The organism is Clostridium sp. C105KSO13 (assembly GCF_001517425.1).
Lineage (GTDB): Bacteria > Bacillota > Clostridia > Lachnospirales > Lachnospiraceae > Muricomes.
On the sequence record NZ_FBWL01000172.1, the window covers coordinates 1 to 57,671 of the forward strand.

A 57,671-nucleotide genomic window follows, 5' to 3' on the forward strand; every position below is an offset into this window, starting at 1 on the left:
AGATCTACGATCTGCTGTTTGAATTCTGGAGTATAGGATTTTTGATTTTTTGCCATTGGTTGAACTCTCCTTTTTGATTATTATAGATTGTTCAACTTTTCGTGTCCACACTTATATACTAGCACCAGATCCCTTTGGAACGGATGATGAGCTTTGGGGATACATGGAGGTGAAATAATGTCCAGAGGAACCAATCAAAAGTTTAAACTGAATTATCTGACAAGAATCATGTTAGAAAAAACAGATGATGATCATAGTCTTACCATGACACAAGTTTTAGAAGAATTAGAAAAATAGGAAGTGACAGCAGAACATAAGAGTACCTATGCTGACTTTCAGGATCTGACAGATAAGCTTGGTATTGAAATTATCAAGGAACAGATTGGGTGAGAAACTTTCTATCATGTTGGAACCAGAGAGTTCGAACTTGCTGAAGTAAAACTTTTATGAGATGTTATCTATATGGGAATCAATGCTAATAGCATATGAAGTCCTGGATCGCGAACAGTTTGTCAATCAAATTGAAAAATGCGACGCGAATGTACATGAGAGTATTGAATGGATGAATCAGCTTATATTCGGAGACAAAGATCAATTATTGGAGCTGCGTTAGGTGCAGATTACGAAACGAAAGAATATCGATATGTTGTTTTAAATAGTTTGTGTTTGCCTCATTCATAAAATGAGCCCTCCTGAAAAAGATAATTGTTAATGGTTACAAAAATCCTTGTAGGTGGAGCGCGAATATACTTGAAAAAGAAGCAAAAAGGCTTTATACTAATACATGTAATTAAACCTTACAGAATGAGTCGCCGGGTCGCCAAACTAAGCTCTCATCTGTGGGGTTTTCCTTTTTAAGATGAGAATAGTGTTATATCAAATGGGAGTTATTGAAGTCGAGTCTAATTATAGAAATTTATTAAGGGTTTATGATAAAGAGAGATGCATTTGTGATATGATTGCCCCACGCAGTAATGTTGAGGTTCAGACCTTTCAAACGACAATGAAGGAATATATGAGCAGTTCAGAGAAGAAGATGGATGTTTTGCTTATGTATGCCGAGAAACTAGGATTAAGAGATGAAATTATGAACTACGTGGAGGTAACGCTATGATCAGGACATCAAAATGAATAGACAAATACGGCGGCGAAGAGTATTGTATACAATGTGACTGGACGGGATTAGGACTGTTATGTGAGGATTGCATAAAAAAGTCTGAGTTTGATGAAGAAATGTTTCTGGACATCTGTCATTCCCTCCGAATGGGAGCCTGGGTTACAATGGAAGTGATATTTATCCGGATCAATTTATGTCTAATTTGGAGAAACTACGAAGAATTGAATTATGTGTTTGCTGTGAACGAATATCGGGAATACGAATGAAGTGGAAAATCACCACACTCAAACGTAGTGTTTTCAATTCATCAAAAATATAATCGAATAGGGAGAAAAAATAATATGGATGCGGTTGCTTTACAAAACCTTTCAAAAACCTATTCCGGCGGGAAACAGGCGGTCAAGCAGATTTCTGTTTCCTTGGATCAGGGAGAAGTGTTTGGCTTTCTAGGGCCAAATGGTGCCGGAAAAACCACCACGGTGAAACTGTTAAATGGGATGCTCACTCCTTCAGAAGGAAGCTGTCAGGTGCTCGGTTTGGATTCGGCCAAGAAACCCGAAAAAGTCCACGCCCTGTCCGGAGTAGTAACAGAGCATGCCCAGATGTATAACACTCTGACCGGGATGCAGAACCTGATCTTTTATGCCTCCATATTCGGAATTTCAAAAAACGAGGCTCAAAAACGTGCCGAATCTTTATTAAAACAGTTGGACCTGGAGCAAGCCAAAGATCAAAAGTTATCCGCTTACTCAACTGGTATGCGGCAAAGGCTCTCTCTGGCCAGGGCGTTAATTCATAGGCCTAAAGTGCTTTTCCTCGACGAACCGACTTCCGGCCTCGACCCTGAAAGCGCCCAAAATGTCAACCAATTGATACAGGAATTGGCGAAACGAGAAGGAATCACAATTTTTCTCTGTACCCATCAGCTGCGGTATGCGCAGGAAATCTGTACTCGGTACGGCCTGATTGAGGAAGGGAAATTGCTGGCTGCTGGAACGCTTGAGGAACTGCGGGAGAAGGTATTCTCTGCTGCAACGCTTCAAATCCGTGCCAATAATATACCAGAGGGATTACCGTTTCAAAAAACCGGAGAACAGCAATATGAAATGGTACTTCGGCCTGACGATGAAATCCCAAGGCTCGTCCGTCAGATCGTAGAGGGCGGTGGGGACATCTATGCTGTGGCAGCTAAAAGGCCTTCGCTGGAGGATATTTACTTTGCGCTCACAGCCAAAGGGAAGGGGGATACATTTTGAAAAGCGCTATGATTGCTATCGTCAAAAAGGATTTTCGCAGTGTTACTGCCAATAAAAACCTGTTTATCGGACTTTTGGTTGTTCCGCTGGTTCTTACAATTATTTTGCCATCTGTCTTTGTATTCCTGATTTATTTTACGCCGGACGACCCGGATATTCAGAAGCTTTTGGAATTGCTGCCCCAGGCGGCGCACTCCGAAAGCCTGGAACTGACAATTGCCGGGCTTCTTCTCAACTTCATTCTCCCGGTATTTTTCCTGATTATTCCCATTATGGCCGCTTCTGTTATGGCAGCCAGCTCCTTTGTGGGAGAAAAGGAAAAACATACTCTGGAAACATTGCTTTACTGTCCTTTGTCGGTCAGGCAAATTTTCCGTTCCAAGGTCATAGCATCCTTTCTGCTGAGCATGATGGTATCCCTGATTTCCTTCTGCGCCATGTTACTGGTGTTTGAAACGGAGGTCTTTTTTCTGATGGGAAGCTTCCTACTGCCCGGCATCAGTTGGCTGATTATCCTTCTGCTGATTTCCCCGGCGATCTCATTGATTGCTGTAACGCTGATTGTCCGTGGCTCCGCCAAAGCACAGAGTGTGGAGGAATCCCAGCAGAGCGCCGTATTTCTGATTGTCCCACTTATCCTGTTGTTGGTCGGCCAGTTCACGGGGGTATTGCTCTTGAACGCATGGATTCTGTTGGGGGCGGGTGCAGTATGTGCACTGCTCGCCTGGGTGCTCCTCAAAAAGTGCATGGGACGGTTCACCTATGAAATGCTGTTGAAATAAAATCGCACAGCATTTCGTTGTGCTTTCATATAACTCATATTATAATAGACATGTCAGAAAAGTGGCATTTGCTGTTTTATATATTAGAAGGTTGTGACAGACGGCATTATAGACAGACAACATACTGAAAAGTCTTGGTCTAATGAACGGGCTGGGAGAATCCATTCATGGTCCCACGGTAGCTTGAATTTATTAAGAGCCCTTTTACTACGGAGTTTTTAGGAGTATCTTCAAATATAGATTTTACGGAGAATGATCTTGAAAAAAATGTAAATAAGGATTCTAGAATCCAGGCAGTACCGGCTGATTAGGTTCGGCCGGTACTGCGTGTCTCTTAATCAGGCATGAGGTATATTTGTGTATTCAGAAATTTCTTTGCTGACTGTACACAAGTCTGCTACGCTTAGCTGGTGAATATCGGAGTGCCCGGTCCTGGGTAGCTACTCCCATGGGGCAATTTCCGCTTCCGCAGATTCGATATTGCTGGCAGCCCACAGCCATCAGCCCGGCTGTCGCAACAGCCACCGCGTTGGCGCCCATTGCAAGTGCTTTTGTAAAATCCGAAGAAACTCTTAAGCCTCCGGTAATCACCAGGTCGATATCTGCATGTCTTTCATCCAAATACTTTCTGGCCCGATATAACGCATAAATCGTGGGAACACTTGTAGCATCTCTTAAAAGCCAGGGACTGGATCCCGTGGCACCGCCCCGTCCGTCAATTGTAATAAAATCCGGTTCCGCAAACAAACAATAATCCAGATCTCTTTCAATTCTGCCTGCCGCTATCTTTATTCCGATTGGACGGCCGTCCGAACGGCGGCGCAGTGTCTCTACCAGCGCTTTTAAGTCGTCTTTTGTATCAATTCCCGGGAAACGGGAAGGACTGATGACATCCTGGCCCAGGGGAGTGTTCCTTACGGAGGCAATTTCCGGTGTTACCTTTGATCCAGGGAGATGCCCGCCCATACCGGGTTTGGTTCCCTGGCCGATCTTAATTTCGATTGCATCTGAATTTTTCAGGTTCTTATCAGAATCACTGTACTTGTTCGGAACATATTCAAATATATACTTGTGGGCTGCATCCATTTCATCCGGCAGTATACCGCCCTCGCCGGAACACATGGCAGTCTGTGCCATGGCTGAACCTTTTGAGAGTGCTATTTTTGCCTCTCTTGACAGTGTGCCGAAGGACATGTGGGATATGTATACCGGACCGGCAAGAATCATCGGCCTTTTTGCATTTTTTCCAATTACAGTTGTAATATTAACAGGCGCATTCTTCTCCAGCGGCATAGGATTTAATTGTGCTCCTAAAATCAAGATTTCATCCCAGTCAGGCATGGGCATGGTGGTTCCCATGGCAGCATGAACACTTTTCCCAGTGACTGCCATCTCATGGATTTCACTCATATATCGGCTGTCGGGGTCCTCCCTTCTGAACCTGCTGTCATAAGAAAGATCCTGCATATCTGTGTCTGCTTCGGAGCTTTTCTTCTTGATTTTCTCTTCTACAGATTCCGTTTCTTTAGCTTCCTTTGCATCACTTATATATTTGTCGGAATGCTTTTCCCTCTGTTCATCATCATTATCATCGGATATTTTGATGAACTTTTCTATGAGCTGCTTACAGACTGGACATTGTTTTAGTTCTGAAATAGGTACTCCTTCTTTTTCCTCATCATAAATCGTACCACACACGGAACATTTATAAACTGCCATCTCCCGAACCTCCTTTGTTTTCTTTGAGTTCATTATATCTGGGCAATAGTGGGAAGTCAATGGAGATGGAGGTATCTAATTGTTTGAACTTGCAAGACATAAATGATATACTAAAAAATATTCGAAGGCTGAAATAGTCTAAATATCTAAACAAGCGGAAGGAGATAGAAGTTACTGTTATTTGGAGTTGTTATATATCAATGTAAACGGAGGCTATATATGAATGAATTAACAAGGAAACGCTGTGAACAGCTGATTGATAACCGTGATAAGGTAAAATCTGTGTTTACATGGGACGGGGGATTGATCCAGCTTTGCTGTGCGGGAATTTATTCAGAAAAGGGAAAGAATGTAGATGTTGCAGAATTAAAACAGAGCAAGGAGCTGCTGAAGAAGAAAGCTGGCGTATTTTCAAATTTTAGGGGTACTGCACGCTCTCCGATTGCTGCTATGCTGGCAGTCAGCGGCAATCCGGAGGGGACTTTGGATAAAGGTTTGAAAGTATATGAATTGTTAAAAAAAGAGTTCTGGAGCTCAAGCTACCTGCCGATTGCTGCCATGGTCCTTACACGAATGGCAGAGCCGTACCAGTATAAACAGATAGCTGTAAGAACCAGAGAGATTTATAATCGAATGAAAGCAGAACATCCATTTCTGACATCCGGTGAGGACAGTGCCCTCTGTGCTATGATAGCTTTGTCTGAAAAAACAGATGACGAATTGATTGAGGATATAGAAGCTTGTTATCAGATTTTAAAGGGAAACTTTTTTACCGCCAATTCGGTACAATCACTTAGCCATGTACTGGCATTGTATGAAGGTACGGCACAGGACAAGTGTGATAGAACCATGACACTATCTTATAAGCTCAAAGAATCAGGACGCAAATATGGAACAGGCTATGAACTTCCGACCCTGGGAGTCCTGGCTATGACGGGAGCAGATCTTGATGAGGTTGTCCACGAAATGGCACAAATAGATGATTGGTTATCCGTTCAGAAAGGTTTTGGGTTATTTGGAAGTGTTACAAGAAAGCAGAGGCTGATGTATGCAGGCATATTGGCGGAAAGGGATTATACAGACGATAGTACACTGCAGACAGCGGCTGTAAATGGCACCATTGCTGTAATTATAGCCCAGGAGGCGGCTATGTGTGCGGCAATAGCAGCCAGCAGTGCAGCAGCAGCGAATGGATCATCAAATTAATATTACAGAGGAATTTGAGATAGAATGGGGAACTGGATAGATGACGGAAGAAAAATTAAGTGAACTAAGAAGTGGATTTGATACTGCATTTATAAATGGAACTTTATCTTCTAATTTGGCATACAAACCGCAATTTATATCAAATAATCACAAGGAAGGGAAGAAAGTTTTATCATCTATCGAAGATGAGCTTCTGGTATGTGATTGTTTCCAAATTAGTGTTGCATTTATTACGATGGGTGGGATTACACCACTTTTGCAAACTCTAAAGGAGCTTGAAAAGAAGGAGATACCAGGGCAGATTCTTACAACAAATTACTTGAATTTTAGTGAACCGTCTGCTTTGGAAAAGCTTAATGGGTTACAAAATATTACATTAAAAATGTATGATGTGGAAGCTGCAGATGAAGGGTTTCACACGAAGGGATATATTTTTAAAAAGGAAGAAATTTATAGGATTATTGTGGGAAGTTCTAACATAACAAGTGCTGCGCTGACAAGCAATCGGGAGTGGAACACCAGGTTGATTTCTACAGAACAGGGCGAGTATGCACAGGAGATCGTTGAAGAGTTTTGTGAACTTTGGAATTCGGATTATGCATTGGAATTTGATGATTTTTATGAGACCTATAAGGTTCGGTACAACATTATTAAACATCAGAGAGAAATTGCTCGACAGGATGAAATCCCTTCCATAGAAAAGTATAAATTGCAGCCCAATTCCATGCAGACGGGATTCATAACAAATCTTAGAAAGATTCTTGAAGCTGGAGAGGATAGAGCATTGTTGATATCTGCAACAGGTACAGGTAAGACATATGCTTCCGCCTTTGCTATGCGTGAATTGGGATTTAAGAGAGTCTTGTTTCTTGTACATAGAGGACAGCTTGCAAGACAGACGAAGAAATCTTATAAACGTATATTTGATAAGTCGGTATCTATGGGATTGTTGGGGGCCGGCTCCTATGATTATGATAAGGATTATGTATTTGCAACTGTTCAGACATTAAACCGTGATGAACATCTATTACGATATAACCCTGAAGATTTTGATTGTATTATTCTAGATGAAGCACATCATAGTTCTGCAGATACATATCAGAAGATTATGGATTATTTCAAACCGAAACTGTGGTTAGGAATGACGGCAACTCCTGATAAACGTGATGATAATATTGAGGGAAGAAACATTTATGAACTCTTCCATTATCAGATCGCGTATGAAATTCGTTTGCAGCAGGCAATGGAAGAAAATATGCTGTGTCCGTTTCACTATTTTGGCATCAGTGATATATCCGTCCTGAAAGATAAGGAACTTAAATCAAAAAAGCTTTCTGCAAAGAATTTTAGTCAGCTAGTTAATGATCAACGTGTAATGAATATCATAGAACAGGCTGAGTATTATGGGTATAGTGGGGAACGTGTCAAAGGTTTAATTTTTTGCAGTAGGATTGATGAATCTGAGGAACTGTCTGCAAGGTTCAATGAAGCCGGTTATCGAACAATAGCTTTAAATGGAAATGCTTCTGATAATGAACGTGCAAAAGCATTTGAACGATTAGCCATGAATGAGGAAAACGCGACAGAAGAGATGCAGCCTTTGGATTATATTTTTTCAGTGGAGATACTTAATGAGGGTGTTGATATTGTGGAGGTAAACCAGGTGATTATGCTCCGTCCAACAGAATCACCGATTGTGTTTATTCAGCAGTTGGGGAGAGGCCTACGTAAGGCGGATAGAAAGGAATATGTGGTTATTCTTGACTTCATTGGAAATTATACAAATAATTTCATGATTCCAATTGCCCTATCTGGTGACCGCACGTACAATGCGGATGTTATCGGAAAGTATGTAATCAGCGGAAACAGCATAATCCCGGGTGCCTCTACAGTTCATTTTGACGAGATTGCAAAAGAAAGGATTTTTAACTCAATTGACAAGATTAAAGGTATTCGGGCAATTATCAGAGAGAGCTACATTTCGCTGAAAAATAGAATTGGCAAGGTTCCATATCTTTTAGATTTCTATGAGAATGGTGAAGTGGACCCTCTGGTCATAATAAGAGAATATAAAACTTATCAGATATTTCTGGAATCCGTAGAAAAGGAGTCATATATCGACGTAATTACAGAGGATGAAAAACTAACTTTGGAGTATCTTTCCAAAACCATTTTAAGCGGAGCAAGGCCCTATGAGTTGGAAATCCTAAAACAACTTTTTAATAAAGAAGAAATACCTATAGATAAATTGCAAAGAGATTTCAAATCCGAATATGGTCTTAGTATAGATTTAAATTCTATAGAAAATGCAGTGAATGTATTACAAGGGCATTTTGTAAGTAAAGAGCAAGAATATCAAAAGTATTGCCACATCGATATCCTTCGATATAATAGAGGATCAGCTCTTGAAAGAATGCAAAGTTATGCTGAACAATTACAGCACAGAGAGTTTTATAAGCAGCTCAATGATATAGTTTCGGTGGGACTACATAGATACAAGGATAAATACTCAACGGGAAAGGTTGAAGGAAGTCCATTTGTTCTTTATGAAAAATATTCCAGGCGGGATGTAAGTTTGCTTATGAACTGTGAGAAGGATCTCTCTTCTATAATGTATGGGATGAAACGAATAGAAGAGGATGTTTTCATTTTTGTTACATATCACAAAGCCGAAAACGAGGATGGAGATAAGATTTATGCAGAAGGGAAACCAGACTATGCTGATGAATTTGAGAATAATATGCTCTTTTGCTGGGATTCTCAAATAGGAAAAGGGCTCGACAGCTCATATATGAATGAAGTAATGACAGCCAGGAATAAACATCTTATGGTAAAAAAGAATGACGCAGAATCAAGTTTTTATTATATGGGAGAATTTGATGTAATTGATACAAAAGAAGCACAGAAGACAAATAACAAAGGGAAACAGCAGGTAATTACTAAGGTGACAATGAAAATGCACCATGCTGTTCGGGAAGATCTGCTGCGTTATTTAGAGAGTGGATTAGAAAAAGAGGGGGAAACGATAGGATGAAAACAGTGAGAGTTGCAGCGGCTGTAATCGAAGCTGACGGAAGAATATTTGCTACCCAGCGTGGATATGGAGAGTTAAAAGGCGGCTGGGAGTTCCCGGGAGGTAAGATTGAGGCGGGAGAGACACCTCGACAGGCACTTAAAAGAGAAGTTATGGAGGAACTGGACACTGAAATTTCAGTCGGCGATCTGATAGATACGATTGAATATGATTATCCTACTTTTCATCTTTCCATGGATTGTTTCTGGTGTAAGATAATATCGGGAGATTTAGTTCTTAAGGAACATAAGGCCGCAAAGTGGTTATCAAAAGACAGGCTGGAATCTGTGGAATGGTTGCCAGCTGATATTACATTAATTGATGTGATACGGGGAAGCATGTAATCTGGGTAATTTATTCGCAGGATAGCTGCTATGGGCAAATTATTGGATATATTTTTTTTAGTTTTGGGCTTAAAGGTGTCATACCAAGATTACAAATACAGTTGACTTTTTCTTATAAAAAATATAATGTTAAGCTGCAGAATAAAAAATTGCAGACATGACATATTTTTCAATTGTGCAATTTAAAGAAGATTCTTTGGTGGAGGTGAAATGTAGTGGCAGGGATTAAGGATGTAGCCAAAAGGGCCGGTGTCGGTGTGGGGACTGTATCCAGGATGCTCAATGACAGTGGTTATGTGGCAGAGGAGACCAGGGAGAAGATTGAGATTGCAATGCGGGAATTGAACTATACTCCGAATGAACTTGCCAGAAATCTTTACCATAAACGTACAGGAATTATTGCAGTACTCGTTCCAAATGTGTCTAATCCGTTTTTTGCGGAATTTGTTGATTACGTGGAAGCTGAGTTATATAAAGCCGGATTTAAGATGATGCTCTGCAATACAGTAAAGGAAAGCAATGCGGAACTTGAATACCTGGATATGCTGAATCGGCACATTGTAGATGGCGTGATTACGGGCGTGCATTCTTTGGATGTGGAAGAGTACAAAAAGATTCATAAGCCCATTGTTGCTCTGGATCGATACCTGGGGGACCATATTCCGGTGGTGGCAGTCGATCACAAGGAGGGCGGCCGACTGGCAGCAGAGGCTTTGATCAGCAACGGTTGTAAAAGGATTCTGCATTTCAGAGGAGCCACAACAGTTGAGTCCCCATATCATGAAAGACACTATGAGTTTGAACGTATTATGAAAAAGAATCATATAGAGACCTATTCATATGAACTGAAATGGAATCGCTTTGATCCGGAATACTATCTTGAAGTTGTTGAAGATGTTTTTTCAAGAGGATTTGATTTCGACGGTGTGTTTGCTGTCGACTGGCTGACCATTGAGTGTATGAATGAGGCTATCCGAAAACATCTGAAAATACCCCGGGATGTGAAATTTGTTGCCTATGACGGAACATTCATCACGAAAATGGTGGAACCGAAGATGACAGCTGTCGTGCAGCCTGTTGAAGGCCTTGCAAGAGAATCAGTCCGGCTGTTGAGCAATCTGATCGGTGGGAAAGAGTATAGGAATAAACAGGTTGTTTTGGGAGTGCAGCTTAGAAAGGGGAACACAACAATTGTATAATGAAAGTAAAAAAGCATTGACATATTTGATGAAAAGATTATAATGAAAAATGTAAAGAAAAACTGTCACAAATTTTTTTCGGGCATATGGAACCCATTCCACATGCCAAATGTACGGTTGCCTTTTTTATTTTTCAGGGGTATGGAACGCGTTCCACAAAGAGGGGAATGAATTACATAGCTTGCGAGAGAGTAGGAATATGGATTATAGAATTGGTAACAATTTATTTATGAGCTGAAAAAGGAGGAAGAGAATGAAAAAAAGAATTCTTAGTATCATGCTTGCAGCAGCAATGATAGGAACAATGGTAGTCGGATGTGGCTCAAAGAAAGACACAAAGAAGGCCCAGAACAGCGGGAAAAGTATTACAATTTTGGTGGAAAGCGGTTCGCCTGCCGAGGCTTTGGCGAAAGATACAGCAGAAGCCTTTGAAGAGGAGACGGGGTGCAAGGTTGTTATTGATGCGGTTGCGTACACTGGAATGTATGACAAGCTTTCTACAGAGATTAAGGCAAAGCAGGCTGCACATGATGTGGCAGGTATGGACGTAGTCTGGTTAGCCGCATTTGCTGATGCAATTGAACCAATAAATGATGCAGACACAAGTGATTTTCTTCCCACGTTAAAGGATAGTGGAACGATTGATGGAAATCTTGTCGGGTATCCTATGTGGGTAAACACAAAAATATTGATTTACAGAAAAGATCTCATTCCTGAAGATAAGGTTCCAAAGACATGGGAAGAGTACCAGACACTTGCAAAAGAACTGAATACCGATGATATGAGTGGGACAACTGTTTTCGGCAGTGGCACTGATGCAGTCTGCTCTTTCCTTGATTTTGCATGCCAGGCCGGTGCAGAAGGACTTGTGTTTGATAAAGATGGCAATGTAAATATTACTGACCAGCCTTATGTAGATGCATTGAATTTTATGGTGGAGAACGCTGATGCTGATTACACACCGGCAGACTCACTTTCAACAGCAGCTACAGAGTCTCAGGAACTCTTTACTAACGGAAAAGTTGCAATGCAGCTAAATTGGAGCCATCAATACCCGGCAGCAGTAGAGGTCCTTGGAGAAGATAAAGTGGGCTGTGCACCGATGATTGGCGGAAGCGCCGGTATCGGAGCAACTACAGGTCCCTGGTATGAATGTGTAATGAAGAATTCTGAAAACAAAGAGATGGCTAAAAAGTATGTGAAATTCATGTATGATCACAATGCAGATTATATGGATCTTACATTAAAGATTGCGGGAAGAACATCTGTATACGAAGAAGCAGGTAAAACGCCGGGCAATGAGCATACAACAGCAGTTCTTGAAACCTTAGGAGCTAAACAGTCACAGGCAAGACCTATGGTGGCAACATGGTCTCAGATTGAGGAAGTTCTGACAAACGTTGTAGAATCCAGCATAGGCGGAGCAGATGTAAAAAAGACTCTTGAAACAGCAAAAACTGAAATTGAAGCAATTGGTAAGTAGCTGAAGCAGCGTGTTTGAACAGATGAAATGATTAACAGAGGGCATTCCAAAAAGTTTAGGAAGACATAAGCGGGGAATGACCCTCTGTTTTAAAAAGGTGGTATGCAGGAATGAAATTGATTTCAAGAAAAACCTTATTATTATTCTTTCTTCCGGGTGCAATATTCATGGGTGCATTTCTTATATATCCAATTATTACAATGGTAATTGACAGTTTCTTTGAAATTGGGATTACAGGTGATAAAACATTTATTGGTTTGGAAAATTACATGCATGCATTTACAGCCGGCGGTTTTTTAAAGCAGTTAAAGAATACATTGGTTTATATCGTGATAGCCGTAGGAGTTGAGACGGCTTTAGGTTTATTATTTGCATTATTTTTTGAATTAGATTATAAAGGCAGCAAGATTGTCCGCTCCCTTATGATGGCACCTCTCATGATAGCACCATTAGTAGCAGGTCTTACATGGAAGTTAATGATGAGCTCCAGTTTTGGAATTGTGAATGAACTTTTGACAAGGATAGGAATCCTGTCAAGTCCCAGTGATATTCTGTGGCTGGCAGATGAAAGATGGTCACTGCTTGCATGCTGTATTGCGGATATCTGGCTCACAACACCATTTATGATGTTGATGATACTGGCCGGACTGCAGGGAATGGATTCCAGTATGATTGAAGCTGCAAAAATAGATGGAGCAAGTACACTGCAGCAAGTTTTTGCTATTAAGCTTCCGGTAATCAAACCAGTTTTGCTGACTGCATTATCAGTTAGAATTATTGACGCAGCCAGAACCTTTGATATTATCTGGGCGATGACTGAAGGCGGTCCTAATAGTTCTTCAGAAACACTCAGTATTATTATATACAAGACACTGACACGGTACAACAATATCGGTTATGCAAGTGCAATGGCAGTCGTATTTATTGCGGTTTTAGTCGTATTTACGCTGGTATTCATGCAGAGTCTTTGGAATCCAAAGAAAAAGAATATCTAGTCGGTTTGATAGGAGGCAAAAAAGTGAAGAAAAAGGGTGAAATAGGAAAAAAGCTGGGAATAATCTTGTCAGTGATTCTCACTGTATTTTGGCTTTTTCCATATATCTATGTGATTTCATGTTCATTTAAACCAGGGCCAGAAGTAATCGCAGTCCCACCAAGATTTTTCCCAAAGGTACTTTCAGTTGAGAACTTTTCGGGGTTGTTCGAACGAATGGATGCATTAAAATATTTAATGAACAGTTTGAGTGTTTCACTGATCAGTACAATTATTGCATTAATTCTGGGATCTCTTGCGGCATATGCCATTCAGCGTTCAGGGGCAAAATTATCTGTGCTATTGGTTATTTTAGTTTTGTGCCTGAAGATGATTCCTACTTCAAGTATTGTAGTGCCGATTTATGAATTGATTTGTAATCTGGGCTTATATGACACAAGAATCGCCTTGATTATTGTGTATGCAGCTATTAATATGCCGTTTGTCATGTGGACGATGTTAAGTTTTTATGAAGGAATCCCTACAACGCTGGATGAGGCAGCATTTGTAGACGGAGCAAATAGTCTGCAGACGTTTCGGAAAGTTATCCTGCCGATTTGTAAACCGGGGTTAGCAACAGCATTTATATTTACTTTGTTCCTTGCCTGGAACGATTTTCTTGTTGCACTGTTATTAACCAGTACAAATGCAAAGACATTTACGGTTGGATTAGCAGGATTTTTGTCTGCATATAATTTGGATCTGGGACCCATGTGTGCCGGGGCATTTTTGTTTAGCTTCCCGGTAATGATCATCTCGCTTATGGCTCAGAAATATATTGTGCAGGGAATGACTGCTGGGGCAGTAAAGGGTTAAAAACGATGGAGGAGTCTTATGTCTAAAGAATTAATGCAGCAGAACATTGAAAAGGCTCAGTGTGAGATAGACAGCAAAAAGAATATTGTGAAAAATGGAAATATGCGTCAGCATTATCATTTTATGCCACAGACTGGCTGGCTGAATGATCCTAATGGATTAATTTATTTTAAAGGTAAATATCATTTCTTTTTCCAGCACAATCCTTATCATGGATTCTGGGACAGCATGCATTGGGGACATGCTGTCAGTGATGACATGCTGCACTGGGAATATCTGCCGATCGCACTGGCTCCCAGTGAACCATATGATAATCATCAGCATGGTGGATGCTTTTCAGGTAGTGCAATTGAGCATGAGGGCAAGCTGTTTTTGATGTTTACCGGAACAACTAATGAAGGAAAAGGATTTGAGCAGACTCAATGCATTGCCTATAGTGAAGATGGACTTCATTTTGAAAAATATAAAGGGAATCCGGTGCTGACTGCCCCAGAAGGTATTCCGACTGATCAGTTCCGTGATCCTAAGGTATGGAAACATGAAGATACTTATTATATGGTATGTGGCGCAAGCTGTAATAATAAAGGGCTGGCACTACTCTATCGATCGAAGGACATGTTTCACTGGACGTTTTTCAATGAATTGGCTGAGAGCCGTGGAGAATGGGGGTATATGTGGGAATGCCCGGACTTCTATCCCTTGGGTGATAAATATGTCCTAACGTTTTCGCCTATGGGTGCAGGTGAACATACTGCTGTGTACCTGGTTGGTGATTTTGATTATGAGACAGGCAGGTTTAATTCTCATGTAAATGGTGAGATCGATTGGGGACTTGACTATTATGCACCCCAGTCCCTTCTCACACCGGACGGAAGAAGAGTTATGGTCGGGTGGTCCAATGAGTGGGAATGGATGCCGGCATGGAAGGACTGGGGCCCGACTTACAAGGAGGGCTGGTGTGGTTCTTTCAATATTCCGAGGGAAGTGCGCATGATGGAAGATGGTACACTGCAGTTTCCTCCAATAGCAGAGGTGGAGACTATACGAGAAAATCCAGAGTACAAAGGTACGCTTGCGGTGTCAGAAAAAGAGACAGAACTGACAGCCGGAGACGGAGTGTGCTTTGAACTGAAAATGAAGATAGATCTTGAAAAAACAGATGCTGACAGGCTGGAATTAAGTCTGCGATGTGGAGAGGGCAGGAAGACTACATGCTTGTTTGATTTTAGGAAAGCAGAATTGATTGTAGACAGAAATACGGCAGACGGATGGAGCAGGGGCATTTCAAGAAGTTTGATGTATTTAAAAGGGAAAAAGGAACTGGATGTGCACATTTTATCTGACCAGAGTTCTCTGGAAATCTTTACAGACCAATATCAGAATAATCATTCCAACAATATATTTGCGGGAGATGAGCAGAATAAGCTGCAGCTTCGGGCAATTGGGGGTAGTGCGCTTATAAAAGATGTGGAAACCTATGGATTGAATAATTGATATTGAATTGACAGGAGGATTAATTAATGATAGGTAAGAATTATTATAATGTAACGGAATGGAATGTTGGTAATCCGTATGAGGATATCGGGGAAGTAATTAACAGTATCATTGCGGATATTAAAAGCAGGCAAACAAAGTCTGATATTAATGAAGGAGGAAAACCGGGCGCTGTTATCTATATTCCGACAGGTGATTATCATCTTACCACCCAAGTAGTTATAGATATCAGCTATCTGAGAATTGTGGGTTCCGGACATGGTTTTACATCTTCGAGTATCCGTTTTAATACTCCAAAAAGTGAATGGGCAGACTGGCATGAAGTGTGGCCGGGAGGAAGCCGCATACTTGTGGATATTCCTCTTAAGGCTGGAGATGAGGAATCTGCGGGAGCAGCATTTTACGTTAAGCGGAGTGGAGATCCCCGCATAAGTTCGGTAGAGTTTGCTGATTTTTGTATTGATGGTTTACATTTTCTGGATGATGGTTCAGGTGAGAAAGATCCGGAAAATACCTATATAAATGGAAAAACAGGTATTTATGTTGCAAGTGCGGGAGACTCGTTTCGGATTACAGGAATGGGAATTGTATATTTGGAGCATGGTATTACTATTTATAATGCAGATGCGCTGGCCATACATGATAACTTCATAGCTGAATGTGGCAACTGCATAGAATTAAGAGGTTCAGGACAAGCCTCAAAAATAACCGATAACCTGATAGGAGCCGGGTATAAAGGATATTCAATTTATGCTCAAAACTTTGGAGGACTTTTAATCACGGCGAACAATATTTTCCCACGTGGTTCAAGCAGTGTCCATTTTTCCGGTGTGGTACGCTCTAGTATTTCGAGTAATAGATTCCATTCATTTTACCCGGGAATGCTGGTATTTAAAGACAATTGTTCAGAAAATCTGGTTTCTTCAAATCATTTTCTGCGGGACCACGAACCCTGGCCTCCTATGCAGAAATATGATAATGGTTTAGATGATTTATATGGTCTTCTGTATATTAGCGGCAATAATAATTCTGTGATTGCTAATCACATTTCAGAGACAATAGATACGCAGTACATTACTCCATCAGGTGCGACACCTGTAATAATACATGTTGTTTCCGGAAAGGGAAATTATATTTCTGATAATCATATTGTAGCAACTTCCGAGGCATCGGAGGGACAGGATGCAGCAGAGGAGTCCTGTTTCTCTGCACAGGTAGGAGCACTGCTGACGATTGATAAATTAGAGACACTTGATGTAATAACAGTACTGGTGGAAAAGGAATCATATCAAAATACAATTCTTGATACGGGGAGTGATGCACAGGTCGTCTTGGACAGGTCTGTAAATGCATGCAGAGCCACACCTTCGCCGGGAGTATAAATATTTTAAGGCCATTATGGAGGGATATCCTTTGTAGTGGCTTTTTTCTGTATGAAAATAAAGTTAATATTCATGATATGTTTGCTCAAATTAAAAAATGGGGATAAGTCAAAGCGCAGATATAGATCCATTGCACATATGCATTAATACAGAAGAGAATTGAAAAGATATATAAAGAGTTTGTGACAGGTTAACAAAGCAGCAGTGCATTCTATTTAGCTTGAAAGTCACTGCTGTTTTTATTATTTTAGAGCTTTTGCAATGTAATAATCTGACGTGAAATTGAATAAAATGTTGAAATTATATAAAAACAAGAGGAGATATCAGCGTGGAGAAGGTAAAGAAAAAATCGTCCGGCATGAATCCTTTTGTCATTCTATTTCTTGTAATGCTGGTGTGTGCGGCTGCGTCCTATTTCATTTCCCCGGGAGCATTTGAACGTATCGAGGAAAATGGCCGGACCATGGTTGTTGAAGGCAGTTTTCATAAGGTAGAAAGGACGCCTGTATCTATAGGGAATTTCTTCCTTGCTATTCCACAGGGGCTTGTCGGTGCTGCCATTATCATGTTCCTTGTTATGCTCGTGGGTGGGTTTGTGCAGGTGTATCTGGACACAGGAGCTCTGGATAAAGGAATAGCAAAAATACTGCGGGCCTCGGATAAATTTGGAAGCCCCATTGTTCTTGTGATTATTATGCTGTTGTTTTCCCTGATAGGTGGATTTCTTGGCTGGGCTGAGCAGATTATTCCTTTTGTTCCTATCATTGTGTCTATTTGTCTTGCTTTAGGCTATGACACTGTTGTTGGGATGGCTTCCAGTGCTTTTGTGTGCATGATGGGCTTCGCAGTATCCCCAACAAATGTATACACTGTGGGGATATCCCATGAAATAGCACAGCTGCCCATGTTTTCCGGCATGTGGCTTCGTCTGATTGCGTTAGTAGTAATAGAAACTGTTATCATGATTTATATACTTGTCTATGCTGCCAGAGTGAAAAAGAATCCGGCCAAAAGTATCGTCTACGGTATTGATAACAGCAGTCTTAAAAGAGACTACAGCGCTCTAAAAGACAGCAAGATGACAAATAATCAGATTCTGGCACTCCTTATCTTTGGAATTACATTTGTTGTGGCTATTTTCGGAGTCCTACATTATAGCTGGGAGATGGAGCAGCTCTCAGCCGTATTTCTGGCAGGCGGACTTTTGGGAGGTCTTGTCGGGCGTTTGGGCGTAAATGGCACCACGGGGAGCATTGTGAAGGGTGCTAAGGGTGCAGTGGACGGAGCACTGGTTATTGGGCTGGCACGTGCGATTCAGGTAGTGATGACCCAGGGAGGCCTGATTGATCCCATCATACATTTCTTTTCGCAATCACTGGGTGGCTTTTCCCCATGGCTTGCCGCAATAGGCATTTTCGTGGTGACTCTCCTTGCAGACGGTCTTATTCCCTCTGGCAGCGGCAAAGCAATCGCGATCATGCCTATTATCATCCCATTGGCGGATATGCTTGGAATCACCAGACAAACTGCAACTTTAGCATATCAATTTGGGGACGGCTTTGCCAATATGTACTGGTTTACGAACGGAACTCTTTTAATTTTCCTCGCCGTTTCAAAGGTGCCTTTACGCAAATGGTATAAGTTCCTCTGGCCCCTTCAGATTGTGCTGACTGTTATTGCGATTGCATTCCTTGGGATTGCGATTGCCACCAATTATCAATAAAACGAGGAGGATTTAAGTTGAAATCTTATGAACTGGCTTTGGCCGAAAAACAATACATCATTGGTTTGCGACGGCATTTTCACAGCCACCCGGAATTGAGCTGGCAGGAATATGCCACCACAAAAAAAATCTGCGAAGAACTTGATAAATTATCAATCCCTTACAAGAAACTGCCGAAGACCGGTGTGATAGCAACATTGGAGGGTACAAAAAAGCATCCTGTGATTGGCCTTCGAGCAGATATTGACGCTCTTCCTATTAAAGAAGTAAAGGACTTAACTTTCAAATCATTAAACGAAGGGGTGATGCATGCCTGCGGGCACGATTCTCATATGTCTATGCTGCTTGGCGCTGCAAAGATTTTAAGTGAACATAAAGAGGAATTAAACTGCACGGTTCGTTTTATCTTTCAGCCGGCGGAGGAGACGATTCAGGGAGCTAGAACCCTGTTAAATAATGCCGAGGTGATGGAGTGTGACAATCTTTTTGCAATTCATATTTTCCCGTATATTGCAACAGGGAAAATCTCTGTGGAAGAAGGGCCGCGTTTTACATCTGCGGATACCATTAAGTTTAAAATTATGGGCCGGGGAGGCCATGGTTCCATGCCTCAGGACACCGTAGATCCAATTGTTGCTTCTGCAGCTGTTATAAATGATCTGCAATCCATTGTAAGCCGCGAAATAGACCCCAGAGATACTTGTGTTATCAGTGTTTGTTCCATTCATGCAGGCTATGCTGCCAACATAATTCCGAATAATGTGGAAATGCTGGGGACAGTGCGCACATTTAACCCGAAGGTAAGGGAAATACTGCCGGAAAAAATCGAGAGGGTGATTGCCGGGACATGTGAAACATTCCGTACCACGTATGAATATGAGTTCATCCGCGGGACCGCCGCAACAATCAACGAGCCTAAAAGCAGTGCAAGGGCAGAACGAGCTGTGCGGGAGATACTGGGAGAAGAAGGGCTTGTCAAGTACGAAAAAACTCCCGGAGGTGAAGACTTTGCCTGGCTGCTTGAAAAGAAACCGGGATGCCTTGCATTTGTAGGATGCCGCAATGAAGCACATGACCAGAAGTATGCACTGCACAATGAGCGCTTTGATCTGGATGAAGAGGCGCTGGTAAACGGAGCCGCTCTGTTTGTACAATATGTGCTGGTTACACAGGATGAAATATAATATCTGAAAAAACCATTAGGCAAACCACAGCCGGTTGCAAGGGGAAATTATATTTGCGAGGCCGGCGGCGGGCTTAGCTATGATACCTTTTCGTCTATTAATTTGCAGATTCGGGAAACTAAAAAAGGGTAACCGGATGTATAATCATAGATTAGTCTGGCAATATATTTAATATCCATTCCCGTTTTATAATCCTGTTCATATTCTGCAAGCATTCCTGCTATTTCATCTGTTGAAAAGCTCATATCAATTCTCCCTTCTGCGGGGAAATTTTATATTTTCCAATTATTTGATGATACGAGGGTCCAAAGGTTATGTGTTTCATGCTTGCACGAAAAAGAGCATAACTTTGGGACCCTCACACCATTTGAATCTATATTAACATAATGTGACGGCTCTGTGTTTACAATACTTGAAATAATTTAAATAATATGGTAAGTATTACAGTAGTCGAAACATAGAAAAATCTGTTGACAAATGTACTTTAATATATGATTATTAAAAGGACGACTTTAAATGTTATGGAAGGAAATGAAAATGTATAATTTTGGCGAATTTTTGGCGCAGACGAAGGACAACCCTGCCCTTCTGATTACAGTTGTGCTGACTCTGGCTGTTATTTTAGTCAACGGCTGGACAGATGCCCCCAATGCTATTGCTACAGCGGTGTCGACAAAGGCAATACCTCCGCGTCCGGCGATCACAATGGCGGCAGTGTTTAATTTTCTTGGAATTTTAGTAATGACTGCAATCAATAAGAATGTAGCCCAGACCATTTACAACATGGTGGATTTTGGAGATAATGCTCATCAGGCACTGGTGGCATTGTGTGCGGCGATGATTGCCATAGTAATGTGGGCCGTTGCGGCCTGGGCATTTGGCATCCCGACCAGTGAAAGTCATGCTTTGATTGCCGGTCTTACGGGGGCGGCTATAGCCATGCACGGGGGGCTTGACGGTGTAAATGGCAGTGAATGGCTGAAGGTAATTTATGGTCTGGTACTCTCCACATTTCTGGGATTTGCTATGGGATATATTGTGGTAAAACTGATTGGCCTGATATTTGGCGGCGTTGACCGCCGCCAAACTACCGAAATATTCCAGAAAGCTCAGATTGGCGGAGCTGCAGCTATGGCTTTTATGCATGGGGCGCAGGACGGACAGAAATTTATGGGTGTATTTTTGTTGGGCATAGCTCTCAATAACGGGGATACAAATGCCGGGCTGTTTGAAATCCCATTCTGGCTGATTGTAATTTGTTCTTTGATAATGGGGCTTGGGACATCCATCGGCGGTTATAAGATTATTAAGGCTGTGGGCATGGATATGGTTAAGCTTGAAACTTATCAAGGGTTTGCAGCGGACCTGGCAGGTGCGGGATGCCTGCTGCTTTCATCACTTACCGGTATGCCGGTTTCCACGACCCATACAAAGACTACGGCAATTATGGGCGTAGGTGCAGCAAAGAGCATTAAACAGGTTGACTGGAGTGTAGTAAAAGAGATGGTAATGACCTGGATATTGACATTTCCTGGCTGCGGTTTAATTGGCTTTGTAATGGCAAAACTATTTACAATGTTTTTTTAAAGAAAGGATACAGAAATTATGGCAAAGAAAAAGAGCCCTTATTTTGAAGACTTTAACAGGATGGTGGAATGTTCCTGCAGAGCAGCGGAACATTTGAAGAAAACACTCAGAGAATTCACTCCTGACACTTTTGAGGAAAAATGTGAATTAATGCATGAGATTGAAAACGAAGAAGACGACATTAAGCATGAGATGATGGAGCGTCTTGCAAAAGAATTCATACCTCCGATTGATAGGGAAGACATTATTGATATGTCACACCACCTGGATAATGTAACAGATAAAATCGAGGAAATTGTGATGAGAATGCATATGTATAATGTCCAGACACTCCGGACCGATGCAAATACGTATGCAGATATCATACTAAAGATGTGCGATAAATTAAAAATAGCGGTGGATGAGTTTCCAAACTTTCACAAATCAACTACACTTAAAGAAAAAATCATTGAGATCAATACAATTGAAGAGGAAGGCGATCGTTTATATATGACCGCAGTCAGAGAACTCTTTGAACAGGAAAGCAATCCCCTGCAGATTTTTGCCTGGAGTAAAATCTTTGATCTAATGGAAGATTGTTGCGATGCCTGTGAGCATGTGGCGAATGTAATGGAAATGGTTATCATGAAAAATGGCTAAAAAGGGAGCGTTTCCCTGGGGTGCAACTGCCGGTTGACAAATTTCCAAGTTGGATTGGTGGCCGGCAACCAGTCTTTTTGCTAAGATAATATTATCTTAAGAGAGCATTTTGCGATATCGTAAGCTAAAAAGTAAAAATTTTGTGTGAGGAGAAGTTTTATGATTTTGGCGGAGAAGATAATGAAGCTCAGAAAACAAAACGGCTGGTCTCAGGAAGAACTGGCAATGAAACTGAACATTTCCCGACAGTCGGTTTCAAAATGGGAGAGCACTGCAGCAATTCCGGACTTAGATAAAATTATTAAGTTGAGTGAAATCTTCGAGGTGAGCACCGATTATTTATTAAAGGATGAGCTGGAGGACGAGGCCCGCGTTGGAACAATTTCTGATGATGAATCGGATTATAATAATGAATCTGTAAGAACTGTTTCACTGGAAGATGCCAACAGCTACATGGAGATGGTTGACGGAGCAGCCAAGAAGATGGCGGGAGCAGTTTCGGCATGTATTCTTTCACCGGTACTTTTAATTTTGCTGGGCGGTTTGTCAGAATATCAGGAGACAGGAATTACAGAAGATATGGCAGGAGGGGTAGGAGTGACAGTTCTGCTTTTGATAATTGCAGGAGCTGTTGCAGTATTTATCCTGATTGGGATGCAGCTGGACAAATTTGAATACTTGGAAAAGGAGTCCCTTAACCTGCAGTATGGTGTGGCAGGTATTGCACAGACGAAACGCGACTACTTTGAACCGGTCTTTAAGAGATGTATAGCTTCCGGTGTTGCACTTTGCATTATCAGTGCTGTGCCGATTTTGATAGCAGCAGCTTTTAATCCACCGGATATGGTATATGTTTATTGCGTTGCTTTTCTTCTCATATTGATAGCTTTTGCTGTTTTCCTATTTGTATGGTCCAGTATGATTTATGGAAGCTATCAAAAGCTCCTGGAAGAAGGGGATTATACCCGGAGTAAGAAACTCGAGAATAAAAGAAATGATAACCTGTCAAAGGTATACTGGTGCACAGCGACAGCTATATACCTGGGGGCAAGTTTTCTTACACGAAGGTGGGAAATCACCTGGGTTGTATGGCCCTGCGCCGGTGTTTTTTATGCTGCGGTGTGTGGAATCGCTGCTATGCTCAGAAAAAGTTGAATATAAACCAAAAGAAGGCAGTGAGAAGAACTTTACAATCCTGCCTTCTTTTTTGTGTATAAAGTTAATAAAATAGAAAATGTATGAAAAGTATACAAATAGTTTATAAACATATAGAAAACATTGATTAAATAATGTGAAAATGTTATCATAGTAGTATGGAATTTTACTAAGATTCAGGCTGGGAAAAGGGGGCTGTAGTGAGGCTTTAAACAAAAAATGTAAATTAGAAAAGGGGGTTTTGGTGTGGAGACACTGAACAATATCGTATTGACGATCCAGCATTATCTTGCAGATTACATTTTGATTATACTGCTTTTGGCCGGAGGTGCATGGTTCACAATACGATTAAATTTCATTCAGGTAAGAGGTTTCAAAGAAGGGATGAAAAGGACTTTCGGAGAATTGTTTTCCAAGAAAGGCGAAGCAGGGAAAGACGGAATGTCCTCTTTTCAGGCCCTTGCGACAGCAATCGCTGCACAAGTAGGTACCGGGAATATCGCAGGAGCAGCCACAGCGTTGGCAATTGGCGGACCGGGTGCTATTTTTTGGATGTGGATTGCCGCCTTCCTAGGGATGGCGACGATTTTTGCAGAAGCAATCATGGCCCAGAAGTATAAGCAGGTCGGTAAAGACGGGCAAATCACAGGAGGGCCTGTGTACTATATTCGGGCAGCATTTCAAGGTACATTTGGAAAAGTCCTGGCAGGTATTTTCGCTGTGCTGATTACTTTAGCTCTTGGCTTTATGGGAAATGCAGTGCAGTCCAATTCGATTGCATCGGCCTTTAATACAGCGTTTGGCATCCCTCAGCCGGTGATGGGAGTAATTGTTGCAATAATCGCACTGTTTGTATTTGTAGGCGGAATGAAAAGAATTGCAAAGGTTACAGAAATCATAGTACCGTTTATGGCAGTTCTTTACATTATAGGATCACTGATTGTCATTTCCTACAATTACAAGAATATCCCCTATGCATTTGCCTCAATATTTGTCGGTGCATTCAAGCCTTCAGCGGTTTCCGGCGGTGCAGTAGGTGCAACGATTAAACTTGCCCTGACGAAAGGCGTTGCCAGAGGTCTCTTCTCCAATGAAGCAGGTATGGGTTCCACGCCTCATGCACATGCCGTAGCAAAAGTAGATCATCCGGTAGAACAGGGTTTCCTGGCAATGACAGGGGTATTCATTGATACATTTATTGTTCTGAACGTGACAGCATTGGTAATCATTACGACAAAGTCAATTCCATCCGGAAAGACAGGCGCAGAACTGAGCCAGTTCGCATTTTCTACGCTGTACGGAAAAGGAGGAGACATCTTTATTGCAGTTTGCCTGCTCTTCTTCGCATTTTCCACAATCATAGGGTGGTATTTCTTCGGTGAAGCCAATGTAAAATACTTATTTGGTACAAAAGCTGTAAGGATATATGCTGTGCTGGTAGCAGTATGCGTTGTACTGGGCTCCTTAGCACAGGTAGACCTGGTATGGAACATGGCCGACTGCTTCAACTCCATGATGGTAATCCCGAACATCCTGGCACTGTTTATGCTGACCAAAGTAATTAAGTCGGTTCACGATGACTATTACAAGAACTTCCAAAAGAAAAAATAAAAAAATGAGTACATAATGTTACCTGTATAAAGAGCCACGGGCAGGCTGCCCCGGGGCTCTTTCTGATTAAATAGATGTATTTCTCAACAGGTGTGGATTTATCTTAGGGCTGCTTTCTCATGTTTTGCGGGTCCCAAAGTCATGTTTTTTTCATGTAAACATGAAACTACATGACTTTGGGACCCTGGTATCATATTCTTGTCTTTTTGATAATAGTATAAATAGTGAAAGGACTTATTAAAAAAACTTGTCAAAAGAGGCTGCATATAAACTGGCAGACAATAATAAAGGAGGATGAGATAATGAGGTTAAAAAGAGCAGCAGTGGTCTTAACATTTACGCTTTTGATCACATCAATTACCGGGTGTGTGCCGGGCGGCAAAGAAGACGATACTAACAGCACAGAAGCTGATGCAGCGGGTGGGGAAAAGGTTCTAAAAGTCGTATTGGACGAACCGCCGACGCTGGATCCGCAGATGGCAAACTCTATGCCCAGCCAGACTATTCTGTACCATCTGGGTGCTGGATTATTAAGGATGGAGGGCGGCGAGGTCAATCCGGACGGAGCAGAATCCTATGATGTCTCCGACGATGGTCTAGTCTATACTTTCCACCTCCGTGATGATTTAAAATGGAGCGACGGTGAGCCAATGACAGCAGGGGATTATGAATATGGCTTTAAACGTCTGGTTGATCCGAATACGGCATCCCCCTTTGCATTCTTTGGTGCCATTGTTAAAAACGGAGCGGAGATTACCGCCGGTAAGGTATCAGTTGATGAGTATGGTGTGAAAGTGCTAGATGATAAGACGTTAGAAATAACGCTGCAGTACGCGGCACCATATTTCCCCAGTATGCTTTCGAACGGGAGTTTTGCACCGGCCAGACAAGACTACGTAGAAAAGTATGGACGTGATTTTTCATCAACAGCTGATAAGAATGTATACAGTGGACCGTTCAAAGTTAAAGAATGGCACCCAAATGAAGCGCTGATTCTGGAAAAGAACGATCAATATTGGGATAAATCTGCTGTTAAGCTGGATGAGTTACAAATTGAATTTGTCAAAGACAGACAGACTGCATTTACGATGTTTGAAACCGGAGAAATAGATTTAACATCTGTCCCGACACTCAGCATAGCAAAATATAAGGATGACCCACGTTTATTTCAGTTTCATGACGGGTCCGTCGATTATCTTAAGTTTAATGTGAATAAATCAGAGGTGGCAGCGAATAAGAACATCCGGCTGGCATTTGCCTATGCGATCAATGTTGAGGAGTTTGCAAAGCTGCGCGGCCGCGGTTCACTGGAAGCAGCCAGACGATTGGTAATGCCGGATGTTTCCGGAGTAGAAAAAACATACGGCGAAGAATATCCATACGAAATGTGCCCTCCGGCCGGGGATGAAGCCAAAGCCAAAGAGTATCTGGAAAAGGGGCTGCAGGAACTGGGGATGAAGGCTGAAGATGTACATTTAGAATATCTGGCAGATGACAGTGACGGTGCAAAAGAAGGATCGGAAATTATTCAGGAAAGAGTTAAGAAAGTTCTGGGGATAGATATTAATATTAAACTGGTACCGTATGAGCAGGTATTGGAAATGGTGCCCAAAGGAGAGTATGAAATGACCATGTCCGGCTGGACCCCTGACTACTCGGATCCCTACACCTATCTGGAATTGTGGATGAGTGACAGTGCTTATAATGATTCCGGCTATAGTAATCCTGAATATGATAAGTACATGAAACAATCACAGGAACTGGCTACAGAGCCGAAAGCTAGATTGGATGCAATGTTTGAGGCGGAAAAAATACTGCTGGCAGATGCCCCCTGTATTCCAATAGATGTCCGCCGGGCGACTTATATTAAGTCTGAGAACATTAAAGACCTTGACTATTATTTTACTGGTTATGGGTTTAACTTTATTCGTACTGATTTGAAATAGAAGTGTCCGTTAGGGGGAACGAAAGTGGGCAAATATTTATTTAAGCGTATTTTAATTTGCATTGCAACGATTTTTGTAATGATTACTATTACCTTCTTTCTGATTCGTCTGATGCCGGGAGGACCGTTTTCAGATCCAAAGATTTCAGAGGAAGTAAAGGAGCGTCTGAATTCCTACTATGGATATGATCAGCCCATGATTGTACAATACGGAAAATATATGGCAAATTTTTTTAGAGGTGATTTAGGATATTCAATGAAATATGTTAACCGTTCCGTGGTTAACATTATTGCCCAGGGGTTCCCTTATTCTCTCGATATCGGATTGCGTGCCCTTGTGTTTGGTCTTTCCTTTGGTTTAGTACTGGGAATTCTCTCAGCGCTGAACCGGGGAAACAAGATTGACATTATGTGTGTAATCATATCAATTATTGGTACCAGTGTTCCGGATTTTATTGTGGGCACTATTCTTCAGTATTTCTTTGGATATAAGTGGGGATTGCTACCGGTTGCTCAGTATAAAGGCTTATCTTACACAGTCATGCCGATGATAGCCATGGGTCTGGCTACGATGGCGGGGATTTCGCGTACAATGCGTGCCACCATGCTGGAAGTTGTGAATCAGGACTATATTAAGACCGCTAAGTCAAAAGGTCTCACAGGAGTAAGGATTACTGTAAAACATCAGATTCGGAATGCAATCATGCCGATTGTGACAGGATTGGGTCCCCAGGTAGCCGGTCTTTTCACCGGAACCTTTGTAATTGAGGCACTTTTTGCTATTCCCGGAATCGGTAAATACTACGTGGATGCGGTGAAAAATTCAGATTATTCTCTGGTCATGGGGTTGACACTGTTTTATGGTGTATTTCTCGTTTTTTCTAATATGGTTGTGGATATACTGTATGGCGTAATAGACCCCCGTGTCCGTGTTGTGGGAAAGGCGGGTGACTAGGAATGGAATTGACAAATGAGATGTTTGAGCATGTTGGAGAAAATGCGGAAAAAAGAGAATCAATCAGCCGTCCCAGCCTTTCCTTCTGGCAGGAAACCTGGCGCCGGGTACGGAAGAACAAAGTGGTTTTCTTTTCCATGCTTTTAATTTTATTGTACATAGCGCTGGCTGTTTTCGTGCCGATTTTCAGCCCGTACAGCGGAACGGAACAGGATGTGTCCAGAACTCTTGAAATACCGGGCAAAGAGCATTGGTTTGGTACCGATGCTCTGGGACGTGATCTGTTTGTACGTGTCTGGCAGGGTGCGCGGGTATCATTGTTTATCGGGTTTGCAGTATCGATTATTAATCGTATCGTAGGAACGATTCTGGGCGGACTTTCCGGTTATTACGGCGGAACCTTTGATATGGTGATGATGCGTATTGTGGATGTACTTTACGGATTACCGACGATGGTGATTACCATTATGCTGATGGTGATTTTAAAGCCGGGCATTCATTGTCTGATTATTGCAATGGTGTTATTTGGCTGGATTGGTACATGCCGCCTTGTGCGGGGGGAGGTTCTGCGGCTTAAGAGCCAGGAATATGTCTCGGCGGCCAAAGTGCTTGGTGTAAAAGACTTTAAGATTTTGATGAAACACATTGTGGCAAATATGATGGGACTGCAGATTACCAGTTTGATGATGGCCATACCGGGTGCCATTTTTATGGAAGCATTTTTGTCTTATATCGGACTTGGCATTATGCCTCCTAACGCAAGCTGGGGACTGTTGGCCAAGGAAGGGTCACAGCTTGTAAAAACTTCCCCGTGGATGATGTTTTTACCGTCATTTTTTATCAGCACAACTATGCTGGCAATGAATCTGTTCGGTGATGGGCTCAGAGATGCGATGGATCCAACACTCAGAGGAAGTGACTAATGAATGGAGACGAGGGTATGAAGACAGTATTAGAAGTAAAAAATGTCAGTTATTCATTTCACACTTACGGCGGTATTGTACGGGCAGTGCGTGATGTCAGCTTTGATTTGAAAAAGGGTGAAATATTGGGTATCGTCGGAGAGTCAGGCTGTGGTAAGAGCGTCACCGCACAATGCATACTGCGTTTAAACCCTGAACCGCCAGGTTTCTTTGAGCAGGGTAGTATCTTGTATCAGGGAGAAGATATCGTTAATAAAAACGAAGCGCAGATGCGCAAGCTGAGAAGTGACGATATAGGGTTTATTTTCCAGGACCCTATGACCTCATTAAATCCGACAATGACAATTGGAAGGCAAATAGAAGAGGTCTTAATCTACCACAAGGAGATTTCAAAAAGTAAAAGAAAACAATTAGCCCTGGATATTCTGCATAAAGTAGGTATATCGGATGCTGAAAAGCGATATAAGCAGTACCCACATGAATTGAGCGGGGGCATGAAGCAGCGTATCATGATTGCGATTGCACTGGTTCGCAATCCCGACATAATCATTGCCGATGAGCCGACAACATCTCTGGATGTTACAATTGAAGCGCAGATATTGGATCTGTTAAAGCAGCTCCAGCAGGAGATGGGTACGTCGGTTATTTTGATTACCCATGACTTAGGAGTCATAGCATCTATGTGTGACCGGGTACTTGTCATGTATGGCGGGAAGATAGTAGAGACTGGAACGGTTGATGAGGTTTTCTATGAATTTAAGCACCCATATACAGCCGGGCTCTTAAATTCAATTGCCGGTATAAATACCCCGAAAGACACTCGTCTAATATCGATCGAAGGGACGCCGCCGGATTTGTTTAACCCACCGGCAGGATGTCCGTTTGCAGCACGGTGTCGGTGTGCAATGGAAGTGTGTTATAAAATGCCGCCGAAAAACTATGAGATTTCAGCAGGACATGAAACAATGTGCTGGTTACAGCATGAAAGTGCTCCGTCCGTTGACCTGTTAAAGGAGTTTGGAAGGGGGAGTGCGGTAAATGAATAGTGAAAAAAAACAACCGGTTTTGCGTACGAGAGCACTCTGCAAAAATTTCAAAGTCGGCCGCGGTCAATACTTAAAAGCGGTCGATAATATCAATCTGGATATTTATCCCGGAGAAATTGTAAGCCTGGTCGGCGAGAGCGGATGCGGAAAGAGTACATTTGGGCGCTGCATTGTCCGTCTGACAAAACCCACTTCAGGTGACATTGAGTTTGAAGGGAAGCCGGTTATTCATTTAACTGCAAACGAAGCATATAAGTACACCAGAAATATGCAGATGATTTTTCAGAATCCATATGCATCGTTAGATCCCCGGATGACAGTTAAGGAAATTGTTGCCGAGGGATTGGAGGGCAGCAACCGTAATAAGGAGGCCAGGGTTGTTGAATTGCTGGAAACTGTTGGCCTGAATCGAGATCATATATCGCGTTTTCCACATGAGTTCAGTGGCGGGCAGAGACAGCGCATCGGTATAGCCAGAGCTCTTTCAGTAAACCCGAAATTTATCGTCTGTGATGAGCCGATTTCCGCCCTTGATGTTTCTATTCAGGCTCAGGTTATCAATATGCTCAAAGATTTGCAGCGTGACCGGGAACTGACCTATCTTTTTATTGCCCATGATTTAAGTGTGGTCAAGTATATTTCTGACCGTGTAGTGGTTATGTATCTGGGTAATATGGTAGAAACAGCGATGGCAGAAGAACTATATGCGAATCCACTGCATCCTTATACAAAAGGACTGTTGTCATCAATTCCTGTTGCTGATCCGCGTATCGCGCGCAACAGAGAACGTATTCATATGAAAGGAGAGGTATTAAGCCCGATTAATCCACCGGAGTGCTGCCGGTTTGTGGAGCGGTGCCCCTATGCCAAAAAGCAGTGCTGGGAAGAGCAGCCGTTGCTTAAGAAAGTAGCAAAAGATCACCTTGTTGCCTGCCACCTGTTTTGAGCATGAAGGAATTATGCAGTAAAGGTAGGAGAAGAATGGAAATGCGCTTATAGTGACGGAGGATTATTTCTGAACTGTGAGCGCTTTTTTGTATCTTGAAGGTGTCATGCCATATTTCTGCCGGAAAATCTTATAGAAATATCCTTTGTTGTGATACCCAACAAGCTCAGCAATCTCTTCTACGCTTTTTTGTGTGCCTGTTAAAAGCTTCTCTGCCTTCTCCAATCTGATTTGCTGGACATATGCAGAGTAGGTCAGTCCGGTATTGTTTTTAATCAGGCGGTTAAAATAATCTTCCTGAAAGTGGAATGTGTCCACCAGTTCCTGAATTGTGATGTGGACATAATTGCGCTGAATATAATACGAGATTTCTTCGAAGATAATCCAGCTCATGGTCTTTCGCTGCTCACCGGAGAGAAAAAAATCATATTCTGTACTTAGAGTTCTAAAGATTCTAAGCAGGAGACCTTTGCATATATGGTGGTATCCGACATTTCTTTTATACAGTTCTTTTAAAATCATAAAAAGGCAGTTTTCCATTTCACAGCCGGCGGTACTGCCCGGCTTAAAGTGCAGATATTGCCGCACATCTTTCTGTTTCAATAAGGCTGACTGGAGAAAAGCGATAATTTTCTGCGTTGTAATATTTTCATCCATTATTTCTGAAAACATATCATTTGCAATTCCAATAAATAAAATCACAGCAGGTTCTTTGCACAGATAGTCCTGGTGCAGACAGTTTTTGTCGACCAGGCATAGGTCACCTTTCTGAAAAACAATGTCTCTGCCAAGAATTTTCTGGCGAAATTCTCCATCTGCTACATAGGCCAGCTCGATATAATCGTGAGTATGGAGTTGAGTCAATGTACCGGAATCAAAAAAACGGTGATAACAGAAAGGTTCTGGAGAGGGACACATGGTAGAATAAACAGCAGAATCTGAAGTGATATTCCAGCAAAGAGCAAAAATTCGTTCATCGGCCGGCAGTGGGAAAGTCTTTATTTCCGGAATGGATTTAGAATATTCCGGGCATACCAGGCGGTCTCCAAGTTTGTGGTCAGGGGCCAATTTGTTTGGGCTTTGGGATGTAACCTGCCGGCAGAATTCTGCCAGCTCTGGTTTTGATTCACTCATGGGGTTCCTCCTTTTCAAAGTAGTTGATGGCAGGGTCCCAAAGTTATGCTTTTTCATGCAGCATGAAAAGCATAACCTTTTGCCCTTCGTATCATAGTATATCACAATAAATTTCCATTCGGTCGGATTAGGTAACTTTTTTTGCAGTGATGACAGAATTATGAAATTGAAATGGGTGTCCGGGTTTTTCTATAATGAAGTCATAGTCTAAACTAATTGCATGTGAACATAACAGAATTATACAATAGTAAAGGAGAAGGAATATGTTAAAAACAAAAAAATATCAATTTTGGTTCTGCACCGGATCGCAGGATTTATATGGGGATGAATGTCTGGCGCATGTAGCCGAACATTCAAAAAAGATTGTAGAGGTGCTGAATACTTCCGGCAATCTGCCCTTTGAAGTAGTGTGGAAACCAACGCTTATTACAAATGAGTTAATCAGAAAGACATTTAATGAGGCGAATACGGATGAAAGCTGCGCCGGTGTTATCACCTGGATGCACACATTTTCACCTGCGAAGTCTTGGATTCTGGGACTTCAAGAGTACAGGAAACCATTACTCCACCTACATACACAGTTCAATCAGGAGATTCCCTATGATGCTATTGATATGGATTTCATGAATGAGAATCAGGCTGCACACGGTGATAGGGAATACGGTCACATTTTCACACGTCTGGGAATGGAAAGAAAGATTGTTGTAGGATATTGGGCGGATGAAGAAGTACAGAAAAAGATTGGCTCCTGGATGAGAACCGCAGTCGGAGTTGTTGAAAGCAGCCATATTCGCGTTATGCGTATTGCAGATAATATGAGAAATGTTGCCGTAACAGAAGGCGATAAAGTTGAGGCACAGATCAAGTTCGGCTGGGAAGTGGATGCCTATCCGGTTAATGAGATTACAGAGGCGGTAGAAGCTGTTTCTCAGGCAGATATTGATACGTTGGTGGAAGAATACTATGACAAATATGAGATCCTTCTGGAAGGCAGAGACGAGAAAGAATTCCGCAGGCATGTGGAAGTTCAGGCCGGAATAGAGATTGGTTTTGAAAGATTCCTGGAGGAGAAGAACTATCAGGCAATTGTTACCCACTTTGGCGATCTTGGAAATCTGAAACAGCTGCCGGGACTTGCCATTCAGAGACTGATGGAAAAAGGCTACGGATTCGGCGGAGAGGGTGATTGGAAAACGGCAGCCATGGTCCGTCTGATGAAGATTATGACAGGCGGAATGAAAGATGCAAGGGGAACTTCCTTCATGGAGGATTATACATATAATCTTGTACCCGGAAAAGAAGGAATTCTGCAGGCACACATGCTGGAAGTCTGCCCAAGCATTGCGGAGGGCAAAATCAGCATTAAGGAACAGCCTCTTTCCATGGGCGACAGAGAAGACCCTGCAAGGCTGGTATTTACAGCAAAAGAAGGGCCTGCTGTGGCAACATCCCTGATTGACTTAGGGGATAGATTCCGGCTGATCATCAACGATGTAAATTGTAAGAAAACAGAAAAACCAATGCCGAAGCTTCCGGTCGCCACCGCATTCTGGACACCGGAACCGAATCTTCTGACAGGCGCTGAAGCGTGGATATTAGCAGGGGGCGCACATCATACAGCCTTCTCTTACGACCTGACTGCTCAGCAGATGGGCGACTGGGCAGCAAGTATGGGAATTGAAGCCGTTTATATTGACAAGGATACGAACATCCGTCAGTTTAAGAATGAACTGCTGTGGAACAGTGTGGCATACCGTAAGTAACAGTTACCATTTACTTTAAGCAGGAATGGAGTCTTGACGGCAGCTCACCGTGAATAAACTCGGCAAAAGCCTTTTCGTTCTGGGGCAGGATGATATCGGCATATTTCATCACAGCCTTCGCCGTTGGCTTTACGGCGGAGGCTGTACTGCTCTGAATCATGATAAAGAGAGCGGGGGCTGCCACAAGACGTGCACTGTTGGACTCGCATAATATAAGTGCATCTTTCGAGACATATGTCAGTGCTGCTTCTAAAGCTTCTCTTATATTTTCCTTAAAAGCCCGAATCAGATAAACTTTTTGAGCCCCGGCTTTTTTCAGCAGCATTGTATCTTTCGTACCGGTTCCGGTTTCTTCCCTTATATCAAAACAGCTTTTCAGTCCCTTGCAGATTCCACAGCCCTGTCCTCCTCTGGGACATATATCACCGTGATCTCTTATGGTAATCAATTTAAAGGCAACAATGGGTATTTTACCTTTACAGGCATCAATAATCTGAACAGCCAGAGTTGTCTTTCCACTGTTTCTGCCTGTTGCACCAATCATAACCATATGTCCTGCATTTAAAAATGTTTTTTTTTCTAAATGTATTTCCGCTTTCATAAGCTGCACCTGCCTATTAATTATATTTTTTTCTTTTATTATAACGTTTTTGGACAGGTGATTCAATGTAAGAAACGTTTGGAAATCCTTGAAATAACGTGATTTTTTTAACGAGAATTATGCACTGCAGTTATTATACAAATTCCTTTTTTATAATGAGCAAGAACATATTAGGATAAAAATACTTGAAAGAGATCAAACTGAATGTATTTTGGACCTGATATTGTTTACATTACCTAAAAATTTGTTAGGGTAACATTAAAATAGATTGAGAAAAACATAACAAAAATTGATATAAATTTTATGACTTGTGCATTGTAGATAAAATAACAAATGGATAAGCGCGCTTATTCATAAAAGTTGACAGATTTAATTGTACGTGATAAAATACAATTTCCCTAAAGTCCTTTTCAAATCTAAAAAAAATTTAGGTTAAAGAACTTTGGACAGTCGTTGCCGATGAAATTTACAAAGAGGACAGTTGGGACTATCTAAAAATGGGCGAAAAAATAAAAAATGTAACAGCCGCTGTTTTGTGCGGCGGAAAGAGCAGGAGAATGGGTTTTGACAAAGCATTTCTTAAGAATGATGAGCAGTATCTGCTCCTGCAGACTGTTAGAAAACTACAGACTCTGTTTGAACAAGTCGTTCTGGTCAGCAATACCAAGGCCAAGTTTGCACACCAGACAGGTTTTCGGGGACTTCCTGTTTTAGTGGATATTTATACTGAAAAGGGGCCTATAGGCGGGATAAGTACTGCTCTTGGGCAGGTTCAAACGGAGTATATTTTTGCTATGGCCTGTGATATGCCATTGCCGGATGTCAGTCTCATAGAGCGGATGTACCGGGGGCTTCATAAGGAACAGGTTTTAGTATGCAGTCATAAGAGAAAGCTGGAGCCCTTATTTGCCTTCTATCATAAATCCTGTCTGCCTGTTTTTGAAAAGCACATTGAGATGGGCGAGCTAAAGCCCCGCAGCACGTTTTCTTCTCTGGAAGTTGAGATGTATGAATTAAGCACTGAGGAGACAAAAAGCATTGTAAATTTGAATACACCGGAAGATGTTCGTAGATGGAATGAGATAACGACAAAAAAGTAAGTGATATTAAAAGGGAGGCCATACATATGGGAATGTTTAATCAGACAGAAGTTGTGGATGTTTTGGGAGACAAAGCAAAAGCAAAAAAAGAATTTTCTTTTGTAAAATTATTTCTACTTGCTATTTTGGGAGGCGCATTTATTGGATTGGGCTTTTTAGCCTGCATAAAGGGTTCGGGAACCATACCCGCCGAGTGGGGAAGCTATGGGACCTTAATTGGAGCCTGCCTCTTCCCTATAGGACTGATTGGGATTGTGCTTGTGGGAGGAGAACTGGCTACCGGAAATATGATGACTATGATGATTGGTGCACTTCAGAAAAAGATCTCCTTTATAGATTTAATTTATAACTGGGTGGTAGTTATGCTGGGGAACCTGGTGGGAGGAATTGTTGTTGCATATCTCTGGGGACACGTTGCAGGCATGACGGAAGGCGCTTTTTTGGAAAAGACGTTATCTATTGCAAATGCACGTGCCGGCGACCCTCCGCTGGTTGCTTTTATTTCTGCTATCGGATGTAACATTTTTGTCTGCATGGCTGTGTGGCTTTCCACAAGTGCAAAGGATATTGCGGGGAAAATACTTGGAGCCTGGTTCCCGATTATGATCTTTGTAGTAGGAGGATTCCAGCACGTTGTAGCAAATGCTTTTGTTATTCCGGCAGCAATCTTTTCAGGGGAAGCAGATATTACGTGGGCTTCATTTTTCCTGAATATTGTGATTGTCTTTCTTGGAAATGCAGTTGGCGGAGCGCTTGTAATAGGGCTTCCATGTTATCTGATGTATGGGAAGAAAGAGGATTCGGCTGTTAAAGCAGGCTCATCTAAAATGGCAAATGCAGCAGCAGAGCATTAAAAGGAAGGATTATTAGGATGGATATAAAAGAAAAGGAAGCAAAGCTGAGAATCATCCGTCAAGATGGTGGAAAACAGGAAAATATTCTGGAGACTTTAATAGATCTTCAGTTTGCTTCAAAAGAAGGATATATTGAGGAGGAGACTGCAGCCCTGGTAGCAGATGAGCTGCATATGACGGAAACCAGAGTTTATGAAATTGTAAGTTTTTATGCAATGTTAAAGGAAAAACCACAGGCGAAGTTTGTACTGAAAGTCTGCAACAGTTCGCCCTGCCATTTTTCCCGCTCAGAAGAGGTCTCTTCATCTCTTGAGAAAAAACTTGGCGTACCGATGGGAAAGACCACGGATGACGGTCTTTTCGCCTATCACTACATTCCCTGTGCAGGGGCCTGCGACGTCGGGCCGGTAATTAAAATCAAGGACACTGTATTCGGCCATCTCGATGATGAAAAGATATCATCATTGATTGATGATCTGCGAAGCGGCAAAGTGCTTGTATAGGCGAAAGGAGATAAATAGAAATGGCATTGAAAGAACCAGTCCTTTTAAAACGGGTGGGAAAAATGACAGATTCCACCTCTGTAGAGGAATTTACAAAATATGGCGGTTTTGACGCACTGAAAAAAGCTGTGACCATGGACAAAGAGACTATTCTGGATGAACTGGACACAGCAAAACTCCGGGGACGGGGCGGCGCTGCTTATCCGCTGGGACGCAAATGGCGTCACTTATACGGCAGTCAGGATACGCCCAAGTATATTGTCTGCAACGCAGATGAAGGAGAACCGGGAACCTTTAAGGACAAAATGCTTTTGGAAAAGGACCCTCTCAGTGTGGTAGAGGGAATGCTAATCGCAGGATATGAGTTTGGCTCAAATGACGGGTACATATACATCAGAGGTGAGTACAGGCATATTCAGGCGGTATTCCAGCAGGCTTTAGATAATGCTCGCCGGGCAGGATATCTTGGGGAAAACATTATGGGAATTGATGGGTTTAACTATGATATTCACATCATTTCCGGTGCCGGCGCTTATGTCTGCGGCGAGAACTCCGCGCTGCTCAATTCCATTGAAGGAAAAACAGGGCGGCCCAGAGTGAAACCTCCCCATCTGGCGGATGTAGGACTGTACTTGAAGCCTACACTGGTGAATAATGTGGAATCTTTTGCCTGTGTTCCTGCACTTATCAATATGGGCGGAGAAGCATTTTTGAATCTTGGAACAAAAGACGGAGGCGGCACAAAGCTGGTCTGTCTGTCCGGACATATAAAAAATCGTGGTATTTATGAAGTTGAACTTGGCACGCCACTTGATGAAATACTTTACAGCGAAGAATATGGCGGGGGGACCTCCACTGGGAGACCCATTAAGTTCATTCACTTTGGCGGCCAGTCAGGTCCTATCGGAACAAGTGAGCAGATTAAGGGACGGCTGTATGATTACGGGGATTTTTGGTATAACAAACTGGCAATAGGTTCGGGAGCCATTGTGGTTATGGATGCCAGCGTCAATATTGTAGATTATATGACAAGTGTAATGGAATTCTTTGTAGAGGAGTCCTGCGGGAAATGTACCCCATGCAGACTTGGAACCACAAGACTTTTGGAACTGCTCCGGAAACTTCAGCGGCATGGCGGCAAACAGGGGGATATTGAAAAGCTTGAGAAAATGCTGGAGCTTATCACAAATCTGTCGGCCTGCGGACTTGGGCAGTCGGTATCCATTTCTGTAAGGTCCGCCCTGACCGGCTATAGAAATGAATTCGAAGAATGTATCAGCTAAAACATAGCTATTTAGAAAGGATGCACGGGATTGATTGAAATTGAATTAGAAGAGGCCCTTGACCTGCTAGTGAACAGCGTAAAGAAAAATACAATAACAGAAAAGCTTGATATCCTATCGGCTCTTGGGAAAATCTGTGCAGAAGAGGTGACAGCTAAAACCCCTGTCCCCCATTTTCCTAAATCGGCAATGGACGGATATGCGGTCAGAAGCCGGGACACAAAAAGTGCATCCAGGGAGAATCCGGTCCGCTTTCATATTGTCGGCGAAATTTGTGCCGGGGATGATATTTCTCCTGCAGCAGAACCTTTTACGGCAGTCCGGGTTATGACCGGAGGCGTGGTGCCGAAGGGATATGACTGTGTAATACGGCAGGAGGATACCGATTACGGGGAGAAAGAGGCTAAAGTATATGTGGAAGCGAGGCCCTGGCAGAACTATTGCCACATAGGAGAAGACATTGAGGCCGGAAGGCACATAATAGATTGTGGAACCCGTTTGGAACCAGGGCATATCGGCGTCCTGGCCAGTTTGGGAATCCGGAAGATTCAAGTGTTTAAGCCCATGAAAATTGGCGTTATTTCCACAGGGAGTGAACTGGTGCCTCTCCACCGTCCTATAGGAAAAGTCGGTGTCTATCCCAGCAGTGCATATATGATTGCTGCCAAACTGAAAGCGAAAGGTATTGAAGTGCCTTTTATGGAGATATGTGCCGATGATTCTAAAAGCTTTTCACATATGCTGGAGGAGAGAATTGATCAGGTTGATTTGATTATTACCACAGGAGCACTTTCTGTAGGAAAGAAAGACTTTCTGCCGGCGGCATTGGAAGAAATGGGAGCCAAAAGGCTTTTTCAAAGAGTAAATATGCGTCCCGGGACACCGGTAATGGCATCCAGATATAAAGAAAAGACAATCCTTAGCTTATCAGGCTATCCTTTTGCTGCAATGGTTAATTTCCAACTGTTTTTCTGGCCTGTTGCAGCCAGGATGACGGGAGATGATTCTCTCACTTGGAAGAAGACTGAGAAAATAGTGGCTGAAGGAAGTATTAAAGCTTCGAAAAAAAGACGGTTTCTTCAGGCTTTCTCTGACGAGGCGGGGATTCATATTTATGACAGAAACCAGCGATCTTCCGTTTTGTCGGAGATGCTTTACTCAAACTGCCTGATTGACCAGAAACAGGGAACAACTATTTCGCCCGGTGATACAGTAGAAATCATCTATTGGGATGAGAAATAAAAAAGTGAATATTACTAAATTCAGAAAGGAAGTATAGTTAAATGGTTATAGATTCTGCTATCAAAACGGTCACGCTTACTATAGACAATAAGTCTTGTACCGTGCCAAAGGGTACAACTATTTTGAAAGCGGCCGAGAGCCTGGGAATTGTTATCCCCACACTTTGTTATATGAAGGAACTTGCCCCCGACGCCTCCTGCCGTATGTGCGTTGTAGAAATAGAGGGGGGACGCAAAGGAGGTCTTGTACCTTCCTGTGCCGAACACTGTGCCGAGGGAATGGTTGTTTACACCCGCTCCGAACGGGTTGTGGAAGCTCGTAAATTTATATTGGATCTGCTCCTGAGCAACCACACTCTAGAATGCTTTTCCTGCGCACGCAATGGAAGCTGTAAGCTGCAGGAATATTGCCTGGAATACGGTGTGGAGAGAACCAGCTTTAGAATCGGTAAACGGGCACCGTTCGGAAAGGCGGACACTACAAATCGTTTTTACGAGTTCCGCGCTGACAAATGTATCATGTGCCACAGATGTGAACGTGTATGTGAAAAACTACAGGGACGGGATGTACTCAGTATAGCCGGCCGCGGTTTTGATGCCCATATCTCTACCTGCTATGACATAGCCCGTACGGATCCCACCTGTGAATCTTGTGGAAATTGCGTCTCCGCATGTCCTACAGGCGCTCTTTCTTCCTATGATCAAAAAAAGAATTATCGTTCCTATGAAGTAACTTCCACACGGACTACCTGCCCCCATTGTGCGGTGGGCTGCCAGTTTGACCTCCTGGTCAAGAACGGCAAGATAGTCGGAGTCAATCCTGCGGATGGTCCTACAAACAAAGGCCTACTCTGTGTGAAGGGAAAATATGGCTCCTATAAATTTGTTCATTCAGGTGACAGGCTGACAACGCCTTTGGTAAAGAAAGACGGTAAATTCGAACCTGCCACATGGGATGAGGCGCTGAGTCTTATCACAGATAAATTTAATCAGATCAAGGAAGAGGAGGGACCGGATGCAATTGCCGGGTTCGCCTGCTCCCGCTCCACAAATGAGGACAATTATATGTTCCAGAAGATGATGCGGGCGGCAGTGGGGACCAATAACGTAGACAATTGCGCCCGCGTTTGACATAGCCCATCAGTTGCAGGTCTTGCAGCTACGCTGGGTTCGGGTGCCATGACAAACCCGTTTGATGACATTACAGCTCCTGATGTGGATGTCATTATGCTAGTAGGTTCCAATCCGGAGGAAGCACATCCGGTGCTTGGAACGAAAATCCGCCGCGCGGTGCACGAGGGATGCAAATTAATAGTCGTTGATCCCAGAAAGATTGATCTGGCTAAACATGCCCAAATACATCTTCAGGTGAAGCCCGGAACAAATGTGGCCTTCGCCAACGGAATGATGCATATCATTCTTGAAGACGGTCTGGCAGATATGGAGTTTATCAAGTCCCGTACAGAGGGCTTTAAAGAATTGAAAGAAATAGTAAAAGATTACACGCCGGAAAAGGTGGCGGAGGTCTGCGGCATTGATGCGGATGAGCTTCGAAAGGCCGCACATCTGTATGCCAAAGCAAAGAAAGCACCCATTATGTACTGCCTGGGTGTTACGGAACACTCCACCGGTACTGAAGGGGTGATGAGTCTGTCCAACCTGGCCATGATGGTAGGGAAGATCGGGCGCTCTGGCTGCGGAATCAATCCCATACGTGGACAGAACAATGTACAGGGTGCCTGCGATATGGGCTGCATGCCGGGAGATTTCCCTGGTTACCAAAAGGTAAAGAATCCAGATGTGCTGAAGAAATTCTCTGAACACTGGGGAACACCACTCAATCCTGTGATCGGGATTCCTTCAACTATGATACCGGAAGCCGTAGCGGATGGCAAAGTGAAGGCACTGTATATTTTCGGAGAAGATCCGGTCCGTACCGATCCGGATATAGGACATATCAAAAAGATGCTTAAAAGCCTGGATTTCCTGGTAGTTCAGGAACTGTTCATGACAAAAACAGCCGAGTATGCAGATGTAGTCCTGCCCGGTGTGTCTTATGCAGAAAAGGAAGGTACATTTACCAATTCCGAGAGACGGGTGCAGCGTATTCGGAAAGCAGTGGAGCTTGAAGGGGAAATGAGGCCGGATGCCGAGATATTCTACGATGTGATGAATCGCCTGGGATACCCTCAGCCAACCTTAAGCGCAAGTGAGGTTATGGAGGAGATTGCAGAACTTACACCGTCCTACCACGGTATCAGCCATGCCCGGCTGGACGCAGGAGAAACTCTGCAGTGGCCATGCAAGGATGAAAAGGACAAGGGCGCCGCTATTTTACATATGGGCAAGTTCACAAGAGGTCTTGGGTATTTCTATCCGGCGAAGTATCAGCCTTCAGCCGAACTTCCGGATGAAGAGTATCCGTTTACTATGATTACAGGCCGTATGCTGTATCATTATAATGCCGGTGCCATGACACAGCGCACGGAAGGGCTAAATGAACTTTATCCCTCCTCCTATATGGAGATGCGTAAAAGTGATGCCGATTCTCTTGGAATCAAGAATGGGGATCGGGTAAAGGTAACATCCCGCCGCGGAGAGATTGAGACAACGGCAGTAGTGGGAGATAAAGTGAATTATGGAGAGGTATTTATGACCTTCCACTTTGAAGACGGAAACGTCAATAACCTGACAAATGCAGCCACCGACAGCTTTGCAAATGTGCCGGAATATAAAGTCTGCGCAGTACATATTCAGCGGGCGCGATAGATAAAAGTATAGCATTGAGTATGAATGTATATTGCTCAGTGCTATACTTTTATATTTATGTCTGATACAATTGATGAAAAGGGAAACTTACAGAACACGGGGGCCATTGGGATGTTTTTATTTTTATTTATATGTTCATTACTAGTGCCATTATCTATGGTTGTATTAGGAAAACGGTGGAGTAAAAAACCGCCGGTAAATATAAATGATCTTTCAGGTTATCGCACCAGAATGTCAAGGTTAAATCAGGATACTTGGAATTATGCTCATAAGTACTGGGGTAAAATAAATTTTGTCATAGGCTTAATATTGATAATAATGACGATTATGTTTTTAGTGTTTATTAAAAATCGTTCGAACTTTGAAGAGTTAGTCACATACTTGGTATTTATCCAAATCGGAATAGTTGCATTAACAATTATTCCTACTGAAATTAAATTGAATTTGAAGATTCGCAGAAAAAATAGAATGAATGTTTAAAGGAGCATGCTATGTGCGGCAGGTATTATGTAGATAGGGCGTTGAAAAACAGAATAAAGAAAATTATCAAGGAGGCGGACTGTCGGGTTGGTGGGGAATTGTTTGATAAAGATATTTATCCAACAGACTTTGCACCGGTAATTATCAACGGTGATCGGGGGCCAAAGCTTGCCTGCCAGCGTTGGGGATACCCGGGATATCAGGGCAAGGGTGTCGTTTTTAATGCAAGAGCTGAATCAGTTATGGAAAAGAGAATGTTCTACAATGGGATCCGGTACAATAGGACTGTGATTCCGGCAGGCGGATTCTATGAATGGAATCATAATAAAGAGAAGATTGCATTTTTTAGAAAAGATTCATCTATCATGTATTTGGCGGGATTTTACAGCCAGTTTGAAGATGGCAGCAGATTTGTGATTCTGACAACAACAGCGAATGAGTCCATGGTGAAAAACATGCCGGAGTCATTGCGTATTTCCAAAAAGAGTATGTTAAGACAGGGGTGTTCGATAAAAAGTTTTCTAAATATATTAGTCAGGCTTTTCAAATAAGAAAGGGAACTGAAAATATTAAGAGAATTAGTTGAAATGGGGATATTAAAAAAGGCAATGGATTATCGTTTGGATATATCATGAAAAGCGGACGTTTTAGGTTCGCTTTTCTGTTTCTTTGGATAAGATCATACATAATATTTTGAAAGGAGGATCATATGGGACGTAGACGAGATGATCAGAGTAAAAAAGGATGGGTAATTTGGCTTACAATATCCTTACTTTTGATTGCACTGCTTGCAGGGGGATACTTCCTTATTAAGGAGCATGAAAAACGTCCAGACAGGAAAGAAACACAGAAGCCAGAAAAAGAGAACTCTGATGAACAGTCGAATGGGAAAACCTCGCAGCCGGATGAATCAGAATCGAATGTACAAGAGCCGGAAAAGGAACCTGAACTGACAGAGGAGGAAAAGCGTGAATTAGATATTGATAAAATTCTGAAGGATATGCCTTGGCAGAATATATGACAAAAGAGGCATTGAAATCCTATCCGGTAGGCGGTCCACTTGTCGCACGAATTGCCAACAGTGAAACTATTCAAGTACCCACATTTCCTAATATGCAGGAGATAGGAAATACTCTTGAACCGGAAAAGGCTTATGAGGTAGGAAACACCATAGGCGGATATTTAAAACAATTGGGCTTTAATTTGGATTTTGCTCCGGTGGCAGATGTGGCTGTGAACCCGGAGAATCAGGTAATTGGACCAAGGTCTTTTGGAAATGATCCAAATCTGGTATCTCAAATGGTTGCCAGGGAGGTGGAAGGAATGCAGGGGCAGGATGTCAGTGCGGTACTAAAACATTTTCCGGGTCATGGGGATACAGTTGAGGATAGTCATGAACAGGCTGCAGTTTCGAATAAAACTATCGAAGAGCTGCGGGGAACAGAATTCCTGCCGTTTAAGGCCGGCATTAAAGCAGACGCAGACATGGTGATGGCAGGGCATATTTCTATACCGACTATAACCGGAGATTATACACCGGCTTCGCTGTCTGAACAGATCATTACCGGCTGCCTTAGAAATGAACTCGGGTATGACGGAATCGTAATAACAGATTCTATGAGCATGGGGGCTATTGTGAATTATTACGATCCGGCAGGGGCGGCCGTTATGGTGATTCAGGCAGGCGGTGACATGATACTGATGCCCCAGGACTTTCTCGCTGCACGTCAGGCGGTTCTGGATGCGGTAAACAATCATACAATAACGGAAGAAAGACTGGACGAATCACTTCACAGGATTTACAGAAAAAAACTGGGGCGGATGAAGAAATAACTGAGAATTTTTTCCGGAAGGTGTTCAGAAGAGCGAGTTTGTGGTATTATTTTAATATTAAAAGCCTGAAAGAGAGGTATAGTAGTATGATGTTTTGCCCAAACTGTGGCATGGAAAATGAAGATGATGCTAAATTCTGTGAACATTGTGGAACAGAACTGGAAAGAGTCACTGTACGCCTGGATCAGCAGAAAGGCAAACAAGAACCAGGCAGGGATAAGCCTGATCGGGGGAGATCAGACAGAAAACCGAGAGATTATAAAGAAAAGATAAAAGGATGGACCGGGCTGCAGATTGTGGTGCTTGCAGAATTGGTCTGTCTGGCTCTGGTGATTGTGATTCTGTTTGGGGCAGCCGCTGTTAGAAATACCCCCGAAGCTGTTGCAAAGCGTTATTTACAGGCATACTCGGAAGAAAATTGGTCTAAAGTATATGATATGACGGCCTATTCTCACGGAAAGTTTCTCCAAAAAACCCGATTTATCCAGGCTATGAGAAGTTCCGAAATACCGAAAATCATGAAGTTTAAGATTAAAAAGGGAAAAAAGGCTGACATTAACACACAAAAAAATTTTACAGTAGAATATACGTCCAAGGATGCCGAGTCTGATACTCTGGAGTTAAATTTGAAGAAACAGAAAGGAAACGCTTTGTTGGGCACATGGAAAGTAACTTCGGACGGGCAGGTGGCAAAAGATTTTTGCATAAACATACCCGCTGGAGCGTCTGCGGCAGTGGACGGGATAGCCCTGACAGATTCCGAAAAAGGAAAAAGCAAGGCAGACGGAATGGACAGCTATTATGTCACACTGTTTACAGGGAACCACAGGCTGCAGGAGGCAGCACCGTGGTTTGAATTATATGAGACAGATTTTTATGCAGTGCAGGGGAAGAATTTTACAGCAGCTGATCTTAAATTAACGGAAGAGGGAAAAAATGCCGTACAGGCAAAGATGCAGGAAGCACTGGAAAGGGTCTATAAAGCGGCAATTGAGAAAAAAGATTTCTCAGAAGTTTCGGACGTATTCCTGAAGGAATATAAGGACGCCTGTAAGAAGGAATATAGCAGCCTTGTTGAGGGAATGCATGATGATGAAACGAATACACTTAATCAGGTGACCTTTACAGATTTTAATTGTGAACTATATAATGATTCCGCTTACCCGGGTATGCCAAGCGCAAAGCTGACGTTTGCATATGAGATAAAATATACGAACTCTTATCAATTGTGGGGAGATTATACATATGATACAGAAGAGAGCGGTACAGGGGATTCCTATATGAGTGCTTCTTTTGGATATGATGGGAAAACATATAAACTTGCATCTATGAATATTGAAAGTGTGTTGTAACAAAAGGGGAGAATAAAAATGGCTAAGTTTTGTAACCAATGTGGAAGACCTTTGGCAGAAGGTGAAATCTGTCAATGCCGACAACAAATGGAAAAGGCAGCTGGGGAAAAGGGTACTCCTAATTTAGCTGCACTTTGTGAGAAGGAAGTTCCTATCAAACAGTATCATATCTGCAATGCCCGCTCCAGAATATGCAGATTGTGGCAGGAGGGCAGGATTCAGATAACAAACAAGAGAATCATTTTTCATTTAAGCGGCTGTTGCTGGAATAAAAAAGCAATAAGTCATACGGAATTTGCAATTGACGAGGTGGAAGGAATTTCTGTTTCGAATGGAGTGAGTTTTCGGACATGGGACTTTTTGCTTGGGTTTATTATTGGAGCGATTGTCCTGATAATTAGCTGTGCCGCAGGCAACCCATTTCGCACGAGGACCGGCATATTTGCCACGCTCATTGTGCTGTTGGTTTATATAGTACTGTTGCTTCTATATGCGATGAAGCCAAGCTTTTCCATCCGGATCATGACAAAACATACATCAGATGAATTGACGCATATTGGAAATGGCCGGATCGCCTCTTCTGCTATTGAGTTTCTTCCGGGCGGGGATACAGATGTTGCGGCCAGAGAACTGGGAGCAGTAATCCTTGATGTTCAAAAGCTCGGAGATTCTGTAGTTGAAAAGTGGAAAGCAGACTAATATTTAATAACAAGGACGCAGGTATGGACAAGACAAGAGAAAAATATATACTTAAAATTTTGGCGGGTGTGCTGCCCGTGCTGATTGTTCTCACCTTAATTGTGGGGAGTGTTTTAGTGTCTGCCGCCGGAGGCGGAACACCCCGAGATAATGGGGAAACCGTAAAGACAGCGGAGCTTAAGGCTATTCAACCGAAAGAAGTTGAACTGAAAATAGCGGACAGCATAACAGTTACTGCCAGGGAGGCCCCAGAGGATGAGACAGATGGTGAGGAAGCAACTGAAGATAAAGAATCAGAAGATTATATACTCCCAGACAGTAATACGAAACTGTTAAAAGAATCCGATATAAAGAAATTATCTGCCAGGGACTTGAATTATGCAAGAAACGAAATTTATGCGAGACACGGCAGGAAATTTAGTTCCAAAGAACTGCAGGATCATTTTGAAAGCAAAAGCTGGTATAAAGGAAAATACGAGGGAAAAGACTTCGATACGGAATATGGTGTAAAGGTCTTATCTGATATAGAAAAGAAGAACTCTGAACTACTGAAGAAGGTGGAATATAAGAAATCAAGCGGCGGGTATAAATTAGAATAGCGTTACACCTCAGCGGAATGTGGGAGACGGTAAATGATGGCATTGAAAAGGGTATTTTTGGTTTTGTGTACAGGATTAGTTCTGGCAGGGTGTTCAGGCAAATCGCAGGAGGAGCAGCACAAGATAGCACAGGCGGAAAAAGAGCAGCGAGAAGCTAGAGAAAAGATTCAAGAAAAACAAAAGTCCCAGAAAGAGCAGGCAGCACTGACTGAGGAGCCGGCTCCCGAAGATATAAAAGGAGAACAAAAGATTATAGTCCTGGATCCGGGGCACTCTGCTGTTCTTCCGGAGGGGAACGAACCGGTAGGACCGGGTTCTTCTGAGCTTAAGCCTGCAGATACAATTGGGACAAGCGGAGTCAGTACCGGAACACCGGAATATGAGCTGACCCTGGAAATCTCTGCTATTTTAAAAAAAGAACTGGAAAACAGAGGTTACACGGTATGGATAACCCGGGAAAACAATGATGTTCCTGTCAGTTGTGTCCAGCGTGCAGAAACCGCTAACAATGCAAAGGCTGATGCATTTGTCAGAATCCATGCAAATGGATCGGAAGAACTACAAGCTAAAGGAGCGATGACAATCTGTACCACCCCACAAAGTCCCTATGTACCGAAACTATACATAGCCAGCAGGCAGCTGTCAGATTGTATTATTAATAAGCTATGTGAAGCAACCGGCAGCGAAAATGATGGTGTAATGGAAACAGACTCCATGAGTGGGAACAATTGGAGTAAGGTTCCGGTAACAATTGTGGAAGTAGGCTATATGACTAACCCGGAAGAGGATATGCTAATGCAGACCTCAGAGTATCAGGAGAAGATTGCAAAAGGAATTGCCGGGGGACTGGATTCTTTTTTTGGATATTAAGTGCGAAACAACTGTATATTCTGTTACAAACTGATTGATTGCATTTTGGAAGTATCATATAATGAGTGTAAACAAAACGAAGCGATTATATGAGGAGGCAACAAAATGGATGAGATAAGGGATATTTTAAAAAGGGCAGAACTGGATAATCTTATTTCGTATTTAATCTATGATTCTGATTATTTAGGGGAGACAGCAGAGGAATGTGAGAATAAAATCAATCATTCCTATGAACTGCTTTTTGCCAGACTCGAAGAATTATATACAGAGGTAAACAGAGATGATGATAACTTGTTTGAGGCTGTGAATGAATTTGCGACACTTCATGATGAAGTCTATTTTAAGACCGGTGTGTTGACGGGATTTCAGCTATATAAAAATATGGAATTGGGGTACGAAAAATATAAAGGGGATACAGTTGAAAATGGGGTATAATCAAAAAAGTGAGGAACTCTAATAAGTGAAAGGTTGGTGTACTTATGAAAACTTTAGTATTGCTCCGACACGGAGAGAGTGAATGGAATCTGGAGAATCGTTTTACAGGCTGGAAGGATGTGGATTTATCTCCCAAAGGGATAGAAGAGGCAAAAAGTGCGGGGAAGGTTTTGAAGGAAGAGGGTTATGACTTTGATGTTGCCTATACCTCTTACTTACAGCGTGCAATTCATACGCTGCAGCTTGCCCTTGAAGAGATGGGGAGGACGGATCTGCCGGTTATTAAAAGCTGGAAGCTAAATGAGCGGCACTACGGGGCCCTTCAGGGACTAAATAAGGCAGAAACCGCACAAAAATATGGTGAAGAACAGGTACATATCTGGCGCAGGTCTTTTGATATACAGCCACCTGCCCTGGAACCGGATGATGAGCGCAATCCCGCCTTGCAGGAGCCGTATCGTGGAATTGACGCTGGCCAGCTCCCTCTTACAGAGAGTCTCAAGGATACGATTGCACGTGTGATTCCTTACTATGAGCAGGAGATTCTTCCGCAGATGAATGCCGGAAAACGAGTCATCATTGCAGCTCATGGAAATTCCCTGCGGGCGCTGATTATGTACTTTGAACAGCTCAGTGAGGAAGAAATCACAAAGGTCAATGTTCCTACCGGGATCCCTCTTGTCTATGAGTTTACGGATGAAGGGAAAATGCAGAAGAAGTTCTATCTGGGCGATCGAGATGCTATCGAAGCTAAAATGAGAGCTGTTGCAGCACAGGGCAAAGTGAAATAATTGAACCAGATTTTTATAAATATAGAGGAAGGGCCTGTGAGAAATATCATTTCATGAATGAATGATGATTTCCCGCAGGCTCTCCATCTTTTTCAAACTATTGTTCGGACGGGAAAACAACTGTAAGCAACATCTTAAAGTCTTCCTTTGCAAATACTGCATGGGGTTTATTGGCCGGCATAATCAGGGTGTCACCTGTTTCAAGCACATATTCTGTGTCGTCTACCGTAAACTGCCCAGTTCCATCCAGCACAAGTACCATGGCATCACCGGTGGAATCGTGGGTCCCGATTTCCTCACCTTTGGAAAATGCAAAAAGAGTAATACTTACATGTTTATTCTGGGCAAGGGTTTTACTGACGACCTGGCCCGGCTGGACAGCAACCTGATCTGCCAGATGCAGCCTTTCTTCATGGTTTATGTTTTTGACATAAGACATTTCAAAATCTCCTCTCATGGGAATCTACATTTATATGTTCTTCATCTTTTATACTAAATATACTACGCCTAATTAAAAGAATCTGTTGTCATAACAACGAACAAGCTTAATTCTACTGCTTTTTCAGGAAATTCATGCTAAAATAAATATAAAAGCATTAAAAAAGTAAAGAGGGATTGTTATGAATTATAATGTAAATGATGGTGCAAAGAGAGTAGTTGAGGATTTAAAAGAGCTGGCGGGCTTTACTGCCGATGAAAACGGCGCTCATAGGGTTGCATGGACACCGGTCTGGCAGAAAACAAGAGATTGGTTTAAGAATAAAGCAGAAGCAGCAGGAGCTGAAGTTTTTACAGATGCGGCCGGCAATCAGTGGGCAAAGTTTGAAGGGGAGACCGATGAAGCAATCGCAGCGGGAAGTCATTTGGATTGTGTTCCAAACGGAGGCCCCCTTGATGGGGCATTGGGTGCTATTGCAGGCTTAGAGGTGTTGAGAAGATATGCAGAGGGTGATTCTAAACCGAAGAAAACTATTTATGCAGTAAACTGGGCAGACGAAGAGGGAGCAAGGTTTGGATACAGTTGTCTTGGATCTTCAGCGGCAAGTGGTTCTCTTAATGTCAATGAGCTGATGGGCAAAACAGATGTAAACGGAGTAAAGTTTGAAGATGCACTCAGGGAGTATAATGTAGAACCACTGGAAATGCTGAATGCAAAAGAGCAGATGAAGGAATATAATCTGAAAAGCTATCTTGAGCTTCACATAGAACAGGGACCTGTATTGGAGAAAGCGAATAAAGTTGTATCCTGTGTGTATGGGGCGGCAGGTGTAGAGCGCCATAATATTGAATTTACCGGACAAGCTTCACATGCAGGTTCATTTCCCACAAGAATGCGCCAGGATGCATTTCTGGCAGCAGCGCAGGCATCTCTTGCCTTTAAAGAGATTGCACTGAAATATGCTGCGGTCTGTACGGTTGGACAGATAAAAGTTGAACCCTGTGTTGTGACGATTGTACCGGGTAAGTGTGTAATTTCACTGGATCAGCGGACGATTGATTCGGACGATCTGCAAAAAATGCTGGAGGAAGCAAAGCAGGCTGCCCACAAGGCAGCAAGTGATCAGGGCGTAAGCGTTAAATGGAGCAAAATCTGTACATTTCCCCCACAGCTGTTTGATGACCATCTAATAAAGTTGTGCAAGGAAGCAGTAGAGGAAGAAACAGGAGAGCCGACAACTATGTACTCTGGTCCCCTGCATGATGCGGTGGAAGTGGCGAAACAAGTACCTACAGTTATGATGTTTGCCATGTCCGAGAAAGGCCTTTCTCACACAAAAGAAGAATATACACCGGACGAAAAAATAGAAGCTGCAGTCCGGGCTTTCTTGAATCTGGCTGACAAAGTTATCAATGAATAGAACCTAAATAGTGGTCCCTGTATTTTTTAGGGGTAGTTTGGAAGTATTCCTTAAATATTTTGAAAAAGTGGCTGGGGCTGTTATATCCGCAGGCTTCAGAAATGTCATATACGGACATAGTGGTTTCAGAAAGCATACTCAAGGCAGCTTTTAGCCTGGCTTCTTTTACAATTTCACGATAATTTATTCCGGTTCTCTTTTTTAGATATCCGGCGAGATAATTGGGGTTATATCCAAGCTGTTCTGCCATGACCGCAAGAGAGTGCTCCAGGCAATTTTTCTGGATGTACTGCAGTATGTGCAGAGTTTTTTCATCTACCCCGGTGTAACTGTAGTGGCTGCAGTTTGCAAGAAGGTCCAGAAGGAGAAGCAGCCAGGCTTCTAGGGAAAAGGTCTGGTTAAAGTCAGCTTTTGAATATTCATGAATCATATTTCCGATATAAAGAGGAACTTCTTTGGAATATCCAATAGAAAAGAACATAAATTTATTTTCCGTTCTGCCCGTAAGAAGTTCCGAAATAGGGGAGCTGCTCTTAGAAAATTTTTCGAGAGTACCTTTTAACAAAGCCGGCTTGATACAAATATTAATCAGCACTGTATCAGGATTGATGCAGTGCAGCTCATGAACAGCCTGGGGAGAAATAAGTGAAACGTCTCCGGTGTTCATGTACAGTTCATTGCCGTCGATAATATTGAAGACATTTCCCTCAGCAACATAAGTTAATTCAAAGTAGTCGTGATTGTGCTTTGGAAAATCCTCAGTTACTGCATGCCCCAGAATATATATGCTTTCATCCGGCGGAAAATTCTGAGCCAGGTTCTGGATATCATGTATAAAATAATGATCCTTCAGTGTGTTGAAGCTATTCTGAAGCAGCTCCTTAGGAGAAATTGAATAGGCAGTATCTGTCCCATGATCAGAGCTCTGTTTTACTGTTGTTAAAGGATGAATCAGCTTAGTATCTTTCATAAACACCTCGAATATGTAAAAAACACACTTTTTGATTAAATAAAACCCTGTTTTATAAAAGCATACTAACATATAATAGGATTATAAACAAGAAAAGTGGGATGGTTTTATGGAGCAATATCTGATAGAAATAAGGGATTTAAAGGATTTAAGTAAATATATTACACTTTTGGAGTCTTTTAAGCTTCGGGGAGAAATTCATATAGAGCATGAAATACTTCATGCAGATGATATACTGCTCATGTGCGAAAAATGTATTTCAAGGAAAGTGTGGCTGAAGGTAACAGAAGGTGAAAAGCGTGATGAAAATAGCATATTGGAATATTTGAGAAAGAATAATCTGCTTGTTTCAGGAGAAGGAGAATAGTTTATGGAATATGTCATCCGGTTAAAACGAATTTATCTGCCTGCTGACGTCTCTGACGGACACCGTATTCTTGTAGATCGCCTGTGGCCCAGAGGTGTTTCAAAAGAAAAAGCGCAAATCGAATACTGGCATAAAGAAATTGCCCCCTCCCAGGTACTTCGAAATCAGTTTCATGGGGGAAAAATCACATATGCACAGTTTAAGCAGCTATATATGGACGAGCTGGAAGGCAATCCTGAATCAGGTCTATTTGTGGATGGATGCAGAAAATGGTTAGAAACAGACTGTGTTACATTTTTATTTGGGACAAAGAATGAAGAAGAAAATAATGCAGTGGTACTGCGCGATTGGATTATGAAAAAGTTGGAAATGCTTGCATTTCCATTTGACTAGCAGCTAAATCCTTTCATCTCTTCAAGGAATCCTTTGATGAATTCTACAGACAGATCGAGTGCTTCCTGTCCCAGCTCTTTTGTGGAGTCTTTGGGATCGCAGGGACCAAACCAGCCGCTTGGAGCAATCTCTTTTGTATCTCTTACGAGGCGTACCGTACCGCCCTTGTAATTGACTGCCTGGATATATGCGGCCTTTACATTTTCTGACGGGTCCTGAGGGTTCATGGGCTGTCCAAGTTCAAGATGCACTGCATCAGGGTCCACTGCCATCATGGCGGATGTTTCCAGGAGGTCACCGTGACCGCCTTTAAACTTGTCGTCCAATTCTGCTACCAGACTCCACCAGTCAATGCTTGCACAGATGCCGCCTTTGTGATAGACCTCCAGTGCCGCCCTGTCGATGGACGGTGTATTTCCGCCGTGGCCGTTTAATACTGCGAACCGTTTCACCCCGTGCTGTTCGGTACTACCCACAGGAATTACAATGACCGGGTCCGTTGTAAAGGCTTCCTTCGCCTGTGCTGTTGTCATTTTATTAAGATACATTCTTTATACCTCCTTTTTGATATTTCAGCTCTGTTCTCTCTTAATGTCGTACAAATATAATATAACAATTATGTTCATTTTGACAACCCTTATCTACTCAATATGTTCGATCAAACTTGGACGGTGATGTCGTGCCTATAATCTGCATTCCTTTTCTATCAGCAGGGTCCTGCTTTACTTTTTGGCTATTTTTTTGTAAAATATTTTCATAGTTTTATGTAGTAAAATATTTCCCCTATAAAAGTGAATCCATCTATTTTGTTTTGTGGCAGATTTCATTGGGGAGATGAAAAAGGAGGTTTTAATTTATGGAAATCGGAGGATTTTTCCCCTATGAAGAAACACAGCCGGAAGAAAACAGCTACATTGATCTGGTATGTCCAGACGCCGGTGATGTACGGCATTTGATGTCCGGCCGCTGTGCCATCTATCTCTGCCTTCAGGACAGTATGACGGAGGACACAAAAAGAACTGCCTATCTGCCCGCCTATACATGTGAGACAGTCAGCGGATGCTTTGTAAAAGCAGGCTACAAGGTTTATTATTATGATGTGGACGAGCATCTCATTCCATTGTTTGATGAAAGTCTGATGGGTGAAATCAGTTTCCTGCTTATCTGCGGTTATTATGGCTATTCTACGTTCAATCTGGACTTTGTTAAAAAGTGCCGTGCCCAGGGGGTGACCGTCATGCAGGATACTACACATACTGCTTTTTCTCCTGAAGGTGCGTGCCCTGAAACGGACTATGTGGCAGTCAGTCTCCGAAAATGGATGGGGGTTACCTCCGGCGGACTGGCGTTTAAGAGAAAAGGAAAGTTCAAAGTAAATCCGCTGCCTGCTGATGACGAACACTTAACAATCAGGGACCATGCTCTGAAAACACGACAGGAATATGAAAAGTCCGGTGACGAAAGCCTGAATAAGGAAAGTGCTGATGCCTTCTGGAAAGCAGAATTTATGCTCCGGGGTATTTTTGATATGCAGGAGGGGGATGAGGCCTCCCTCTATACCATCAGACATTATCCACTGAAGGAGGCGTCTGAAAAGCGGCGGGAGAATTACGAATATCTTCTTGCACACCTGCCGGAAAATTCCGCAGTCAGATCTGTTTTCCCGGAACTCCCGGATGACGCCTGCCCGATGTTCTTCCCATTCCTGGTGGACGACCGGGCATCCCTCATGGAACATCTGGCATCCAAACAGATTCCGCCGAAGGTATACTGGCCTGTCCTGCGGCAATTCCCCTTTTCCTTTTTTCTACTTTTCATAAGTTCCTTTTTTTACAAGGTGTCCCTTTTCCATCATGCCCCCGCCTCTGGCGATGACCGTGTGAAGGTTCATCCTGCTGTCAAGCAGCAGCAGATCCGCATCTGCACCTTCTCTGATGCATCCCTTCTTAGGATAAAGTCCCAGAGCTCGTGCCACGTTGCAGGTCATAAAGGGAAGTGCTTTCTCCAATGGCATGTTAAGTTCCCGTACCATATACTGCAGTTCCCGTAAAAGTCCGTCCACACCGGACACACCGATTTCCAGAAGACTGCCGTCGGCTGCGTAACGGGACCAGCTCCCATGTCCGTCTGAGCTGATTGTGATACGGTCTGACGGGAGATGTCTCTTTATTACTTCGAGAATACAGTCACCGGGGCGTCTTTCTTCGGATATACCGCAGGTGAAATCTATAGAACCTCCCATTTCCAGAAAACGGTATCCTTCCTCCAGCAGTGCCGGATTGCGATTCACATGTGTAGGCCGGAAGATTCCTGTTGGGACCGCACTTTTATCCAGTGCTTCAAAGACCGGCTGCAGCCCGGAGGGTGCATCCCCCATGTGGAGCACTATAATCCCGGGTTTTCCGCTCAGCATTCCGGCAACTCGTGTGCGGCTTGCAGCCTGTATCAATTCATCCGGATTCACATTGGGGGCCCGGTGATCAGAAATCGCCAGCTTCAATCCCAGTACTTCCCGAATGAACAGGATATCTTTCTGATCTTCCCCCGTAATCGTAGGGCTGGGATATCCGTAGGCCCCTGTAAGCATGTAAGCACTGGCACCTTCTTCATTGAGAGAGGCCACCTTGGCATACAGATTCTCCACGCTCCGTGTCAGCCCGTCTGTTCCGAGAAGCCCCATGACAGTAGTGACTCCGCCTTCAATCAATTCGGAAAGCATGAGTTCCGGTGTACGTGTATGAAAACTTCCCTCACCGCCTCCGCCTGTCACATGAACATGCTGGTCAACCAGTCCCGGAGTAAGAATCAGTCCCTCCCCTTCAATTACCCGGCATCTGGCGGGTATATTTTCTATGCGTTTCTCTATCCATTCAATTTTCTCATTGCATATCAGGATGTCTCTGTGGCCTGCCCGCTCCGGTGCATAGACTTCCACATTTCTTATCATTAACATTTCAAACCCTCTTTTCTTAATGCTTTCGCAATCTTGCTATATTCGTAATTTTGGCTTATTTTTTTGTTCTTGTCAATATTAGTGCGGAACAAGGCTTTTGTGACTGTCGTTTTCAAAAATAAAATCATATAAAAAGTTGCTGCTGCAGCTATATTACGGTATTATATCACTATAAAGCTCTGAGGAGGTGATATACGAGTGGAATTACTATATTTGGAAAAGCCAGGAAACAGTTATTTGGAACAAATCTTCTCATATCGGCAGGAGTTTCTGGATGCCGGCAGTTCTATGGATGGTACGGGTTCTCTTTCGCGTACGCAGGACCCACAAGAATGGCTTGATCAAGTCGAGGCTTTATCTCATAAAGAGACAGTACCTGCTAATTGGGTACAATCTACGCAGTTTTTGTATGTCAGGAAGCCGGATGACAAGCTGGTGGGAATGATACAGGTCAGGCATTACTTTAATGAATATCTGAAAAAATTTGGCGGAAATATCGGATACTCAATAAGGCCATCAGAACGAAAACAAGGTTATGCAACAAAGATGCTGCATGACTGCCTGCCGTATTGCAAAAACCTGGGGTTAAATAAGGTATTGATCACTTGTCGTGATGATAATGAAGGAAGTCGAAAAGTTATACTTGCAAACGAAGGGATTTATGACGCTACGGCGTTTGAGTCGGAAAGAAAAGTAAATTTAGAGCGATACTGGATAGCACTTTGATTTTATACTAGTTTGGAGGAATAAAATGACGAAGTTTATTAAGTTGAAAAATGGTGATACAATTCCAAGATTAGGCATGGGCACATGGTTTCTAGGGGAAAAGCAGAAGACAAGAGAACAGGAAATAGATGCACTGCAGGCAGGAATAAAAGCAGGTGTGACTCTCATAGATACGGCGGAAATGTACGGGAACGGCAAATCGGAAGTGTTAATAGGTGAAGCAATTAAGCCTTTTGACAGGGAAAAGCTTTATCTGGTGTCCAAGGTATATCCTCATAATGCCGGAAGAGGAAAGATTAGCAGGAGCCTGGACCAGACGCTGGAACATCTGGGGACAGACCACCTGGATTTGTATCTATTACATTGGCGCGGAAGTATTCCTCTGAGAGAAACTGTCGAATGTATGGAAGAATTTGTACAACAGGGAAAGATTAAAAGCTGGGGTGTATCTAATTTTGACACAGATGACATGGAGGAGCTGTGGTCTGTGCCAAACGGAAATCACTGTGTAGTGAACCAGGTATTATATCACCTGGGTTCAAGAGGAGTTGAGTATGATCTGCTCCCCTGGATGGTACAGCATAATGTATCCTTAATGGCATACTGTCCGCTTGCCCAGGGCGGAAACCTGCGCAAAGAAATGCAGCGTAATCCGATTCTCCTCAAGATAGCTGAAAAACATGGCATAACGGTAATGCAGCTTCTCCTGGCTTTTGTCTTGCAAAATGAACATATGATTGCAATCCCCAGAAGCGGGAAGAAAGAACATGTTCTGGAAAATACGGCGGTACAGGGAGTTACATTATCAAAGGAAGATCTGGCAGACTTAAATAAGGCTTATCCCGCACCCGGAACGAAAATGCAGTTGGATATTGTATAGATTACATTACAGGAGGTACCAATGGTTAAGATAGGACTCTTAGTTCCTTATGAAGAAATGCTGGTAATTGCAAAAAAGATTGTTAAGGAGCAGGAACTTGAAGTAGAATACATGAGAGTAATACAAACTGTAGATGCGGTGAATGAGGCCCGTATGGCGATTGATGCAGGCGTGCATATTATTGTTGCCCGGGGATATCAGGCAAAGCTGATTAAGCAATATACAAATATTCCAATCGTTGAGATCCGTCTGCATGCTCAGGAGATCGGATTGTTAATAAAGAAAGCAAAAGAAATCACTAAGAAAGAACATCCGAGGATAGGGATAATCGCATTTGAAAATATGCTGTGTGATATGTCCTATATGGAAGATCTATTTGATGTAAAACTATTAACAGAGTCCCTGGGACGTACAGAAGATAATGCAAAAGCTTTATATGCCATGTCAGAAAAGAAACCGGATATTATTATAGGAGGCAGAATCACATGTGAGGAAGCTGAAAAAATGGGGTATCCGACACTTTTTTATCGTTCCACCGAGGAGTCCATTTCGGAGGCACTGCATTCAGCAAAAAAGATGGCATATGCTGCAGAATCTG

Annotated in this window: 54 protein-coding genes and 1 pseudogene (1 of these 55 running past the window's edge); 47 read left to right on the forward strand and 8 right to left on the reverse strand. The window is 42.7% G+C overall.

Translation table 11 applies throughout. The features are described 5' to 3' along the window. Positions 1-472: 472 nt before the first annotated feature. From BN3456_RS15995 to BN3456_RS15180, 4 genes are all read left to right on the forward strand, one after another. Positions 473-613, forward strand: a complete 141-nt coding sequence (locus BN3456_RS15995) for a hypothetical protein (protein WP_176699220.1) — start codon at positions 473-475, stop codon at positions 611-613. A 267-nt stretch (positions 614-880) separates the two neighbouring features. Next, entirely contained in the window at positions 881-1,114 is a 234-nt protein-coding gene (locus BN3456_RS16000) for a hypothetical protein (protein WP_089985605.1), read from the forward strand. Between the two features lie 344 nt (positions 1,115-1,458). Then, positions 1,459-2,373, forward strand: coding sequence for an ABC transporter ATP-binding protein (locus tag BN3456_RS15175; protein ID WP_089985607.1), 915 nt, complete (start codon positions 1,459-1,461; stop codon positions 2,371-2,373). Next, positions 2,370-3,155 (forward strand): ABC transporter permease subunit, encoded by a 786-nt coding sequence (locus BN3456_RS15180; RefSeq protein ID WP_176699221.1) that lies wholly within the window; start codon positions 2,370-2,372, stop codon positions 3,153-3,155. The genes BN3456_RS15175 and BN3456_RS15180 overlap by 4 nt, the downstream gene beginning before the upstream one ends. Positions 3,156-3,493: 338 nt before the next feature. Here BN3456_RS15180 and BN3456_RS15185 read toward each other — a convergent pair. Next, a pseudogene (locus BN3456_RS15185) lies at positions 3,494-4,874 on the reverse strand (glutamate synthase-related protein). Between the two features lie 219 nt (positions 4,875-5,093). Between BN3456_RS15185 and BN3456_RS15190 the strand changes: the two are divergent. The 11 genes from BN3456_RS15190 (at position 5,094) to BN3456_RS15240 (ending at position 19,811) form a co-directional block, all read left to right on the forward strand. Further along, positions 5,094-6,080 (forward strand): DUF4003 family protein, encoded by a 987-nt coding sequence (locus tag BN3456_RS15190; protein ID WP_089985608.1) that lies wholly within the window; start codon positions 5,094-5,096, stop codon positions 6,078-6,080. Between the two features lie 40 nt (positions 6,081-6,120). Then, complete coding sequence (locus BN3456_RS15195; RefSeq protein WP_089985611.1) at positions 6,121-9,114, forward strand: DEAD/DEAH box helicase; 2,994 nt, start codon at positions 6,121-6,123, stop codon at positions 9,112-9,114. Beyond that, the gene (locus tag BN3456_RS15200; RefSeq protein WP_089985613.1) at positions 9,111-9,497 is read left to right on the forward strand and encodes a (deoxy)nucleoside triphosphate pyrophosphohydrolase; all 387 of its coding nucleotides are present in this window, start codon (positions 9,111-9,113) and stop codon (positions 9,495-9,497) included. Before BN3456_RS15195 ends, BN3456_RS15200 begins: the two co-directional genes overlap by 4 nt. Before the next feature lie 215 nt (positions 9,498-9,712). Next, positions 9,713-10,696 (forward strand): LacI family DNA-binding transcriptional regulator, encoded by a 984-nt coding sequence (locus BN3456_RS15205; protein ID WP_089985614.1) that lies wholly within the window; start codon positions 9,713-9,715, stop codon positions 10,694-10,696. A 253-nt stretch (positions 10,697-10,949) separates the two neighbouring features. Next, complete coding sequence (locus tag BN3456_RS15210; protein WP_089985616.1) at positions 10,950-12,179, forward strand: ABC transporter substrate-binding protein; 1,230 nt, start codon at positions 10,950-10,952, stop codon at positions 12,177-12,179. Between the two features lie 110 nt (positions 12,180-12,289). Continuing rightward, positions 12,290-13,174, forward strand: a complete 885-nt coding sequence (locus BN3456_RS15215) for a carbohydrate ABC transporter permease (protein WP_089985618.1) — start codon at positions 12,290-12,292, stop codon at positions 13,172-13,174. Between the two features lie 23 nt (positions 13,175-13,197). Beyond that, positions 13,198-14,028 (forward strand): carbohydrate ABC transporter permease, encoded by an 831-nt coding sequence (locus tag BN3456_RS15220; RefSeq protein WP_089985619.1) that lies wholly within the window; start codon positions 13,198-13,200, stop codon positions 14,026-14,028. Positions 14,029-14,046: 18 nt separating this feature from the next. Then, the gene (locus BN3456_RS15225; RefSeq protein WP_089985621.1) at positions 14,047-15,522 is read left to right on the forward strand and encodes a glycoside hydrolase family 32 protein; all 1,476 of its coding nucleotides are present in this window, start codon (positions 14,047-14,049) and stop codon (positions 15,520-15,522) included. Positions 15,523-15,548: 26 nt separating this feature from the next. Then, positions 15,549-16,904 carry a NosD domain-containing protein gene (locus tag BN3456_RS15230; protein ID WP_089985623.1) on the forward strand — a complete coding sequence of 452 codons (1,356 nt, stop codon included), beginning with the start codon at positions 15,549-15,551 and terminating at the stop codon, positions 16,902-16,904. A 328-nt stretch (positions 16,905-17,232) separates the two neighbouring features. Beyond that, on the forward strand, positions 17,233-18,627 hold the full coding sequence (locus BN3456_RS15235; RefSeq protein WP_242862904.1) for a YfcC family protein: 1,395 nt from the start codon (positions 17,233-17,235) through the stop codon (positions 18,625-18,627). Positions 18,628-18,644: 17 nt separating this feature from the next. Then, positions 18,645-19,811 (forward strand): M20 metallopeptidase family protein, encoded by a 1,167-nt coding sequence (locus BN3456_RS15240; protein WP_089985624.1) that lies wholly within the window; start codon positions 18,645-18,647, stop codon positions 19,809-19,811. Between the two features lie 77 nt (positions 19,812-19,888). On the opposite strand, the gene BN3456_RS15730 is transcribed toward BN3456_RS15240, so the two are convergent. Next, positions 19,889-20,056: a hypothetical protein gene (locus tag BN3456_RS15730; protein WP_176699222.1), complete on the reverse strand. Its 168-nt coding sequence runs from the start codon at positions 20,054-20,056 to the stop codon at positions 19,889-19,891. Between the two features lie 271 nt (positions 20,057-20,327). On the opposite strand from BN3456_RS15730, the gene BN3456_RS15245 reads away from it, so the two are divergent. The 9 genes from BN3456_RS15245 to BN3456_RS15285 all read left to right on the forward strand — a co-directional run bounded on the left by BN3456_RS15245 (position 20,328) and on the right by BN3456_RS15285 (position 30,618). After that, the gene (locus BN3456_RS15245) at positions 20,328-21,398 is read left to right on the forward strand and encodes an inorganic phosphate transporter (RefSeq protein WP_242862905.1); all 1,071 of its coding nucleotides are present in this window, start codon (positions 20,328-20,330) and stop codon (positions 21,396-21,398) included. Positions 21,399-21,416: 18 nt separating this feature from the next. Beyond that, entirely contained in the window at positions 21,417-22,037 is a 621-nt protein-coding gene (locus BN3456_RS15250; RefSeq protein WP_089985626.1) for a DUF47 domain-containing protein, read from the forward strand. Between the two features lie 159 nt (positions 22,038-22,196). Then, on the forward strand, positions 22,197-23,192 hold the full coding sequence (locus tag BN3456_RS15255; RefSeq protein ID WP_089985628.1) for a helix-turn-helix domain-containing protein: 996 nt from the start codon (positions 22,197-22,199) through the stop codon (positions 23,190-23,192). Between the two features lie 246 nt (positions 23,193-23,438). Continuing rightward, a complete protein-coding gene (locus BN3456_RS15260) occupies positions 23,439-24,803 on the forward strand; it encodes an alanine/glycine:cation symporter family protein (RefSeq protein ID WP_089985630.1) in 1,365 nt (454 codons plus the stop codon). A gap of 302 nt (positions 24,804-25,105) precedes the next feature. Next, a complete protein-coding gene (locus BN3456_RS15265; protein WP_089985631.1) occupies positions 25,106-26,749 on the forward strand; it encodes a peptide ABC transporter substrate-binding protein in 1,644 nt (547 codons plus the stop codon). 24 nt (positions 26,750-26,773) lie between these two features. Beyond that, on the forward strand, positions 26,774-27,703 hold the full coding sequence (locus BN3456_RS15270; RefSeq protein ID WP_089985634.1) for an ABC transporter permease: 930 nt from the start codon (positions 26,774-26,776) through the stop codon (positions 27,701-27,703). 2 nt (positions 27,704-27,705) lie between these two features. Further along, entirely contained in the window at positions 27,706-28,626 is a 921-nt protein-coding gene (locus BN3456_RS15275; protein ID WP_089985636.1) for an ABC transporter permease, read from the forward strand. A gap of 17 nt (positions 28,627-28,643) precedes the next feature. Beyond that, positions 28,644-29,672 carry an ABC transporter ATP-binding protein gene (locus tag BN3456_RS15280; protein WP_089985701.1) on the forward strand — a complete coding sequence of 343 codons (1,029 nt, stop codon included), beginning with the start codon at positions 28,644-28,646 and terminating at the stop codon, positions 29,670-29,672. Next, the gene (locus tag BN3456_RS15285; protein ID WP_089985638.1) at positions 29,665-30,618 is read left to right on the forward strand and encodes an ABC transporter ATP-binding protein; all 954 of its coding nucleotides are present in this window, start codon (positions 29,665-29,667) and stop codon (positions 30,616-30,618) included. The genes BN3456_RS15280 and BN3456_RS15285 overlap by 8 nt, the downstream gene beginning before the upstream one ends. Positions 30,619-30,681: 63 nt before the next feature. On the opposite strand, the gene BN3456_RS15290 is transcribed toward BN3456_RS15285, so the two are convergent. Further along, positions 30,682-31,752 carry an AraC family transcriptional regulator gene (locus BN3456_RS15290; protein ID WP_089985639.1) on the reverse strand — a complete coding sequence of 357 codons (1,071 nt, stop codon included), beginning with the start codon at positions 31,750-31,752 and terminating at the stop codon, positions 30,682-30,684. 263 nt (positions 31,753-32,015) lie between these two features. On the opposite strand from BN3456_RS15290, the gene araA reads away from it, so the two are divergent. Continuing rightward, positions 32,016-33,515 (forward strand): L-arabinose isomerase, encoded by a 1,500-nt coding sequence (gene araA, locus BN3456_RS15295; RefSeq protein ID WP_089985641.1) that lies wholly within the window; start codon positions 32,016-32,018, stop codon positions 33,513-33,515. A gap of 10 nt (positions 33,516-33,525) precedes the next feature. On the opposite strand, the gene BN3456_RS15300 is transcribed toward araA, so the two are convergent. Then, positions 33,526-34,116, reverse strand: a complete 591-nt coding sequence (locus BN3456_RS15300) for a hypothetical protein (RefSeq protein WP_089985643.1) — start codon at positions 34,114-34,116, stop codon at positions 33,526-33,528. A 497-nt stretch (positions 34,117-34,613) separates the two neighbouring features. On the opposite strand from BN3456_RS15300, the gene BN3456_RS15305 reads away from it, so the two are divergent. The 16 genes from BN3456_RS15305 (at position 34,614) to gpmA (ending at position 48,925) form a co-directional block, all read left to right on the forward strand. Beyond that, positions 34,614-35,216, forward strand: a complete 603-nt coding sequence (locus tag BN3456_RS15305; RefSeq protein WP_089985644.1) for a molybdenum cofactor guanylyltransferase — start codon at positions 34,614-34,616, stop codon at positions 35,214-35,216. Between the two features lie 26 nt (positions 35,217-35,242). Then, the gene (locus tag BN3456_RS15310; RefSeq protein WP_089985646.1) at positions 35,243-36,070 is read left to right on the forward strand and encodes a formate/nitrite transporter family protein; all 828 of its coding nucleotides are present in this window, start codon (positions 35,243-35,245) and stop codon (positions 36,068-36,070) included. Positions 36,071-36,087: 17 nt separating this feature from the next. Further along, on the forward strand, positions 36,088-36,573 hold the full coding sequence (locus BN3456_RS15315; RefSeq protein ID WP_207644110.1) for an NADH-quinone oxidoreductase subunit NuoE family protein: 486 nt from the start codon (positions 36,088-36,090) through the stop codon (positions 36,571-36,573). A 20-nt stretch (positions 36,574-36,593) separates the two neighbouring features. Further along, complete coding sequence (locus tag BN3456_RS15320; RefSeq protein ID WP_176699223.1) at positions 36,594-37,856, forward strand: complex I 51 kDa subunit family protein; 1,263 nt, start codon at positions 36,594-36,596, stop codon at positions 37,854-37,856. A gap of 30 nt (positions 37,857-37,886) precedes the next feature. Then, the gene (glp, locus tag BN3456_RS15325) at positions 37,887-39,098 is read left to right on the forward strand and encodes a molybdopterin molybdotransferase MoeA (RefSeq protein ID WP_089985650.1); all 1,212 of its coding nucleotides are present in this window, start codon (positions 37,887-37,889) and stop codon (positions 39,096-39,098) included. Between the two features lie 41 nt (positions 39,099-39,139). Further along, positions 39,140-41,866, forward strand: coding sequence for a formate dehydrogenase subunit alpha (gene fdhF / locus BN3456_RS15330; RefSeq protein ID WP_089985652.1), 2,727 nt, complete (start codon positions 39,140-39,142; stop codon positions 41,864-41,866). A 111-nt stretch (positions 41,867-41,977) separates the two neighbouring features. Next, the gene (locus tag BN3456_RS15335; RefSeq protein ID WP_242862906.1) at positions 41,978-42,346 is read left to right on the forward strand and encodes an SdpI family protein; all 369 of its coding nucleotides are present in this window, start codon (positions 41,978-41,980) and stop codon (positions 42,344-42,346) included. 11 nt (positions 42,347-42,357) lie between these two features. After that, positions 42,358-42,897 carry an SOS response-associated peptidase family protein gene (locus tag BN3456_RS16005; protein WP_176699224.1) on the forward strand — a complete coding sequence of 180 codons (540 nt, stop codon included), beginning with the start codon at positions 42,358-42,360 and terminating at the stop codon, positions 42,895-42,897. A 158-nt stretch (positions 42,898-43,055) separates the two neighbouring features. Then, positions 43,056-43,367, forward strand: a complete 312-nt coding sequence (locus BN3456_RS15345) for a hypothetical protein (RefSeq protein WP_089985653.1) — start codon at positions 43,056-43,058, stop codon at positions 43,365-43,367. Next, complete coding sequence (locus BN3456_RS15350; protein WP_089985655.1) at positions 43,352-44,179, forward strand: glycoside hydrolase family 3 protein; 828 nt, start codon at positions 43,352-43,354, stop codon at positions 44,177-44,179. Before BN3456_RS15345 ends, BN3456_RS15350 begins: the two co-directional genes overlap by 16 nt. Before the next feature lie 86 nt (positions 44,180-44,265). Continuing rightward, positions 44,266-45,531 (forward strand): zinc-ribbon domain-containing protein, encoded by a 1,266-nt coding sequence (locus BN3456_RS15355; RefSeq protein WP_089985657.1) that lies wholly within the window; start codon positions 44,266-44,268, stop codon positions 45,529-45,531. Positions 45,532-45,549: 18 nt separating this feature from the next. Further along, on the forward strand, positions 45,550-46,230 hold the full coding sequence (locus BN3456_RS15360; RefSeq protein WP_141654529.1) for a hypothetical protein: 681 nt from the start codon (positions 45,550-45,552) through the stop codon (positions 46,228-46,230). A gap of 23 nt (positions 46,231-46,253) precedes the next feature. Then, positions 46,254-46,829 carry a YARHG domain-containing protein gene (locus tag BN3456_RS15365; RefSeq protein WP_089985660.1) on the forward strand — a complete coding sequence of 192 codons (576 nt, stop codon included), beginning with the start codon at positions 46,254-46,256 and terminating at the stop codon, positions 46,827-46,829. 33 nt (positions 46,830-46,862) lie between these two features. Next, on the forward strand, positions 46,863-47,699 hold the full coding sequence (locus BN3456_RS15370) for an N-acetylmuramoyl-L-alanine amidase family protein (RefSeq protein WP_089985662.1): 837 nt from the start codon (positions 46,863-46,865) through the stop codon (positions 47,697-47,699). Positions 47,700-47,804: 105 nt separating this feature from the next. Continuing rightward, complete coding sequence (locus tag BN3456_RS15375) at positions 47,805-48,134, forward strand: hypothetical protein (RefSeq protein WP_089985664.1); 330 nt, start codon at positions 47,805-47,807, stop codon at positions 48,132-48,134. Between the two features lie 44 nt (positions 48,135-48,178). After that, positions 48,179-48,925: a 2,3-diphosphoglycerate-dependent phosphoglycerate mutase gene (gene gpmA, locus BN3456_RS15380; protein ID WP_089985666.1), complete on the forward strand. Its 747-nt coding sequence runs from the start codon at positions 48,179-48,181 to the stop codon at positions 48,923-48,925. A gap of 97 nt (positions 48,926-49,022) precedes the next feature. On the opposite strand, the gene BN3456_RS15385 is transcribed toward gpmA, so the two are convergent. Then, positions 49,023-49,364 carry a cupin domain-containing protein gene (locus BN3456_RS15385; RefSeq protein ID WP_089985668.1) on the reverse strand — a complete coding sequence of 114 codons (342 nt, stop codon included), beginning with the start codon at positions 49,362-49,364 and terminating at the stop codon, positions 49,023-49,025. 181 nt (positions 49,365-49,545) lie between these two features. Here BN3456_RS15385 and BN3456_RS15390 point away from each other — a divergent pair, with 181 nt between their 5' ends. Beyond that, positions 49,546-50,784, forward strand: a complete 1,239-nt coding sequence (locus BN3456_RS15390) for a Zn-dependent hydrolase (RefSeq protein ID WP_089985670.1) — start codon at positions 49,546-49,548, stop codon at positions 50,782-50,784. On the opposite strand, the gene BN3456_RS15395 is transcribed toward BN3456_RS15390, so the two are convergent. Further along, on the reverse strand, positions 50,774-51,754 hold the full coding sequence (locus BN3456_RS15395) for an AraC family transcriptional regulator (RefSeq protein ID WP_176699225.1): 981 nt from the start codon (positions 51,752-51,754) through the stop codon (positions 50,774-50,776). The two genes, BN3456_RS15390 and BN3456_RS15395, sit on opposite strands and share 11 nt — an antisense overlap. A 109-nt stretch (positions 51,755-51,863) precedes the next feature. On the opposite strand from BN3456_RS15395, the gene BN3456_RS15400 reads away from it, so the two are divergent. Continuing rightward, the gene (locus BN3456_RS15400; RefSeq protein ID WP_089985674.1) at positions 51,864-52,121 is read left to right on the forward strand and encodes a hypothetical protein; all 258 of its coding nucleotides are present in this window, start codon (positions 51,864-51,866) and stop codon (positions 52,119-52,121) included. A 3-nt stretch (positions 52,122-52,124) separates the two neighbouring features. Beyond that, positions 52,125-52,514 carry a DUF488 domain-containing protein gene (locus BN3456_RS15405; RefSeq protein ID WP_089985676.1) on the forward strand — a complete coding sequence of 130 codons (390 nt, stop codon included), beginning with the start codon at positions 52,125-52,127 and terminating at the stop codon, positions 52,512-52,514. On the opposite strand, the gene BN3456_RS15410 is transcribed toward BN3456_RS15405, so the two are convergent. Continuing rightward, positions 52,511-53,062: a creatininase family protein gene (locus tag BN3456_RS15410; RefSeq protein ID WP_089985678.1), complete on the reverse strand. Its 552-nt coding sequence runs from the start codon at positions 53,060-53,062 to the stop codon at positions 52,511-52,513. The two genes, BN3456_RS15405 and BN3456_RS15410, sit on opposite strands and share 4 nt — an antisense overlap. A 1,259-nt stretch (positions 53,063-54,321) precedes the next feature. Next, on the reverse strand, positions 54,322-55,467 hold the full coding sequence (iadA, locus tag BN3456_RS15420) for a beta-aspartyl-peptidase (protein WP_089985680.1): 1,146 nt from the start codon (positions 55,465-55,467) through the stop codon (positions 54,322-54,324). A gap of 198 nt (positions 55,468-55,665) precedes the next feature. On the opposite strand from iadA, the gene BN3456_RS15425 reads away from it, so the two are divergent. The 3 genes in view from BN3456_RS15425 to BN3456_RS15435 are tightly spaced (at most 25 nt apart) and all read left to right on the forward strand, a layout consistent with a single transcriptional unit that may run on beyond the window. Beyond that, positions 55,666-56,193 (forward strand): GNAT family N-acetyltransferase, encoded by a 528-nt coding sequence (locus tag BN3456_RS15425; protein ID WP_242862907.1) that lies wholly within the window; start codon positions 55,666-55,668, stop codon positions 56,191-56,193. 25 nt (positions 56,194-56,218) lie between these two features. Further along, a complete protein-coding gene (locus tag BN3456_RS15430; RefSeq protein ID WP_089985682.1) occupies positions 56,219-57,073 on the forward strand; it encodes an aldo/keto reductase in 855 nt (284 codons plus the stop codon). A 21-nt stretch (positions 57,074-57,094) separates the two neighbouring features. Continuing rightward, positions 57,095-57,671, forward strand: partial view of a sigma 54-interacting transcriptional regulator gene (locus BN3456_RS15435; RefSeq protein ID WP_089985684.1) — the start only. 1,337 nt of this gene lie beyond the right edge of the window; the window shows 577 of its 1,914 coding nt (coding positions 1-577); it begins with the start codon at positions 57,095-57,097; its stop codon lies off the right edge, out of view.

What these genes read in the sequence shown, in the direction of transcription:
- araA (WP_089985641.1), top strand. Translation starts at nt 32,016, where the DNA reads ATGTTAAAAACAAAAAAATATCAATTTTGGTTCTGCACCGGATCGCAG.
- BN3456_RS15365 (WP_089985660.1), top strand. Translation starts at nt 46,254, where the DNA reads ATGGACAAGACAAGAGAAAAATATATACTTAAAATTTTGGCGGGTGTG.
- BN3456_RS15335 (WP_242862906.1), top strand. Translation starts at nt 41,978, where the DNA reads ATGTTTTTATTTTTATTTATATGTTCATTACTAGTGCCATTATCTATG.
- BN3456_RS15370 (WP_089985662.1), top strand. Translation starts at nt 46,863, where the DNA reads ATGATGGCATTGAAAAGGGTATTTTTGGTTTTGTGTACAGGATTAGTT.
- BN3456_RS15285 (WP_089985638.1), top strand. Translation starts at nt 29,665, where the DNA reads ATGAATAGTGAAAAAAAACAACCGGTTTTGCGTACGAGAGCACTCTGC.
- BN3456_RS15305 (WP_089985644.1), top strand. Translation starts at nt 34,614, where the DNA reads ATGGGCGAAAAAATAAAAAATGTAACAGCCGCTGTTTTGTGCGGCGGA.
- BN3456_RS15355 (WP_089985657.1), top strand. Translation starts at nt 44,266, where the DNA reads ATGATGTTTTGCCCAAACTGTGGCATGGAAAATGAAGATGATGCTAAA.
- BN3456_RS15300 (WP_089985643.1), bottom strand. Translation starts at nt 34,116, where the DNA reads ATGAAAGCGGAAATACATTTAGAAAAAAAAACATTTTTAAATGCAGGA.
- BN3456_RS15390 (WP_089985670.1), top strand. Translation starts at nt 49,546, where the DNA reads ATGAATTATAATGTAAATGATGGTGCAAAGAGAGTAGTTGAGGATTTA.
- BN3456_RS15175 (WP_089985607.1), top strand. Translation starts at nt 1,459, where the DNA reads ATGGATGCGGTTGCTTTACAAAACCTTTCAAAAACCTATTCCGGCGGG.
- BN3456_RS16000 (WP_089985605.1), top strand. Translation starts at nt 881, where the DNA reads ATGGGAGTTATTGAAGTCGAGTCTAATTATAGAAATTTATTAAGGGTT.
- BN3456_RS15430 (WP_089985682.1), top strand. Translation starts at nt 56,219, where the DNA reads ATGACGAAGTTTATTAAGTTGAAAAATGGTGATACAATTCCAAGATTA.
- BN3456_RS15275 (WP_089985636.1), top strand. Translation starts at nt 27,706, where the DNA reads ATGGAATTGACAAATGAGATGTTTGAGCATGTTGGAGAAAATGCGGAA.
- BN3456_RS15255 (WP_089985628.1), top strand. Translation starts at nt 22,197, where the DNA reads ATGATTTTGGCGGAGAAGATAATGAAGCTCAGAAAACAAAACGGCTGG.
- BN3456_RS15315 (WP_207644110.1), top strand. Translation starts at nt 36,088, where the DNA reads ATGGATATAAAAGAAAAGGAAGCAAAGCTGAGAATCATCCGTCAAGAT.
- BN3456_RS15280 (WP_089985701.1), top strand. Translation starts at nt 28,644, where the DNA reads ATGAAGACAGTATTAGAAGTAAAAAATGTCAGTTATTCATTTCACACT.
- BN3456_RS15375 (WP_089985664.1), top strand. Translation starts at nt 47,805, where the DNA reads ATGGATGAGATAAGGGATATTTTAAAAAGGGCAGAACTGGATAATCTT.
- BN3456_RS15265 (WP_089985631.1), top strand. Translation starts at nt 25,106, where the DNA reads ATGAGGTTAAAAAGAGCAGCAGTGGTCTTAACATTTACGCTTTTGATC.
- BN3456_RS15400 (WP_089985674.1), top strand. Translation starts at nt 51,864, where the DNA reads ATGGAGCAATATCTGATAGAAATAAGGGATTTAAAGGATTTAAGTAAA.
- BN3456_RS15995 (WP_176699220.1), top strand. Translation starts at nt 473, where the DNA reads ATGCTAATAGCATATGAAGTCCTGGATCGCGAACAGTTTGTCAATCAA.
- BN3456_RS15395 (WP_176699225.1), bottom strand. Translation starts at nt 51,754, where the DNA reads ATGAAAGATACTAAGCTGATTCATCCTTTAACAACAGTAAAACAGAGC.
- BN3456_RS15405 (WP_089985676.1), top strand. Translation starts at nt 52,125, where the DNA reads ATGGAATATGTCATCCGGTTAAAACGAATTTATCTGCCTGCTGACGTC.
- BN3456_RS15410 (WP_089985678.1), bottom strand. Translation starts at nt 53,062, where the DNA reads ATGTATCTTAATAAAATGACAACAGCACAGGCGAAGGAAGCCTTTACA.
- BN3456_RS15250 (WP_089985626.1), top strand. Translation starts at nt 21,417, where the DNA reads ATGGCAAAGAAAAAGAGCCCTTATTTTGAAGACTTTAACAGGATGGTG.
- BN3456_RS15195 (WP_089985611.1), top strand. Translation starts at nt 6,121, where the DNA reads ATGACGGAAGAAAAATTAAGTGAACTAAGAAGTGGATTTGATACTGCA.
- BN3456_RS15290 (WP_089985639.1), bottom strand. Translation starts at nt 31,752, where the DNA reads ATGAGTGAATCAAAACCAGAGCTGGCAGAATTCTGCCGGCAGGTTACA.
- BN3456_RS15385 (WP_089985668.1), bottom strand. Translation starts at nt 49,364, where the DNA reads ATGTCTTATGTCAAAAACATAAACCATGAAGAAAGGCTGCATCTGGCA.
- BN3456_RS15730 (WP_176699222.1), bottom strand. Translation starts at nt 20,056, where the DNA reads ATGAGCTTTTCAACAGATGAAATAGCAGGAATGCTTGCAGAATATGAA.
- BN3456_RS16005 (WP_176699224.1), top strand. Translation starts at nt 42,358, where the DNA reads ATGTGCGGCAGGTATTATGTAGATAGGGCGTTGAAAAACAGAATAAAG.
- BN3456_RS15190 (WP_089985608.1), top strand. Translation starts at nt 5,094, where the DNA reads ATGAATGAATTAACAAGGAAACGCTGTGAACAGCTGATTGATAACCGT.
- BN3456_RS15360 (WP_141654529.1), top strand. Translation starts at nt 45,550, where the DNA reads ATGGCTAAGTTTTGTAACCAATGTGGAAGACCTTTGGCAGAAGGTGAA.
- BN3456_RS15210 (WP_089985616.1), top strand. Translation starts at nt 10,950, where the DNA reads ATGAAAAAAAGAATTCTTAGTATCATGCTTGCAGCAGCAATGATAGGA.
- BN3456_RS15320 (WP_176699223.1), top strand. Translation starts at nt 36,594, where the DNA reads ATGGCATTGAAAGAACCAGTCCTTTTAAAACGGGTGGGAAAAATGACA.
- BN3456_RS15345 (WP_089985653.1), top strand. Translation starts at nt 43,056, where the DNA reads ATGGGACGTAGACGAGATGATCAGAGTAAAAAAGGATGGGTAATTTGG.
- BN3456_RS15225 (WP_089985621.1), top strand. Translation starts at nt 14,047, where the DNA reads ATGTCTAAAGAATTAATGCAGCAGAACATTGAAAAGGCTCAGTGTGAG.
- gpmA (WP_089985666.1), top strand. Translation starts at nt 48,179, where the DNA reads ATGAAAACTTTAGTATTGCTCCGACACGGAGAGAGTGAATGGAATCTG.
- BN3456_RS15245 (WP_242862905.1), top strand. Translation starts at nt 20,328, where the DNA reads ATGTTATGGAAGGAAATGAAAATGTATAATTTTGGCGAATTTTTGGCG.
- iadA (WP_089985680.1), bottom strand. Translation starts at nt 55,467, where the DNA reads ATGTTAATGATAAGAAATGTGGAAGTCTATGCACCGGAGCGGGCAGGC.
- BN3456_RS15310 (WP_089985646.1), top strand. Translation starts at nt 35,243, where the DNA reads ATGGGAATGTTTAATCAGACAGAAGTTGTGGATGTTTTGGGAGACAAA.
- BN3456_RS15200 (WP_089985613.1), top strand. Translation starts at nt 9,111, where the DNA reads ATGAAAACAGTGAGAGTTGCAGCGGCTGTAATCGAAGCTGACGGAAGA.
- BN3456_RS15215 (WP_089985618.1), top strand. Translation starts at nt 12,290, where the DNA reads ATGAAATTGATTTCAAGAAAAACCTTATTATTATTCTTTCTTCCGGGT.
- BN3456_RS15230 (WP_089985623.1), top strand. Translation starts at nt 15,549, where the DNA reads ATGATAGGTAAGAATTATTATAATGTAACGGAATGGAATGTTGGTAAT.